Here is a 50,356-nt window from a genome sequence, read left to right as displayed (position 1 = left end):
GCTCGGCGAGCGGGGCCGGGAGCTTGATGCTGACCTCGCCGTCGGGCGTGATGCGGATCGTCTCGTTGCCGAAGCGTTTCCCGGACTCCCCGTCAGCGGCGAGGAACCAGCGCCCGGCTTCCCAGCGTGTCCGCCATTGGGTCTTGGTGAGCTGCGCGGTGTCGAGGTGGTGGCGGGTGCCCAGCAGCCGTCTGCCGCCCCGCGCCACGTGCACGACACCGCTGTCCCGGTCGGCGCGGACCGTGGCGAGCCGATCCTCAAGCACGTGCAGGCGGCGCGATTTGGTGAACCATTCACGGGCGGAGCGGTAGCCGCCGGGAGCGTGTTTGGTGCCCTTCGCGCCGACCGGGAGCGACAGGCGGTGCCGGATCGCCTGGACACCGGCTTCGAGAGACCGAAGGTGCGCCGTCTGCCCGCGCCGGGCCAGTGCCCACTGATCGTGCGTGGCCTTGGTGATACTTCCCGCCCACCGCGAGGACGACAGGGCCGTCAGCTCCCGCTTGCGTGCCGCCCAGGTCTCGGCGGAGTGTCCAAGCCCGTCCACGCAGCGGGCTTTGAGGTCCTTCGACGCGAGCGATCCCAGATGAGCGCCCACCAGCCTGAGCACCTCCTCGTCCCCGCAAGTCAGGTGCTTCAGACGGTCACGCACCGCCACTCCGGAGGGGCCGAGAGCGACGAACGGCGCAGCCACGTCCCGCAGTCCACCCACCGCCATCACCTTCCCCTCCAAGGCTCGAAGACACTCGCCGTCACACCCAACGACCACCACCGGGAAAGGTCACCCATTCGAACTACGAACTTCCGTTCCCGCCGCCAGGCCCGCCCCCCGACAACCAGCCGAACCCTCACTCATGCGCACCAGAACTCACTCAAGCGCTGCCACCCGGCAACAGCTCACAACCCCGCACGGACCGCGCAGCAACAGGTGAATGTCACAGGTCACCGGTACCGTCGAACGGGACGGCCGCCGCCTGTCCGAGATCAGGTCCGACACTCCGGAGAGCAGCTCATGAGGATCCACATCACCAGCGTCTTCGTCGACGACCAGGAAAAAGCCCGGAGCTTCTACACGGACGTGCTGGGCTTCGTGAAGAAGCACGACGTCCCGGTGGGGACGGACCGCTGGCTGACCGTGGTGTCACCGGAGGACCTCGAAGGCACCGAGCTGCTCCTCGAGCCCTCGGGCCATCCGGCGGTACAGCCGTACAAGACGGCGCTGGTCGACGACGGCATCCCGGCGGCCTCGTTCGCCGTGGACGATGTGCACGCGGAGTACGAGCGGCTGCGCGGGCTCGGGGTGCGGTTCACACAGGAGCCGACGGAGATGGGCCCGCTCACCACGGCGGTGCTGGACGACACCTGCGGCAATCTCATCCAGATCGTGCACACCAAGGCCTAAGCCCCAGGGCGCAGGACCGATGGCCGATGTCATGCGGCGGCCGGATTCCTAGGCTGCGAGACGGGTGCGCGGCCACCGCGGACCAGGACGCCACGAGAAGAGGTCACCATGCCCGTGCACGGTCGCAGCCACATCCGTATCGCCCGGCCCTCCCGGGACCTGGCGGTGGCCGAGCGGTTCTGGTGCGAGGGGCTCGGCCTCGACGTGGTGTGGCGGGCCGAGGGCGGGGACCAACCCGGGGAGCACGACCTGCTGATGCTCGGCTGGCCCGACGCCGACTGGCATCTGGAGCTCGTGCATGAGGCCGCCCGGCCGGTCGAGCCCCGCCCCACCGAGGAGGACCTGCTGGTGATCTACGCCGACGGCCCGATCCCGGACGACCTCATCGCCCGCCTGGAGCAGCACGGCGGCAAGCGGGTGGAGTCGCCCAACCCTTACTGGAACGAGTGGGGCGTCACGATCGAGGACCCCGACGGCTACCGCTTGGTCCTGTGCTGCCGAGCCTGGTCCAACAGCTGAACAGACGACCTAAAGGGGCGCGGGGCCGCTTGCATGTGCGGCTCCGCCGCGTGGGCGCGACCAGCCCCCACGCGCCGCACCCGGCATCAAACGGTGGTCAGGCCGTCACCTTCTCCGGGCGCTCAGCCTCTCGGGCGGCACGCTCACCGAGGACCTCTGTGGGCACCCGGTTCGTCTCGCGAGCGGACAGCGCCGCGATCACCGGCGGCACGCACAGCGCCGCCGCGAACAGGGCCACCGCCGACCAGTCGTCGCCGTCCGGCCCGGCGATCTGCGCGGCGAACGTCACCGCGAACCCGGCCGCCGCGAAGCCGATCTGCGTGCCGATGGCCACGCCCGACAGCCGGACCCGGGTCGTGAACATCTCGCCGTAGAAGGCGGGCCACACACCGTTCGCGGCGCTGTAGACCACGCCGAAGCAGAGGATGCCCGTCAGGAGCGTCAGCGGGTAGGAGCCCGTGGAGACGGCCCACAGGTACAGGAACATCGTCACCGCGCTGCCGGCCGCGCCGATCAGGAACACCGGGCGGCGGCCGATCCGGTCGGACAGCGTGGCCCACAGCGGGATCGCGGCGAGCGCGACGACATTGGCCAGGGCGCCCACCCACAGCATGGCGGTACGCGACATGCCGACCGCGTCGCTGGTGGCGTACGCCAGTGCCCACACCGTGAAGATGGTGCTGACCGAGGCGATGAGCGCGCCCGCGATCACCCGCAGCACATCCGCCCAGTGCTCGCGCATCAGCACCACCAGCGGCAGCTTGACGACGCCCTCCTCGGCGGCCTGCTGCTCGAAGGCCGGGGTCTCGTCCAGCTTGCGCCGGATGACCCAGCCGACGACGGCGACCCCGACGCTCAGCCAGAACGGCACCCGCCAGCCCCACGACAGCAACTGCTCCTCGGGCAGCGCGGCGACCGGGATGAAGACCAGCGTGGCCAGCAGCTGGCCGCCCTGGGTGCCGCTGAGGGTGAAACTGGTGAAGAAGCCGCGCCGGCCCGGCGGCGCGTGTTCCAGCGTCATGGAGTTGGCGCTGGCCTGTTCGCCCGCCGCCGAGATGCCCTGGAGCACCCGGCACAGCACCAGCAGGGCCGGGGCGAGCGTGCCGACCTGGTCCCGGGTCGGCAGACAGCCGATCAGGAACGTCGACAGGCCCATCAGCATCAGCGTGAAGACCATGATCTTCTTGCGGCCGAGCTTGTCCCCGTAGTGGCCGAGGACCAGCGCGCCGACCGGGCGGGCGGCGTACGCGACGCCGAACGTGGCCAGCGACAGCAGCGTGGCGGTGGCCGGGTCGGACTTGTCGAAGAACACGGCGGGGAAGATCAGCGCGGCGGCGCTGCCGTAGATGAAGAAGTCGTAGTACTCCAGTGCGCTGCCGATCCAGGCGGCGGTCGCGGCTTTCCTGGGCTGACCGGGTGGGGCGGCGGCCCCTCGGGGCGTTGCGGGGACGGACACGGCGGCTCCTTAGCGGGCTCCACCATAGGCGGAGTGAGACGAACGGCGAGCAGAGAGGGCGGGCCGGATCGCGGCTAATTAACCCACTGGGTAGTTAGTAGGGGATGGCCAGTGATGCTGCGCCCGCGTGCCGCCGGTGTCAAGAGGTTGTGCGTCGGACGTTCAGTCCGCCGTGCGCTCCGCCGTCAGATACGCGATCACCATGTCGCCCAGCATGGTGCGGTAGTGCGCGCGCTGCGCCGGATCCAGCAGGTCGCGGCCGAACAGCGCACCGAAGGTGTGCCGGTTGGAGACCCGGAAGAAGCAGTAGGAGGAGATCATCGCGTGCAGGTCGACGGCGTCGACGCCGGCCGTGAACAGGCCCGACTCCTGGCCCGAGGCCAGGATCCGGCGGATCACGTCCAGGGCGGGGGAGCCGATCTTCCCGAGCTTCTCGGAGCCCGCGATGTGCTGGGCTCCGTGGATGTTCTCGATGCTGACCAGGCGGATGAAGTCCGGGTGCTGCTCGTGGTGGTCGAAGGTCACCTCGGCCAGGCGCCGGATCGCCGCCACCGGGTCCAGGTGCTCGACGTCGAGCTGCTGCTCGGCCTCCCGGATCACGCCGTACGCCCGCTCCAGCACGGTCGTGAACAACTGTTCCTTGCCGCCGAAGTAGTAGTAGATCATCCGCTTCGTGGTGCGGGTGCGGGCGGCGATCTCGTCCACCCGGGCCCCGTCGTAGCCGGCCCGTGCGAACTCCTGCGTGGCGACGTCGAGGATCTCGGCCTGGGTGCGGGCGGCGTCACGGATGCGCTCGCCAGGACGTGCCGGTTCTTCGACGCTGGTCATCAGGTTCCTTTGGGCGGAGGGGCCGGTGCCGGTGATTCTAGAAGGAGGGGCCCGCGCCCGGCGGGGGCTTCCCGTGGCCGTGCTCGGCTGATATAGCTAACGTACTAGTTCGTACATTAGTGAGCTGCTCGGGAGGCCCGTGTGCCCAAGGACTCGTATCTCGTCGGACTGATCGGTTCCGGCATCGGCCCGTCGCTCAGTCCGGCGTTGCACGAGAGGGAGGCCGACCGCCAGGGCCTGCGCCTGCTGTACCGGCTCATCGACATCGACCCGCTCGGGGTGCCGCCGGAGGCGGTGGGCGATCTGGTGCGGGCCGCCCGCGACCTGGGCTTCGACGGGCTCAACATCACGCACCCCTGCAAGCAGCTCGTCATCGAGCACCTGGACGCGCTCGCCCCGCAGGCCGAGGCGCTGGGCGCGGTCAACACCGTCGTCTTCGAGGACGGCCGGGCCGTCGGCCACAACACGGACGTCACCGGCTTCGCCGCGTCCTTCGCGCGCGGGCTGCCCGACGCACCGCTGGAGCGGGTCGTGCAGCTCGGCGCCGGCGGTGCGGGCGCGGCCGTCGCCCACGCCACGCTCACCCTCGGCGCCGAGCGGGTCACCGTCGTCGACGCGCTGCCCGAACGGGCCGCGGCCCTGGCCGGCTCCCTGAACCGCGCCTTCGGCCAGGGCCGTGCCGCCGCCGCACCCCCGGAACGGCAGGCCGAGCTGCTCGCGCACGCCGACGGCATCGTCCACGCCACGCCCACCGGCATGGCGGCCCACCCCGGCCTGCCCCTGCAGGCCGAGCTGCTCCACCCCGGCCTGTGGGTCGCCGAGGTGGTCTACCGTCCGCTGGAGACCGAACTGCTGCGCACCGCCCGCGCGCTGGGCTGCGCCACCCTCGACGGCGGCGGCATGGCCGCTTTCCAGGCCGCCGACGCGTTCCGCCTGTTCACCGGCCGGGAACCCGACGCCGCGCGGATGCTGAAGGACCTGACCGAACTGGCCGGGGCGGTAGGGGCATCGAACTAGGGGGTTCCGAGTCCGAACGACACGCCCAGAGAGAGGTACCGACGTGCGTACGTCCATCGCCACCGTCTCCCTCAGCGGATCCCTCACCGGGAAGCTCGACGCCGCGGCCCGGGCCGGCTTCGACGGGGTGGAGATCTTCGAGAACGATCTGCTGGCCAGCCCCCTCACCCCCGAGGACATCCGCGCCCGCTGCGCCGACCTCGGACTGACCATCGACCTCTTCCAGCCGATGCGGGACATCGAGGCCGTGCCCGAGGCCGAGTTCGCCCGGAACCTGCGGCGGGCCCGCCACAAGTTCGAGCTGATGCGCAGGCTCGGCGCCGGCACCGTCCTCGTCTGCTCCAGCGTCTCCCCGCAGGCCGTGGACGACGACGCCCTCGCCGCCGAGCAGCTCAGCCGGCTCGCCGACCTCGCGCGGGAGTCCGGCGTCAAGGTGGCCTACGAGGCGCTCGCCTGGGGGCGGCACGTCAGTACGTACGACCACGCCTGGCGCATCGTCGAGACGGCGGACCACCCGGCGCTCGGCACCTGCCTGGACAGCTTCCACATCCTCTCGCGCGGCTCGGACCCCAAGGGCATCGAGGACATCCCCGGCGAGAAGATCTTCTTCCTCCAGCTCGCCGACGCCCCGCTGCTCGCCATGGACGTCCTCCAGTGGAGCCGCCACTACCGCTGCTTCCCCGGCCAGGGCGGCTTCGACGTGGCCGGCCTCGTGCGGCACGTCCTGCGCACCGGCTACGACGGCCCGCTCTCCCTGGAGGTCTTCAACGACGTCTTCCGGCAGGCCGACGCCGGCCCGACCGCCGTGGACGCCCGGCGCTCCCTGCTGGTCCTCCAGGAGACGGTCGGCCGGGCACCCCTGCCCGACCCCGTCGTCCCCACCGGCGTCGCCTTCGCCGAGCTGGTCACGCCCGACGCCGAGCCCCTCACCGCTCTGCTCGGCTCCCTCGGCTTCACCCGCACCGCCCGGCACCGCGGCAAGCCCGTCGCCCTCTGGGAGCAGGGCGAGGCCCGGATCCTCGTCAACACCGGGCCGGCCGTCCGCCGTGACGGCACCCGGCTCGCCGCGATCGGGCTGGAGTCACCCGACCCGGCCGCGGCGGCCCGGCGTGCCGAGGCACTGCTCGCCCCCGTCCTGCCCCGCCGCCGCGCACCCGAGGACGCCCCGCTGGACGCGGTCGCCGCCCCCGACGGCACGGAGCTCTTCTTCTGCGCCACCGGCCGCCCGGAACTGCCCGACTGGCGGGCCGACTTCGAGGACACCGGCCAGGCCCCCGCCCCCACGGGCATCAGCCGCATCGACCACCTCGCCCTGACCCAGCCCTGGCACCACTTCGACGAGGCGGCCCTCTTCCACCGCGGGGTGCTCGGCCTGCACGCCCAGGAGAGCGTGGACGTCGCCGACCCCTACGGCCTGCTGCGCAGCCGTGCCGTCACCAACCCCGACGGCAGCGTCCGGATCGCCCTCACCGTCGGTGCCGCGCCCACGGACGACACCGTGCACGCCCAGCACATCGCCCTGGCCACCGACGACGTGGTCGCCGCGGCCCGCCGCTTCCGTGCGGCAGGCGGCCGGATGCTGCCCGTCCCCGCGAACTACTACGACGACCTCGCCGCCCGCTTCGAGTTCACCGACGGGGAGCTGGAGACCTACCGCGACCTCGGCATCCTCTACGACCGCGACGCCCACGGCGCCTTCCGCCACTGCTACACCCGGACCATCGGCCGCGTCTTCTTCGAACTGGTCCAGCGCGACGACGGCTACCGCGGCTACGGCGCCGCCAACGCCCCGGTACGGCTGGCGGCCCAGCACACGGTGCGGGCCCTCACTGGCGGCTGACGGTCCGGGTGATGCCGGTGACGACCGTCGTGGCGAGGATCCAGCCGGTGAGGACGAGGGCGTAGGAGAGCCACTGGTAGCCGTCGGCCGGGGCGAACGCCCCTTCCTGCCCGAAGGAGATCACGGGCAGGAGCAGGTCGAGCGTGTAGAACACGGGGTTGAACTGCGGGGCCTCGTCCGCCTTCAGCGGCTGAGGGTGGTGCAGCGCGTAGGCGACGGAGCCGATCACGAGCAGCGACACCAGCCAGCCCGCGGCCCGCAGCGGGCGGAAGCCGTAGCCGACGGTGGCGTCCTGGACATAGCCCCACAGCCTGCCGTACCAGGAGAGGGTGCCGCGGTGGCGGCGCTGCTTGGCGAGCTGGACCTGGCGGGCGGCGTGGTCGTCGCCGATCCTTCGGTAGGCGGCGGTCAACTGCTCGTAGGCGTGCGGGACATAGCCCTCGCCGTCCCGCTCCAGCATGGCCAGACGGCGCTCGGCGGGCGCGTGCGGAGTGAGGGAGGTGTAGACGAGGCTGTCGAGCAGGACCTCCTCCGGGACCACGTCCGGCTCCAGCCACAGGACGTCCACCTGGGCGCGGCGCAGGTTGAGCGTGCCCTCCATGGGCGGCATCTTGCGCAGCCAGACCTCCCCGATGGTGCAGCTGCTGGCCCGCAGCGCGGCGTCACCGGGGTTCGACAAACGGGCGTGCGACAGGTCGAGGCGACCCCCGATCCGGGAGCCGCGCAGGCCGATCCAGCCGTACACCTCAACGCGGCGCAGCAGGACGTCCCCTTCCACCGCGGCCAGTTCCGCGTCGAGGACGACGTCACCCGTGGGGCCCCGCAGCCGGGCCTCGCCCAGATCGACGGACCCGGCGACCGACGCGCCCGTCAGCCGCACCTCGCCCCGCGTCCGCAGGCCCGGTGCCGACAGGCCGTCGCCGACGGTCACATGGTTGAGCTGGAGGGCCGGCTGACCGGCGGGCGGTTCGCCGATGTCGGCCCGGTCCAGGAACAGCGCCCCGGCGATCTGCGCGCCGCCGAGCCGCACGGGCCCGTCGAAGAGGCAGTCCGACATGCGCAGGACGCCGTCCACCCGCAGGGTGGCGGCGTCCAGGCCGGGCAGGACGGAGCCGCGCAGGTTCAGCTGGCGCAGGCGCGCCGCGTACAGCCCGGGTGTCTTCTCGAAGAAACAGTGGCTCAATCGCACGGCGTGGTCGATGTCGCCGTACTGCAGGCTGAGCACCCCGGTGATCCGCGCGCCCGCCACTCTGAGGGCGGCGGTCTCCCCGTCCTCCTGCGGCGCCCTCAGCAACAGGGCCCGCAACACGGCCGCGCGCACGGTCCGTTCGGGGCCCCAGTCCGCGCCTCGCTCCGGATCCTCGTCCCCCGGCTCCCGGAAGTCCACGTCCTGCCCGCGTGAAAAGGCACGCCACACCCGCTCCTCGGCGGGTGTCATATTGTCGATCTCCATCAGCGGGGACTCTTGCGCGCCGGCCGGAGGCTGTCAACCAGGGGGCTTCTGGTGGATCTCCGCGGCGTCCCGACGTCCGGCACGCACTCTCGCCGCACCGGACGAAAGGCCTAGTAGCTCCGCTACGAGACCTTCCGTCCGGCACACCGAGAGCACGCACCGAACGCCGCTCCTTCTTCCACGGAGATCCACCAGAAGCCCCCGCCCCCGGCCGAAGCGCGTTAGGCCCTCGCCCTATGCCCTCGCGTTCCACTCCGCGATCACCGGTCGGCCGTGTTCGGTCGACAGCCGGCTGACCGTGCCCGTCTCCAGGCGGAACAGGCGGCCCTCGGCGGCGGACAGGCCCAGGCGGCGGGCCGTCAGGGCGCGGAGGAAGTGGCCGTGGGCCACCAGCATCACATCGCCCTCGGGCAGCGCCCCCGCCACCCGGGACAGCACCCGGTCGGCGCGCTCGCCGACCTCTTCCGGGGACTCGCCCGGCTTGCCGTCGGCACCGGGCGGGCCCCCGTCGGTCCACAGGTCCCAGTCCGGCCGGGTGCGGTGTATCTCGTCGCTCGTGACGCCCTCGTAGGCGCCGTAGTACCACTCGTGCAGGTCCGCGTCCCGCACGGCCCCCGTCAGGCCCGCGAGTTCGGCGGTGCGCACCGCGCGGGTGAGGGGGCTCGTGAGGACCAGCGCGAAGGGGCGGTCCGCCAGGAGCGGAACCAGCGACTTGGCCTGTTCCTCACCGCGCGGGGTGAGGGGCAGGTCGGTGAAGCTGGTGTGCTGTCCGCTCCGGCTCCACTCCGTCTCGCCGTGACGGACCAGCAGCAGATCGCCCACGGTGCTACGCCTTCTTCGCGGACTCGACGGCGTGGCCGCCGAACTGGTTGCGCAGCGCCGCGATCATCTTCATCTGCGGCGAGTCGTCCTGGCGGGAGGCGAACCGGGAGAAGAGGGACGCGGTGATCGCGGGCAGCGGGACGGAGTTGTCGATCGCCGCCTCCACGGTCCAGCGTCCCTCGCCGGAGTCCTGGGCGAATCCCCGGAGGTTCTCCAGGTGCTCGTCCTCGTCGAGCGCGTTGACCGCGAGGTCGAGCAGCCAGGAGCGGATGACGGTGCCGTCCTGCCAGGAGCGGAACACCTCGCGGACGTTGTCCACCGAGTCGACGGCCTCCAGCAGCTCCCAGCCCTCGGCGTAGGCCTGCATCATGGCGTACTCGATGCCGTTGTGGACCATCTTCGCGAAGTGCCCGGCGCCCACCTTGCCCGCGTGGACGTAGCCGTAGGGGCCCTCCGGCTTGAGCGCCTCGAAGATCGGCTGCAACCGGTCGACGTACTCCTTCTCGCCGCCGACCATCAGGGCGTAGCCGTTCTTCAGGCCCCACACACCGCCCGATACGCCCGCGTCGACGAAGCCGATGCCGCGCTTGCTCAGCTCCTCGGCGTGCTTCTCGTCGTCCGTCCAGCGGGAGTTGCCGCCGTCGACCACCGTGTCGTAGGGCTTGAGGAGGTCCGCCAGACGGTCGATGACGTGCTGGGTGGGGTCGCCGGCCGGGACCATGACCCAGACCGTGCGCGGCGCCTCCAGCTGGTTGACGAGATCGGCCAGACTGGCCACGTCGGACTTCTCGGGGTTGGTGTCGTAGCCGATGACGGTGTGGCCGGCGTTGCGCAGGCGTTCGCGCATGTTGCCGCCCATCTTGCCGAGACCCACAAGACCGATCTGCATGTCAGTTCACTTCCCGAAGATTGCGGTAGGCGGCCACCAGCGCGGCCGTGGACGGGTCGAGACCGGGGACATCCGCGCCCTCGGTCAGGGCGGGCGCGACGCGCTTGGCGAGGACCTTGCCGAGCTCGACGCCCCACTGGTCGAAGGAGTCGATGTTCCACACCGCGCCCTGCACGAACACCTTGTGCTCGTAGAGGGCGACCAGCTGGCCGAGGACCGACGGCGTCAGCTCCGTGGCCAGGATCGTCGTGGTCGGGTGGTTGCCCCGGAAGGTGCGGTGCGGCACCTGCTCCTCGGGCACGCCCTCGGCCCGGACCTCCTGCGGCGTCTTGCCGAAGGCGAGCGCCTGCGTCTGGGCGAAGAAGTTGGCCATCAGCAGATCGTGCTGTGCCTTGAGTTCCTCGCTCAGCTCGGCGACCGGCCGTGCGAAGCCGATGAAGTCCGCCGGGATCAGCTTCGTGCCCTGGTGGATGAGCTGGTAGTAGGCGTGCTGCCCGTTGGTGCCGGGCGTGCCCCACACCACCGGTCCCGTCTGCCACTGGACGGGACGGCCCTCGCGGTCCACCGACTTGCCGTTGGACTCCATGTCGAGCTGCTGGAGGTAGGCGGTGAACTTGGACAGATAGTGGCTGTAGGGCAGGACGGCGTGCGACTGGGCGTCGAGGAAGTTGCCGTACCAGATGCCGAGCAGGCCCAGCAGCAGCGGGGCGTTGGCCTCGGCGGGGGCGTTGCGGAAGTGCTCGTCGACGATGCGGAAACCGTCGAGCATCTCGCGGAAGCCGTCCGGGCCGATGGCGATCATCAGGGACAGGCCGATCGCGGAGTCGTACGAGTAGCGTCCGCCGACCCAGTCCCAGAACTCGAACATGTTGTCGACATCGATGCCGAAATCGGCGACCTTCTCGGCGTTGGTCGACAGCGCCACGAAGTGCTTGGCGACCGCCTTCTCATCGCCCCCGAGGCCGTTCAGCAGCCAGGAGCGAGCCGAGGTCGCGTTCGTGATCGTCTCGATCGTGGTGAAGGTCTTGGACGCGACGATGAACAGCGTCTCCGCCGGGTCCAGGTCGCGTACGGCCTCGTGCAGGTCGGCGCCGTCCACGTTCGACACGAAGCGGAACGTCAGATCCCGCGCGCTGTACGGCCGCAGCGCCTCGTACGCCATCGCGGGGCCCAGGTCGGAGCCGCCGATGCCGATGTTGACGACGTTGCGGATGCGCTTGCCGGTGTGCCCGGTCCACTCCCCGGAACGGACCCGGTCGGCGAAGCCGGCCATCTTGTCGAGCACGGCGTGCACACCGGGGACGACGTTCTTACCGTCGACCTCGATGACCGCGTCCCGCGGGGCCCGCAGCGCGGTGTGCAGCACGGCCCGGTTCTCGGTGACGTTGATCCGCTCGCCGCGGAACATCGCGTCGCGCAGCCCGAACACGTCGGTGGCCGTGGCCAGCTCCTGGAGCAGGGCCAGCGTCTCGTCGGTGACCAGGTGCTTCGAGTAGTCGATGCGCAGGTCGCCGACGCGCACGACGTAGCGCTCGGCGCGCCCCGGGTCCGTCGCGAACAGCTCACGCAGGTCCGGCTGCGGCATGGCGTCCGTGCGGTGGTCCTCCAGGGCGGTCCACTCGGGCCGCCGGGTGAGCTCGGGGGAGCCGGAGGGGGAGTCAGACATGAGCGGGGGTCTCCTCGGTTGCCTTGCCGTTCAGGGCGATGGCGTACATCTCGTCCGCGTCGAGGCGCCTGAGCTCCTCGGCGATGAGTTCGGAGGTGGCACGGACCTTCAGCGCGAGGGTGCGCGGCGGCTGGCCCGGCAGGGTCAGCGTGGCCAGCGGGCCCTCGGGGCGGTCGATGACGATCTCGCCGCTCTCCGTGCCCAGGCGTACGGCCGTGACGACCGGCCCGGCGGTGACCACCCGGTCGACCGAGACGTGCAGCCGCGCCTCCAGCCAGCGGGCCAGCAGCTCGGCGGCCGGGTTCTCGGCCTCGGCCTCCACGGCCGCCGAGACGATCCGCGCCCGGGCCTGGTCCAGGGCCGCCGCCAGCATCGAACGCCAGGGCGTGAGCCGGGTCCAGGCGAGGTCGGTGTCGCCGGGCGCGTAGGAGCGGACCCGGGTCTGGAGCGTCTCCAAGGGGTTCTCGACGGCGTACAGGTCGGTGATCCGCCGCTGGGCCAGCGCCCCGAGCGGGTCCTTGGAGGGCACGTCCGGGGCGTCCACCGGCCACCACACCACCACCGGCGCGTCCGGCAGCAGCAGCGGCAGCACCACCGAGTCGGCGTGGTCGGACACCTCGCCGTAGGTCCGCAGCACCACCGTCTCGCCGGTGCCCGCGTCGGCGCCCACCCGGACCTCGGCGTCCAGCCGGGACTGGGTGCGGTCGCGCGGGGTACGGGCGTGCCGCTTGATGACGACCAGGGTGCGCGAGGGGTGCTCGTGCGAGGCCTCCTCGGCGGCCTTGATCGCGTCGTAGGCGTTCTCCTCGTCCGTGACGATCACCATCGTCAGGACCATGCCCACGGCGGGAGTGCCGATGGCCCGGCGCCCCTGCACCAGCGCCTTGTTGATCTTGCTTGCCGTGGTGTCGGTCAGGTCGATCTTCATGGCCTGCGCCAGCTCCGTCCGTCTCGTGCGAGCATCTCGTCGGCTTCCGCGGGTCCCCAGCTGCCCGAGTCGTACTGCGCGGGCCTGCCGTGCGTGGCCCAGTACCGCTCGATCGGGTCGAGGATCTTCCAGGACTCTTCCACTTCCTGGTGACGGGGGAACAGGTTGGCGTCGCCCAGGAGGACGTCAAGGATCAGCCGTTCGTACGCCTCCGGGCTCGATTCGGTGAACGACTCGCCGTAGGCGAAGTCCATCGTCACGTCCCGGATCTCCATCGACGTACCCGGCACCTTGGAGCCGAACCGGACCGTCATGCCCTCGTCCGGCTGGACGCGGATGACGATCGCGTTGGAGCCCAGCTCCTCGGTCGCGGTGGAGTCGAAGGGGGAGTGCGGGGCCCGCTGAAAGACGACCGCGATCTCCGTCACCCGGCGGCCGAGCCGCTTGCCGGTGCGCAGGTAGAACGGGACGCCCGCCCAGCGGCGGTTGTCCACCTGGAGCCTGATCGCGGCGTACGTGTCGGTCTTCGACGAGGCGTCGATGCCGTCCTCGTCCAGATAGCCGCCGACCTTCGCGCCGCCCTGCCAGGCCGCCGCGTACTGCCCGCGCACGGTGTTCAGCCCCAGGTCCTCGGGCAATTGCACGGCCCGGAGCACCTTCAGCTTCTCGGTGAGCAGCGACGCCGCGTCGAAGGCGGCGGGCTCCTCCATCGCGGTGAGCGCCATCAGCTGGAGCAGATGGTTCTGGATGACGTCACGGGCGGCGCCGATGCCGTCGTAGTACCCCGCGCGGCCGCCGATGCCGATGTCCTCGGCCATGGTGATCTGCACATGGTCGACGTACGACCGGTTCCAGATCGGTTCGAACATCTGGTTGGCGAAGCGCAGCGCCAGGAGGTTCTGGACGGTCTCCTTGCCGAGGTAGTGGTCGATCCGGAAGACCTGCTCCGGGTCGAACACGTCGTGCACGATCGCGTTGAGCTCCTCGGCCGACTCCAGGTCGTGCCCGAACGGCTTTTCGATGACCGCGCGGCGCCAGGAGCCCTCGGGAGGGTCGGCCAGCTTGTGCTTCTTCAGCTGCTGGACGACCTTCGGGAAGAACCTCGGCGGCACCGAGAGGTAGAAGGCGTAGTTGCCGCTGGTGCCCCGGGAGGCGTCCAGCTCCTCCACGGCGGAGCGCAGCTGCTTGAACGCCGTGTCGTCGTCGAAGTCGCCCGGGATGAACCGCATGCCCTCGGCGAGCTGCTGCCAGACCTCCTCACGGAACGGGGTCCGGGCGTGCTCACGGACCGCGTCGTGCACCACCTGCGCGAAGTCCTGGTCCTCCCAGTCCCGGCGGGCGAAGCCGACCAGCGAGAAGCCGGGCGGCAGCAGACCGCGGTTGGCCAGGTCGTACACGGCCGGCATCAGCTTCTTGCGGGACAGGTCGCCGGTCACACCGAAGATGACGAGCCCGGACGGGCCCGCGATCCTGGGCAGCCGGCGGTCGCGCGCGTCGCGCAGAGGGTTGACGAAGTCGGCCTCGGTGTACTCCGTGGGCGGGACGGCGGCCGCGGCCGTGCCGTCCACGCCGGTCTGCTCGACCCCGGCCGCCTCCTGGGCCGTCACGGCCTCCTTCTCCTCCTTGGTCCCCTTGGTCTCCTGTTCGGCCGTCTGGGGGATGCCCTCGCTCATTCCGCGTCAACTCCCTTGTCGTTCAAGGACTTGGTGACCGCGTCCAGCAGGTCCTGCCAGGCCACCTCGAACTTGGCCACGCCCTCGTTCTCCAGTTGCCGCACCACCTCGTCGTACGGGATGCCGAGCCGCTCGACGGCCGCCAGGTCGGCGCGGGCCTGGGCGTAGCCGCCGGAGACCGTGTCGCCCTGGACGTCGCCGTGGTCGGCGACGGCGTTCAGCGTGGCCTCCGGCATGGTGTTGACCGTGCCGGGGGCGACCAGTTCGTCCACGTACAGGGTGTCCTTGTATGCGGGGTCCTTCACACCGGTGGAGGCCCAAAGGGGGCGCTGCCGGTTCGCACGGGCCCCGCCCAGCGCCTGCCAGCGCGCCCCGGCGAAGACCTGCTCGTACGCCTCGTAGGCGAGCCGCGCGTTGGCCAGGGCCGCCCTGCCCTTCAGCGCCAGGGCCTCGTCCGTGCCCAGCAGCGTCAGCCGCTTGTCGATCTCGGAGTCGACGCGCGAGACGAAGAAGGACGCCACCGAGTGGATGGCCGACAGGTCGCGACCGGCCGCCTGGGCCTTCTCCAGGCCGGCGACATAGGCGTCCATGACCTCGCGGTAGCGCTCCAGAGAGAAGATCAGCGTCACGTTCACGCTGATGCCCGCGCCGATCACCTCGGTGATCGCCGGCAGGCCCGCCTTCGTCGCCGGAATCTTGATCATCACATTGGGGCGGTCCACCAGCCAGGCCAGCTGCCGGGCCTCGGCGACGGTCGCCGTCGTGTCGTGGGCGAGGCGCGGGTCGACCTCGATGGAGACCCGGCCGTCCCGGCCGCCGGTGGCGTCGTACACCGGCCGCAGGACGTCGGCGGCGGCGCGGACGTCGGCGGTGGTCATCATCCGCACGGCCTCGTCGACCGTGACGCCCCGCACCGCCAGGTCGGCGAGCTGCGCCTCGTAGCCCTCGCCGGAGCCGATGGCGGCCTGGAAGATGGACGGGTTGGTGGTGACGCCGACGACGTTCCTCGTGGCGACGAGCTCGGCCAGGTTGCCGGACTCGATCCGCCGGCGCGACAGGTCGTCGAGCCAGATCGACACGCCCTCGTCGGAGAGGCGCTTGAGTGCTCCCGCGCTCGCGGTCGCTTCGGTCACAGTGATCATCTTCTTTCGGGCGGTCGGATCAGCCACGGGCCGCGGTAAGGGACTCACGAGCGGCGGCGGCGACGTTCTCGGGGGTGAAGCCGAACTCGGCGAACAGGGTCTTGGCGTCGGCGGAGGCGCCGAAGTGCTCCAGGGAGACGATGCGTCCCGCGCCCCCCACGAACCGGTGCCACGTCAGACCGATACCGGCCTCGACCGCGACCCGGGCCCTCACGGACGGCGGCAGCACCCGCTCGCGGTACTCGCGAGGCTGCTCCTCGAACCACTCCACCGACGGCATCGACACCACCCGGGTGCCGACCCCCTCGGCCTCCAGGGCCTCGCGGGCGGCGACGGCGAGCTGCACCTCGGAGCCCGTGGCGATGATCACCACGTCCGGTACCTCGGTCGAGGAGTCGGTCAGGACGTAGCCGCCGCGCGCCGCGTCCGGGTTCGGCTCGTACGTCGGCACGCCCTGGCGGGTGAGCGCCAGGCCGTGCGGGGCCGGGTCGGTGGTGTGCCGCCGGAGGATCTCGGCCCAGACGGTCGCGGTCTCGTTGGCGTCGGCCGGGCGTACGACGTTCAGGCCCGGGATGGCCCGCAGTGCGGCCAGATGCTCGACCGGCTGGTGGGTCGGGCCGTCCTCGCCCAGGCCGATGGAGTCGTGCGTCCACACGTACGTCACCGGCAGCTGCATCAGGGCCGACATCCGGACGGCGTTGCGCATGTAGTCGGAGAAGACCAGGAAGGTGCCGCCGTAGATCCGGGTGTTGCCGTGCAGCGCGATGCCGTTCATCTCCGCTGCCATGGAGAACTCACGGATGCCGAAGTGGATCGTCCGGCCGTACGGGTCGGCCTGGGGCAGCGGGTTGCCCTTCGGGAGGAACGACGACGTCTTGTCGATGGTGGTGTTGTTCGAGCCGGCCAGGTCGGCCGAGCCGCCCCACAGCTCCGGGACGACCGAGCCGAGCGACTGGAGGACCTTGCCGGACGCGGCCCGGGTGGCGACCGCCTTGCCCGGCTCGAACACCGGCAGGGCGTTCTCCCAGCCCTCGGGCAGCTCGCCCTTGCTGACGCGGTCGAAGGTGACGGCGCGCTCGGGGTTGTCACCGCGCCAGGCGGCGATCCGCTTGTCCCAGGCGGTGTGCGCCTCGGCGCCCCGGTCGAGGGCCCCGCGGGTGTGGGCCAGCACCTCGTCGGTGACCTCGAAGGTCTGCTCCGGGTCGAAGCCGAGGAGGCGCTTGGTGGCGGCGACCTCGTCCTCGCCGAGCGCCGAGCCGTGCGAGGCCTCCGTGTTCCGGGCGTTCGGGGCGGGCCAGGCGATGATCGTGCGCATCGCGATGATCGAGGGCCGCCCGGTCTCGGCCTGAGCCGCCCTCAGCGCCGCGTACAGCGCGTGCACGTCGACGTCGCCGTCCTCCCGCGGCTCGATCCGCCGCACATCCCAGCCGTACGCCTCGTACCGCTTGAGCACGTCCTCGGAGAAGGCGGTCGCGGTGTCGCCCTCGATGGAGATGTGGTTGTCGTCGTAGAGGAAGACCAGGTTGCCGAGCTTCTGGTGCCCGGCCAGGGAAGAGGCCTCGGCGGAGACGCCCTCCTGGAGGTCGCCGTCGGAGACGATCGCCCAGATCGTGTGGTCGAAGGGGGACTCGCCCTCGGGTGCGTCCGGGTCGAACAGGCCGCGCTCGTAACGGGCGGCCATCGCCATGCCGACCGCGTTCGCGACGCCCTGGCCGAGCGGGCCCGTGGTGGTCTCCACGCCCGCGGTGTGCCCGTACTCGGGATGGCCGGGCGTCTTCGAACCGTGCGTGCGGAAGGCCTTCAGGTCGTCCAGGTCCAGCTCGTAGCCCGCGAGGTACAGCTGCGTGTACAGGGTCAGCGAGGTGTGGCCGGGGGACAGGACGAAGCGGTCACGGCCGGCCCACTCGGGGTCGGCGGGGTCGTGCCGCATCACCTTCTGAAAGATCGTGTAGGCGGCCGGTGCCAGGCTCATCGCGGTGCCGGGATGGCCGTTGCCGACCCGCTGCACGGCGTCCGCCGCCAGCAGACGGGCGGTGTCGACGGCACGCCGGTCGAGTTGGGTCCATTCGAACCTGTCCGCGCTGTCCGCTGTCTGCGTGCTCATCTTCAAGAAGTCCTCGATCGGAGCGAAGTGGCTGGTCTGACGTGTTCAAAATTAAAAGTCTGACTTTTTCGACGGAAGGTCGCCGTGTGCCAGGGTGTGGTGAAAGTGGGACACCCGGAGGCGGCGCGGGGCGCGAACGGGTCGGCGCGAGGCGGACATGGCGGATATGGCAGACATGGCGGATGGAACCATCCGAGGCGGCGACGGGATCAGAACGTTCCCCTTTCCGGTCGAGCTGAGCGTCGGCGGTGTCGGCATGCAGGTCGGCCCGATGGGCACCGGCCGAACCTGGCACGCCGACGCGCCGCTGGAGCGCGTGCACCGCATCGACTTCCATGTCGTGATGCTGTTCGCCGAGGGCCCGGTCCGGCACATGGTCGACTTCACCGAGCACGAGGCCGGGGCCGGGGACCTGCTGTGGATCCGCCCGGGGCAGGTCCACCGCTTCTCGCGGACGAGCGAGTACCGCGGAACGGTGCTGACCATGCAGCCGGGCTTCCTGCCCCGCGCGACCGTGGAGGCCACCGGCCTGTACCGCTACGACCTGCCGCCGCTGCTGCGTCCCGACCCGGCCGAGCTCGCCGGTCTGCGCGCCGCGCTCGAACACCTGCGGCGCGAGTACGAGGACACGGCCACGCTGCCGCTCAGCCTGCACACCGCCGTCCTGCGCCACTCGCTGACGGCGTTTCTGCTGCGGCTCGCCCATCTCGCCGCGAGTTCGGCGGAGTCGGTACGCCGGCAGTCGGACTCCACCTTCACCCTCTTCCGGGACGCCGTGGAGCGGGACTTCGCCACCAACCACAGTGTCAGCGCCTACGCCGACGCCCTCGGCTACTCCCGCCGCACCCTGGTCCGCGCGGTCCGCGCCGCCACCGGTGACACCCCCAAGGCCTTCATCGACAAGCGCGTGGTCCTGGAGGCCAAACGGCTCCTCGCCCACACCGACCTGCCGATCGGCCGGGTCGGCGCGGCGGTCGGCTTCCCCGACGCCGCGAACTTCTCCAAGTTCTTCCACCAGCACACGGACCAGACCCCGGCGGCGTTCCGGGCGGACCTGCGCTGAGGGCAGCGCAAAGGGGCCCCACGCGCGCGTGGAGCCCCCTGCCGAGATTCGTCAGCGCCCGAAGGTGAACCAGTTGACGTTCACGAAGTCCTGTGGCTGACCGCTGGTGAAGGTGAGATACACATCGTGCGTGCCCGTCACGGAGCTGATGTTCGCCGGAATCGTCCGCCAGGACTGCCAGCCTCCGGTGCCGCCCACCGAGAAACTCCCGACGGGCGCGTTGCCACGGCTGTCCAGCCGCACCTCGACCAGTCCGCTGACGCCGCCGGCCGCGCCGCTGGCGACCCGGGCGCTGAACTGCCGGGCAGCGGTGGAGCCGAAGTTCACGCCCTTGAAGTGCAGCCAGTCGCCGTTGGCCAGCGAGCCGACGTTCTGGCCGCCGCCGGAGTCGGTCGTCGTCTCGGTGCTCACCCCGGACTGGCCGTCGTAGGACTCGGCCTGGATGGCGGAGTAGGCGTCGCGGTTGCCGGTCGGCGGGGGAGTGGTGCCCCCGCCCGACGACAGCACCTGGACGTAGTCGACGACCATGGCGTGGCCCGGCTGTGTCCCGGAGTCCGGGCCGCCGCCGAACGCGTCCGGGAAGCCGCCGCCCATCGCGACGTTCAGGATGACGAAGAAACCGTGGTCGGTGGCGTTCCGCCAGGTCGTCGCATCGACCTGGTTGGCGCGCACGGTGTGGAAGTTGGTGCCGTCGAGGTAGAAGCGGATCTCCTCGACGCTGGTCGAGCGGTCCCACTCCATCCGGTAGGTGTGGAAGCCCGCCTGGCAGCTGGTGCCCTGGCAGGTGGTCGAACTGCCGATACCGCTGGTCTCGTTGCAGGGGCCGCCCGGCGAGGTGCCGCAGTGCATGGTCGCGAACACCGTGTTCATGCCCTGGGTGTTCTCCATGATGTCCAGCTCGCCGACGGCCGGCCAGTTCCAGTAGTTGCCGCGGTACGGGGCGCCCAGCATCCAGAAGGCGGGCCAGTAGCCCTTCGCCGCGGCCCCGGTGACGTTCGGCACCTGGATACGCGACTCGACACGGAGTGTGCCGCCGGCCGGGGGCTGGAAGTCGGTGCGGTTGGTCTCGATGCGGCCGGAGGTCCAGTTCCCCGCGGCGTCCCGCCGGGGGGTGATGCGGAGGTTGCCGCTGCCGTCGAGCGAGACGTTGTCCGCACTGCTCGTCATCGTCTCGATCTCGCCCGTGCCCCAGTTGGCCGGACCGCCCGGGTAGCCCTTGCCGGTGGCGTACTGCCAGTTGGACGTGTTGACGCCGCTGCCGGCGGCGCCGTTGAAGTCGTCCACGAACAGCTGCGTCCAGCCCGACGGGGGCGGCGGAGCGGAGGCGTTCGCGGCGGGCGTGGCGGCCGTCGTGGCGGCTGCCGCCAGACCGAGTGTGCTGACGACGGCGACGAACGCCCGCCGCAGCGGGCGGCGTCTGTGCGAGGCGCGGGAGGTATCGCTCATGGGGGGATGCCTCTCGAGTGGAGGGGTGAGAGCGCTCTCAAAGTGCCGCCAATGTGCTCCACGTCCCCCGGGTCGTCAAGAGGTAAAGCCGGGAAAAGTACGGGCCGGTCGATGAGTGCACAGCTTGAACGGGGGCGTCAGGCGAAAGCCGGATCGTAGAGGCCGTACCACCGGCGCTCGAAGCAGAAGTGGTTCTTGTGGAAGGTCAGATGCCTGGCGAACGCAAGCTTGATCGGAGTCGGCCAGTAGACATGCTGCGCCGCCCGGGTCCCCACCCAGCGGAACACCTACCTCGGCGACCGCTTCACGGGCAAGCCGCTGCTGGGAAACCGCCGAGTCCACCCCGGGCCCGCTCCGGCTGCCACCCCAGGGCCCGTGAGATCCCCCGCGCCGCCACCCGCACCGCGGGGGCCAGCACGGGCACCTGGGCGTCGGCATGGGGCACCACGATGGACACGGCGGCGGTCACCGTGCCGTCCGCCGCCCGGATCGGCGCCGCCACCGACAGGGCGTCCTCCGTGACCTGACGGTCACTCACCGCGACGCCGGTGCGGCGCACTTCGGCCAGTTCCCGCCGCAGCCGCGCCGGTTCGGTGATCGTGTACGGCGTGAAGGACGCGAGTTCGCCCGCGCAGTACTCCTTCTGCAGCTCCGGGGCGCCGTGGGCCAGCAGGGCGAGCCCGACGCCGGTGGCGTGCAGCGGCCAGCGGGCGCCGACGCGTATGTGCACGCCGACGGCCGAGCGGCCCGAGAGCCACTCGATGTAGACGACGTCGGACCCGTCCCGCACGGCCAGTTGCACGTTCTCGTGCGTGGCCTCGTACAGATCCTCCAGGTACGGCAGCGCGATTTGCCGCAGGGCGAGGCCGCGCGGCGCCAGCGCGGCGAGCTCCCACAGCCGGAGCCCGACGTGGTAAACGCCGGACTCGTCCCGCTCCAGGGCGCCCCACTCGGTGAGCGCGCCCACCAGCCGGTGGGTGGTGGTCAGGGTCAGCCCGGCCCGCCGGCTGATGTCCGTCAGGGACAGCGCCGGGTGCTCGTGGTCGAAGGCCGCGAGCACGGACAGCAGCCGGTCGGGCGCGGTGGGGCCGGTCATGGCCGGTTGTCTCCCGGGTGGGCGAGGTCGTGGGGGCGGGGGTAGGCGGTCGGGTGGTAGGGAACATAGCGGGCCGCGGTCGTCGGGTCCTCCTGCCCCGCACGGGAGTTGAGCGCGCCGGGCGACACGTCCCAGCGGCCCGTGTCCAGGCGGTCCTCCAGGGCGTCCAGGGCGGCCAGCGTCTCGCCGGGGGTGAAGGTGCAGTGGCCGGGGCCGTCGACGTACGCCTGGCGCAGCAGCCCCGCGGATCCGCCGGCCGTGGCCGCCCGCCGATAGGCGCTCTCGGCCTGCACCGGGATCAGCGCGTCACCCGTCGTGTGGATGTTGAGCTGGGGGTCGGTGAGCCGGCCGGAGAGCACGCTGGTGTTTCGCATCCACCCCACGGCGGAGGGGTCGGCGGAGATCCGGGGTGCCCGGCCGAGGGCCGAGAGGTCGGTGCGCAAGGACAGTCCCGCCTCCTTGTAGAGCTCGGTCACCTCTTTGTACAGCGGGGACCGGGCGAGCATGGCGGTGTAGTCGACGCCGGTGTTCCCGGACGGGTTGCCGCCCGCCCGGCTCTCGGCCTCCTGCCGCCAGCTGAAGGCGGGCATCTGGAGGAGTCCCCGGACGGCGGTGAACTGGTTGGACTGCTGGGTGCCCCAGTCGGTGGGGCCCGGCTTCTGCTGCGAGGCGTCGTTGTAGCCGGGGATGTTGTGCAGAGCCGCCGCGAGGGCGATCCGGGCCCGGCCCTCGGGGGTCTGCTGGGCGGCGTCGACCTTCGTGGTGAGCGACTTCCCGGCGGCGACCGCCTCCGCCTGGTCGGCGAATCCCGCCAGCCGGATGCCGGAGCCCGGGGCGAGCAGGGTGCGCAGTGCGAACACCGGGTCCAGGGTGCTGTTCCAGTTGGCGACGCCGCCCTGCACCAGCCCGCACATCGACAGCGAACCGTCGAAGCGGTCGGCGTGCCGCTCGGCAAGCGTGGTGGTGACGAAGCCGCCGTAAGAGGTGCCCCAGGCCAGAGTCCGCCGGGCCGCCCCGAACTTCTCGGTGAACAGGTCCAGCGTGGCGAGCTGGTCGGGGACCGCCTCGGTGATGGCCCAGCCGTTGGTCGCGTACGAGGAGCCGATCAGGGCGTAGCCCTCGGCCAGCAGCTTGTCCCGGGCCGCCGAACCCGGCGTGTTCTGGGCCGGGTTGGGGGCCCCGGCCGGGCTGTAGCCGTGGCTGTACAGCAGCACCGTGCCGTTCCAGGACGCGGGTACGTCCATCACGTACGCGGCGCCGGAGGGGAGCTTGCCCTCCAGATGGCTGTCGCCGGCGTCGGCGGCCTGCGCGGGCAGGGCCGTTGCCAGGGACAGGCAGGTGGTCAGCAAAGCGAGGCGGATCCTCAACGCGGGGTTCCTTCCAGAGTGGGGGTGGCGGCGGGGGAGTCCAGGGCGTCCGCGTGTGTCTCGCGCAGCCGCCACACGGTGACGGCGGTGATGGCGGCGCCGACGCACAGCAGCAGCGAGACGGGCGTGCTGCCGCCCCCGTAGGAGGCGAGGAGGCTGCCGGCGATCAGCGGGGAGAATCCGGCGCCGACCAGGGTGGCCGCCTGGTATCCGAGGGAGGCGCCGGTGTAGCGGACGCGGGTGCCGAACATCTCGGTGAGCAGGGCCCCGAGCGGCCCGTACATCGTGGACTGGGCGACACCGTGGCCGAGCGCGAGCGCGAGGACGAGCAGGCCGGGGGAGCCCGAGTCGACCAGGGCCAGCACGGGGAAGGCGAGCGCGGCCGAGGCGATGGCACCGGCGAGCACCACGGGCCGGCGGCCGACCCGGTCCGACAGCGCGGACGCGGCGGGCAGGACGGCGAGGGCCACACAGGAGGCGACGGTCACCGCGGTCAGCACCTGCGGCCGGGTGTACCCCTCGTCGACGGCGTAGGAGATCATGAAGCTCGTCAGCAGCGACTGGGTGGTGAACGCCCCGATGCCGACGCACGCGGCGAGCAGCACGGGCTTCGGGCGGCGCAGCACCTCCACGATCGGCGGCTTGTCCACCGGCTCCCGCCTGGCCTGCGCGAACAGCGGGCTCTCGGCGACCTTGAGGCGCACGAACAGGCCGACGGCCAGCAGCACGATGCTCAGCAGGAACGGCACCCGCCAGCCCCAGGAGCGGAAGTCGTCGTCGGGCAGCCCGGCGACGAGGGTGACCACACCGGCCGACAGCACCGAACCGAGCGGGGCACCGAGCTGGGTGAAGCTGGACCACAGGCCGCGCCGGGAGCCCTGCGTGCGCTCGGCGTGCTCGACGACCATCAGCATCGCGCCGCCCCACTCGCCGCCGATCGCGATGCCCTGCACGACGCGCAGCGCGACGAGCAGGATCGGGGCCCAGACGCCGATCGCGTCGTAGGTGGGCAGCAGGCCGATGAGGAAGCTGCCCAGGCCCATCAGGACCATGGTCAGCAGCATCATCGACTTGCGTCCGATCCGGTCGCCGAAGTGGCCGAAGACGATGCCGCCGAGCGGGCGGGCGAGATAGCCCGCGGCGAAGGTCCCGAACGCCGCGATGGTGCCGACGGCCGGGTCCGCCTGAGGGAAGAACAGGTCGCCGAAGACCAGCGCGGCGACCGTGCCGTAGACGAGGAAGTCGTAGAACTCGACGGTCGTGCCGAGCAGGCCGGAGATGGCCACGCGGCGCAACTGCCTTGAATCCGGGGCGGGTTGGGCGGCTGAGGGGGATGGCTGCACGGGGAGCTCCCTGGGGACGGGTCTCGGATAGCCCGTGAAGTTATGCATCCATCGTGCAGCAGTCAATCATTTGCACAACATCAGTTCAGGCCGTCCTCCGCGATCCGCAGCAGCAGCGCGTGCAGCGTCTCCCGCTCGGCCTCCTCCAGCGGGCCCAGCAGTTCGTTCGTCACTCTCAGCCCGGCCTCGTCGGTGTCGCGCAGGAACGCGCGGCCGCTCTCGGTCAGCACGACGATCCGGCTGCGGCGGTCGTCGGGGGAGGGGCGGCGCTCGGCGAAGCCCTGCTTCTCCAGGTCGTCGACCAGGCCGACGATCGCGCTCGGGTCGTAACCGAGCCGGGTGCTCAGCTCGCGCTGGAGGGCGCCCTCGGTGGTGGCGAGGAAGCGCAGCACCGCGTAGTGGCGCAGCCGCACGCCCGACTCCTGGAGGCAGGCGTTGAAGAGCTGCCCCGAGCGCAGGCCCAGGCGGTACAGCAGATAGCCCGTGTCGGCGTGCAGCCCGCGCATCCACGGCTCGTGCGCGTCGATGGGCTTCGGGGTGACGTTCTGGCGTGCGATGACGGGCTCCCTGTGCTCGGTACTTCCTGGGATTCCAGCATCTCGCACCCGTGGGTCATCAACAACTATTGACGTCAACAATTATTGCTCTTAGCTTCGATCTCGAAGCCGCACCACCCGCATCAGCTCGTGAAGGGACCCACCCGTGCCCAGCATCGATCTCTCCGGCAAGGTCGCCGTCGTCACCGGAAGCGGCCGGGGCCTCGGCCTCGCCTACGCCCATGCCCTGGCCGCCCACGGCGCGTCCGTGGTGGTCAACGACGTGGACGAGGCCGTGGCCGAGGCCGCCGTGAAGTCCATCGCGGAAGCGGGCGGCCGGGCCGTCGCCGAGGTCGTCCCGGTCGGCACCTCCGAGGCCGCGGAGCGGCTGGTGAACCGCGCGGTCGAGGAGTTCGGCCGGCTGGATGTCCTCGTCACCAACGCGGGCATCCTGCGCGACAAGGTGCTGTGGAAGATGACCGATGAGGACTTCGACGCGGTGGTCACCACCCACCTCAAGGGCACCTTCACCTGCGCCCGCGCCGCCGCCGTCCGGATGCGCGAGCAGGGCGAGGGCGGCTCGCTGATCCTGGTCGGCTCCCCGGCCGGGCAGCGCGGCAACTTCGGCCAGACGAACTACGCCGCCGCCAAGGCCGGCATCGCCGCCATGGCCCGCACCTGGTCCATGGAGCTTGGCCGCGCGAACATCACCGTCAACGCGATCGTGCCGGTCGCCGCGACCGCCATGACCGAGACGATCCCGGCCTTCGCCCCGTACATCGAGGCCATGCGCGGCGGCGAGCCGCTGCCGGACTTCCTGCGCAAGGGCGAGGGCTTCGGCACCCCGGAGGACTGCGCGGCCCTGGTCCCCTTCCTCGCCTCCGAGGCCGCCCGGGGCGTCACCGGCCAGGCCATCGGCATCGGCGGCGACAAGGTGGCACTCTGGTCGCATCCGCAGGAGATCAGGGCGGCGTACGCCGACGGCGGCTGGACCCCCGGCGCCCTGGCCGACGCCTGGCCCACCTCGGTCGGTGCCGAACTCCAGTCGGTCGGCATCCCGGCGCCGAAGTTCCCGGAGGCGTGATGGACCGCTCCATGAACCCGGACGACCTCGTCGCGATCGACGTCCACACCCATGCCGAGGTGTCCTCCAAGGGCCACTCCTCCCTGGACGACGACCTGCACGACGCCTCCTCCGCCTACTTCAAGGTCGAGGGCAAGCGGAAGCCGACCCTGGAGGAGACCGCCGCGTACTACCGCGAGCGGAAGATGGCCGCCGTGATCTTCACGGTCGACGCCGAGTCCGCCACCGGCACCCCGCCCGTCCCCAACGAGGAGGTCGCCGAGGCGGCCGCCGCCAACGCCGACGTCCTCATCCCCTTCGCCTCCATCGACCCCTTCCGGGGGAAGGCGGGCGTCAAGCAGGCCCGCCGCCTGGTCGAGGAGTGCGGGGTGAAGGGCTTCAAGTTCCACCCCAGCATCCAGGGCTTCTTCCCCAACGACCGGTCGGTGGCGTACGACCTGTACGAGGTGATCGAGGAGACGGGCACCATCGCCCTCTTCCACACCGGCCAGACGGGCATCGGCGCCGGAGTACCCGGCGGAGGCGGCATCCGCCTCAAGTACTCCAACCCCCTCCACGTGGACGACGTGGCCGCCGACTTCCCGCATCTGAAGATCATCCTGGCGCACCCCTCGTTCCCCTGGCAGGACGAGGCCCTGGCCGTCGCCACGCACAAGCCGGGTGTGCACATCGACCTGTCCGGCTGGTCGCCGAAGTACTTCCCGCCGCAGCTCGTGCAGTACGCGAACACCCTGCTGAAGGACAAGGTCCTCTTCGGCTCCGACTTCCCCGTCCTCACCCCGGACCGCTGGCTCGCCGACTTCGGCAAGCTGACGATCAAGGAAGAGGTCCGGCCGAAGATCCTCAAGGAGAACGCCGCCCGCCTGCTCGGGCTGACGAAACCGTAAGGGGCGTGACATGCGCAACGAGGGACTGGGGTCGTGGCCCGCACGCCGGGCCCGCAAGACCCCGCACCGCACCGCCCTGATCCACGGCGACACCACCCGTACCTACGCCGACCTGTACGACCGCACCACCCGCTTCGCCCACGCCCTGCGCGAGAGGGGCATCCGGCGCGGCGACCGGATCGCCTACCTCGGCCCGAACCACCCCTCCTATCTGGAGACCCTGTTCGCCGCCGGCACGCTCGGTGCGGTCTTCGTCCCCCTCAACACCCGTCTGGCCGGCCCCGAGATCGCCTACCAGCTCGCCGACTCCGGCGCCAAGGCCCTCGTCTACGGCCCCTCGCACGCCGGTCTGGTCGCGGGACTGCCCGGCAGCACGGACGTACGCGTCTACCTGGAGGTCGGCGAGGAGTACGAGAGGGCCGTCGCCGAGGCGTCCGGGGATCCGGTCGACGAACCGGTCGGCGCCGAGGACACCTGCATCATCATGTACACCTCGGGCACGACCGGCCGCCCCAAGGGCGCCATGCTCACCCATGGCAATCTCACCTGGAACGCGGTCAACGTCCTCGTCGACACCGACCTGATCGCCGACGAACGCGCCCTCGTCTCCGCCCCGTTGTTCCACACCGCCGGCCTGAACATGCTGACGCTCCCGGTCCTGCTGAAGGGCGGCGCCTGTGTCCTGGTCGAGGCCTTCGACCCGAACGCCACCTTCGATCTGATCGAGCGGCACCGGATCACCTTCATGTTCGGCGTGCCGACGATGTTCGACCAGGTGGCCAGGCACCCGCGCTGGCCCGGGGCCGACCTCTCCTCGCTGCGCATCCTGACCTGCGGCGGCTCCCCCGTCCCCACCCCGCTGATCGCCGCCTACCAGGAGCGCGGCCTCACCTTCCTCCAGGGCTACGGCATGACCGAGGCCGCGCCCGGCACGCTGTTCCTCGACGCCGAGCACGCCGTCGGCAAGGCGGGCTCGGCGGGCGTACCGCACTTCTTCAGCGACGTACGCGTCGTACGGCCGGACCTCGCGCCGGTCGACGTCGGCGAGGTCGGGGAGGTCGTGGTGCGCGGACCGCACGTCATGCCCGGCTACTGGGGGCTGCCCGAGGAGACGGCCGCGTCCTTCGTGGACGGCTGGTTCCGCAGCGGCGACGCGGCCCAGGTCGACGAGGACGGCTACGTCCACATCGTCGACCGCATCAAGGACATGATCATCTCCGGCGGGGAGAACATCTACCCCGCCGAGATCGAGGACCAGCTCCTCGCCCACCCGGACATCGTCGAATGCGCGGTCATCGGCGTCGCGGACGACAAGTGGGGCGAGGTGCCCCGCGCGGTCGTCGTCCCCCGCGAGGGCACCGCGCTCGATCCCGACGAGGTGCTCGCGTCGCTCGCGGGACGCCTCGCCAAGTACAAGATCCCGAAGTCGGTGGTGGTCGCGGACGAACTGCCGCGCACCGCCTCCGGAAAACTCCTCAAGTCCCGCGTGCGCAAGCGCTACGGCACCGACTCCTAGCGAAGGAAGCTGTATGAGCATCACCGTCAACGGTCTCGTCGAACTGAAGAAGCTCGCGGGCAGCGACCTCGGCACCAGCGAGTGGATCGAGGTCACACAGGAGCGGATCGACACCTTCGCCGACGCGACCGGGGACCACCAGTGGATCCACGTGGACCCCGAGAAGGCCAAGGAGGGCCCCTTCGGCGCCCCCATCGCACACGGCTACCTCACGCTCTCCCTCTTCATCCCGCTGTTCACCGAACTGCTGGACGTCCAGGGAGTGACGACGAAGGTCAACTACGGCCTCAACAAGGTGCGTTTCCCCTCCCCCGTGAAGGTGGGCTCCCGCATCCGCCTGACGGCCAGGCTCGCCGAGGTCGAGGACGTACCGGGAGGCGCGCAGATCACCGTCGAGGGAGCCATCGAGATCGAGGGCGCCACCAAGCCGGCGGCGGTGCTGCAGAGCCTGTCGCGGTTCTACGCCTGACCGCCGTCGGCGGCGGCCTCCGGCCCGGTCGACCGCTTCGTGCCGGTCCTGGTCGTGGGACCGGCGCGATGCATGTCAGCACACGTCCTTCTCGGTGGCCGCCTTGCGGATCACCTTGCGACGGGCAACCTCGTGGACCCCGGGAGGACGGCTCTTGAACTGAGCCTTCGTGAGATGCCTGGCCACGCCCGCCATCTCGGCGTCGAACCTCCAGATGACCAGTTCGTACAGGGTACCTGCTTTCGTCTTGACCGCACCGACCTGGAACCGGGGGACACCCCAGTCCTCGTCGTCCGGGATGTGATGGGCGAGGTAGTACTGCGCATCGCTGAGGCCACGGACCAGCAGGGCCATGGCCTCACCCTCAGCCGCTCGACCGGTTCCCCGTACCCCCCTCAGGCACAGGTCGACATCTGTGTTGTCCTCCACCGAGAGGGTGATGTCGAAGGACTTCGCGTCGCCGGGTGTGCTGTCACCGGAGTCCTTCCAGTTGAGCGTGGGAACCACCACAGCCACGGCCAGGGTTGCGGCGGACACACCCAGACCGGTGAATTTGTAGACGGGCTGCTGCCAGCGCCAGGCCGCGACAGCGAGCGCGACGACGAAGCAGACAACGCAGACCACGGCGATGATTGTGTACACGTACGCCCTTTCAGACGACGGCGGCCACTGCGGCTTCGCCGTCCCTGGCTGGAGCGTTACAGACAGTCGCGCCTTGGGGTGCCCCGAGTGTCCGAATCAGGTTCCAGTCGCGATATGTCGGTCATCCTTCTGGCGTAGGTCACGTACGTGCGCGCGCCGGCACCAGGTCGAGCAGGCGTTCCGAGGCGTCACGGGCGAGCGGTGACAGCCGGTCGTGCACCGCCCGGAACGTCTTCTCGGCCCGGTCCGCCGGCCAGTCGTCCGGGAGGTGCTTGACGGGCAGGCGCGGGTCGCGCCGGACGATGCGCAGCCACTCGGTCTGCAGGCGCAGGCGCAGCACGAGGGCGTCGTCGGCGTCCGGCAGGTCGTCCTCCCAGGGCTGCCAGCGCCGTACGAACGCCTCGTAGTGCCCGGCCAGGTCGGACAGCTCCCAGGTCTCCTCGATCATCTGGCCGATGTCCATGCCGGTGTCCGCGTGGGCCCGGAAGACCTTCACATGGGCGGACAGGCCGAGTTCGGCCACCAGCGCCGACACGTCGACCTCGCCCGGGGCGATCCACAGGCCGTTGAACAGCGGTCCGAAGCCGCTCCAGGTGAGCTGGGAGCGCAGGTCGTGGCGCTGGCGCTGCCAGGACTCGGGCAGGGAGAAGCCGAGCAGGGTCCAGGTGCCGTCCCAGTGCCGGTTGACGGCGCCGGTCTGCCAGATGCGCCGCTCGCCGTCGCGCAGCACCGCCTCCGAGCGCTCGGTCAGCCCGAAGTACATCCGGCGGCCCTCACGCTGGCGGCGCAGCAGGTCACGGCCCACCATGCGGGTCAGCGTCGAGCGGGTCGCCTGCTCGCCGATGCCGGCGCGGGCGAACACGTCGATGACGCTGCCCGAGTACACGCACACGTCACGCCCGAGCACCTGGTCGCCCAGGAACGTCAGCATGAGGGACTGGGGCCGCAGCGACTCTTCACCGGTCACGCGGCCCACCGTACCTCCGCCGGATCACTCCGTGACCTGCTGGTACCCGGAGTCAGGCACCCTCGACATCGACGAACACGGGGTTGGAATAGAACCACGTGTCCGCCCACGGGTCCCCGTTCCCGGGCTCGTGCGGGACCGGCCCGTGCGGGTCGACCGAGGCACCGAGGTAGCCGGTGCCGTTCCGGTTGCCGTCGCTGCCGCGCAGCCGGACGTAGAAGGACTCGTCCCCGGCGGTGAGCGGGATGCGCAGCGTGTACGTCCCCTTGCGGCCGCTGACGTCCTTCGTGTGTACGACCTTGGTGTCCGGCGCCTTCCAGGTGTCCCGGTCGGTGACGGGGCCCCGCACCGTGCCCCGGATCACGTCGACGTGCCGGAGCTCGGGCAGGATGCCCTGCGCGTTGGGGCGGGAGGCGGTCGTGACGGTGACGTAGAGGCTGATTCTCTCGCCCTTGCGGACGCGCAGCCGGCCGCCCAGGGTGACGCCGCGACCGGCGTCGCGGTCCCGCTTGACCCGGACGTCGAGCCCGTCGAGCAGATGCCCGTGGTCCAGCCAGACCCGGCCCGCGCGCAGGCCCGCCATGACCGCGCGGTAGCCGTAGCGCGTCACGCCCACGTGGGTGCGGCTGAACTGGCCGGGCCAGAAGTCGCTGCCCGGCTGCGGGGTGTCGGTGTTCACCGGGTCGGGCAGCTTGCCGGTGTTGTCGAAGTTCTGCCCGGCCGGCCAGTCGCCGTTCTTCCAGGTGTCGAAGACGATCCGGTGGGCGTCGGAGTTGGTGGTGATCGAGAACAGCCGCCCCTCGGCGAGCATCGAGTCCCACAGGCCGCCGACGGTCGCGGTCGCCCAGTCGAAGCCGCCGTACGTCAGATAGGCGTCCGCCGGGTAGCCGGGCCAGGACTGCGCGGACGGCTTGTTCTCGTACTCGCCGCGTATCGAGGTGGCACCCCGCCAGCCGGGGATGGCGGCGCCCTGGGCGCCGGGCGCGCCCTCCATGCCGATCATGATCTCGGGCGCAGCGTCCCGCCAGGCGCGCATCTCGTGCGGGGAGTCGATCCCGAGGCGCAGGGGGTGGTTGGCGAGGACCAGGACGTCGTCGACGTAGCCCGAACGGCGCTGCTGGGACAGCCACTTGAGCGCCTTGACGGCGTGGGCCTCGTTGCGGGCGGTGTCCGCGTCGGCGGGGCCGCCCTTGTCGTAGCCGAGCAGCTTGCCGTCGTAGGCGCGCTCGAAGCGGGTGAGCAGGTCGACCTCGTGCCGGCCGGGTGTGGTGAACACCGTGCAGTGCTCGGCGGCCGGGATGTACCACTCCAGGCCCTGGAAGATCAGCTGGCGCGGGTTGTCGGCACGCGCCTTCAGGATCTCCTTGTGCTCCAACGCGGCTCCGTGGTCGGCGTGCCCGAAGTTGGAGTGCTCGGTGAACACCATCCAGTCCAGGCCGTACTTCGCGCCCGCGGCGGCCAGCTGGGAGAACGTGTACTTGGCGTCATGGCTGTAGACGGTGTGGATGTGGTGGTCGCCGACGAGGTAGGCGAGGCGCGGGTCCTCGCCGCCCAGCCGTCGGTCACCGGCGGCCAGGGCGGGGGTCTGGGCTGTCGCCGCCGAGCCCAGGGCGAACGCGGCGCCGAACAGGCCCGCGCGGCGCAGGAGCCCGCGGCGGGAGACGCCCTGCGGATCGAGGGCGGCGGGGGAGACGGACGGATCGGCCCAGGCGGGCAGCTGCTGCTCGGTCATGATCGACAAGCCCTTCGGGATCTCAGTGGTTCATGAAGGAGGTGACGGGCAGCGCCCGGGCGACGATCCGGACGTCGCCGAGCCGGCCGTGGAAGATCTGGTCGATCTTGCCGCCGTACTCGTAGCCGCCCAGCAGCCACGGCAGTCCCACGGAGGTGATGCCGACGGAGGCCGCCTTGGGATTGCGCAGCACCGGGCAGCCCTCGACATACAGCGTGCTGTGCTCGCCGTCGTTGACGACCGCGAGATGCCACCAGGTCTCCAGCGGGGTCTCCTGAGCCCAGTTGGTGGCGATGCCCTGCTGGTTGAGCGGGCGCATCGCCCACTGCGGCTCACGGTCGTTGGACAGCGACAGCGTGGCCAGCGGCTCGTCCGGGTCGTCGGCCGTCTTGCCCGCGGCGCCGCCCGTGCCCGTGCGCGAGACCAGGCCCGACCAGGCGTTGTGGTCCGGGTCCCAGTCGGCGGGCAGACGGTAGAACGCCTCGATGGTGTAACCGTCCTCGAAGGTGGCGGCGTTGAGCGGGGCACCGTCGACCGTGCGCAGATAGGCGCCCTTGAGCGGCGACTTGAAGCCCTGGAACTCCAGGCTGCCGTGGCCCGGCTGGTCGGGGTGGTGGTCCGCCGACCAGCCCAGGGAGCCGCCGCCCACCGTGACCAGGGAGAGGTCGTTGCCGCGCCCGGACTGGTCGCGGACGGTTCCGTCCGACGGCTTGTCGAAGCGCCAGTACGCCATCGTGCCCGGCAGCAGCAGCTTCGAGACGGGCCGGGCCGGCCGGGCGGGCACGGGCGCGAAGCCGGAGAATCGTTTCCGGAAGTCGATCTCGACGGAGAACCGGTCGGCGTCGCCGCTCAGCTCCATCTCCTGCCGCTCCAGCTCGTTGAGACCCTTCTTGGCCCGGCCCAGGATCCACGGGGAGACCGTCTCCACGTCGATCACGTTCCGGTCCAGGTCGAAGCGGTAGAGGCGGATCATCGCCGCGCCGCCGAAGTAGCGGTTCTGGTAGTTCGTCAGATGCAGATGGACGTCGTGCCCGGCCGCGTTCTTCCGCGTCGCGCGGGCGGCCGGCCAGTAGTGCCCGTTGAGGGTGAGGAAGATCTGGTCGTGCTCCTCGACCAACTGGTCCCACAGCTGCTGCCCGTACTCCGACAGGGAGCCGTCCTCGACGACCAGCTCGTGCGTCGTGAGGATCACCGGCGTCTTCGGGTGCTGTGCCATGACCTCCATGGCCCACGCGTAGCCCTGCGGCGACAGCCGCCAGTCCAGCGCCAGCACCAGCCACTCCCGGCCGCCCGCCGTGAACAGGTGGAAGGTGTTGTAGCCGTCCGGGGAGGCGCCGCCGAACGTCGGCTTCCCCTTGAACCGCCGCGGCCCGAAGGCGTCCAGGTACGGCGTCGCACCCCGCTGATCGGTCGTCGACGACTTCACGTCGTGGTTGCCGGCCAGGACGCTGTAGCCGACGCCCCGCCGGTCCAGCAGCCGGAACGCCTCGCCGATCGCCGCGAACTCCTCCTTCGCGCCGTTCTGCGTGAGGTCCCCGAGATGGGACAGGAAGACGAGGTTCTCCTCCTTGCCGTGCTCCAGCAGATAGCGCAGCGACGCCTCGACCGGCGCCTTGTCGATGCTCGGCCCGTCGAAGAGGTACTGGGTGTCCGGCATCACGGCGAGCGTGAAGCGGCGGCTGTGCGGATCGGGACGCCAACTCGACGGCGCCGCCGCGGCGGTGACGGCCGGCAGCGCGGCCGCCGCCGTGGCGGTCGCGCCGAGCAGCGCGGTGGCACGAAGGAAACTGCGTCTTCCGGCACCGGCCTGGGGCGCCTCGCCCAGGCCGTGGTCATGCGAAGTGCACACGGGTGCTCCATGAGGTGACAGAGGAGGAGAGGAAGAAGGAGAGGAACTCAGAGAACGCGCAGCGTCCAGCTCCAGCGATGGACGCCTGCCGCGACGAGATAGGAAGCGAAGGTGTCGGGCCCGCACGACGCCGTGCCCAGCCCGCGGTGCGCCGCGTCGATGTGCACCACGCACCCGGCACGCGGCACCAGTTCGTCGTGATGCGCGGCCGAGGCGAGGTCGGCCGCGCGATGGCGGGTCACGGACACCTGGCACGGCTGGTCCAGCCGCACCGCCAGCCCGGTGGCGTCCGGCGCGGAGAGCGTGAACCGCCGTACGCCGTGCCGCCCGCCGCTCTCCTGCGGCCGCAGATAGGGCGTGAACAGCTCGTCCACCGGCAGACCGTGGTGGCCCACGGGCGCGCCCGCGCCCCGGTCCGGATACGACTCCCACGGGCCCTGCCCGAACCACTCCAGCAGGTTCAGCCCGGCGACCGTCTCGAAGACCGACCCGACCCGGGCCACGTCGTCCAGCGCCTCGGGCAGCTCGGCGCTCTCCTCCACCAGGAGCCCGCCCTCGACGGCCGTGAACACCTGCTCGTGCCGGACGGTGCCGCCCGGGCAGAGAAGGTCGGCGACCACGGCGACCCGTCCCGGGTCACGCCGAACGGCGACGACCTTCCGGGTGGGCGCGTCCAGCCCCCAGTCCCGCCAGCGGCCCGCCATCCCGCCCAGTTCGTCGTTGTCGGTGGGCGCCCGCCACAGGGACAGCGTGGGCGCGGCCGCCAGCAGCGGATGGACCAGCAGCCCGTCCTCGTCGACCTCGACCGGCCGGTTCGAGACCGGGGTGTGCCGCACCGGTTCCGCCGCCCGCAGCCGCACCTGCGGCAGGCACACGACCGTTCCGCGCGGCGCCCAGGCCTCGTCCCGGGCCGTCGTGACGCGCAGGGTCAGCCATGCCTCGCCGCCGTCCTCCGGCAGCTCGAACGGCAGCGGCACGGCGGCCGTCTCGCCCGGCCGCAGATCGGGCAGCTCGGCGGGAGCGGTGAGGGTGCCGCCGTCGGCGAGGGACAGCTCCCACTCACCGGACAGCCAGTCCAGGCCGCGGAAGTGCTGATGGTTGCCGAGGACGATGCCCTCGTGCCGGAAGCACTCGATCCGCACCGGCGCGGCGATCTCCCGGTGCTCGAACATCACGGGCTTGGGGGTGCGGTCGGGGAAGACCACCCCGTCGGCGATGAAGGCGCCGTCGTGGTCGCTCTCCCCGAAGTCGCCGCCGTACGCCCAGCGATGCCCGGGCGCGGCGACACCGTTGTCATAGAGCCCGGCGCCCCCACGCCCGGCCGGTCTGCCGTCGTTCACACGCTGGAGGATGCCGTGGTCCCAGAACTCCCAGATGAACCCGCCCTGAAGACCCGGGGTGGCCTCGATGGCCTCCCAATGGTCGGCCAGCGTGCCGTTGCTGTTGCCCATGGCGTGCGAGTACTCGCACTGGATGAGCGGCTTGGTCTGGGTCCCGGACATGGCGTGCGCCAGGCAGTCCTGGAGGGGCGCGTACATCGGGCAGGCGATGTCGGAGGCCAGGTCCGGATCGGCCCAGCCGAGCTTGGCGGCGCCCTCGTACTGCACGGGCCGCCGGGCCGGGTCGTGCCGGCGTATCCAGCCCGCCGCCGCGTCGTGGTTGGCGCCGTAGTCGGACTCGTTGCCCAGCGACCAGATGATGACCGAGGGGTGGTTCTTGTCCCGCAGCACCATCCGCGCGACCCGGTCGACGAAGGCGCCCAGATAGCGCGGGTCGTCGGCGACCTCGTGCGCGTGGTCGTGGGACTCGATGTCGGCCTCGTCGACGACGTAGAAGCCGAGCTCGTCGGCCAGGTCGTACAGGGACGGGTCGTTCGGGTAGTGCGCGGTGCGGATCGCGTTGAAGCCGAACCGCTTCAGCAGGACGAGATCGGCGCGCATGTCGTCGTACGACACCGTCCGGCCGGTCAGCGGATGGAAGTCGTGCCGGTTGACGCCCCGGATGAACACGCGCTCGCCGTTGACCAGCAGGTCCCGGCCGGAGACCTCGACGTCGCGGAAGCCGATCCGGTGGTGCGAGGTGTCGGCGACCGTGCCGTCGGCGCGATGCAGCCGTACGGTCAGGCCGTACAGCTCGGGAGTCTCGGCGGTCCAGGTGCGCACGTCCGGTACGGCGGCGCGCAGCCGGGCCTCGCCGAGGAAGTCGGAGACGCGCTCGTCCTCGGCGTTGGCGCGGTCGAACTCCGCGTCCTGGGTGAGCAGGTGCCCGTCCAGCTCCCCGCTGACGTACCAGCCCTCGGGCAGCGCCCCGCCGGTGTCCCGCACCCGGCAGTCCACGCGCAGGTCGCCGTCCCGCCGGGCCCGCACGGCCACGTCCGCGAGATGCAGCGGGTCCCGCGCGTACAGCAGCACCGAGCGGGTGATCCCGCCGTGCCACCAGTGGTCCTGGTCCTCGATGTGCGAGGCGTCCGACCACTTCACGACGGTCAGGCGCAGAATGGCCCGCTCCCCGGGACGCAGCACCGGCGTCAGATCGAACTCGGCGGCCAGATGGGAGTCCTTGGAGACCCCGACGGGCCGCCCGTCCACATGCACCAGCAGCACGCTCTCGGCGGCCCCCACCTGGAGCACGATCCGCCGCCCGGTCCACTCGGCCGGCACGTCCACCGTCCGCTCGTACACGCCGGTCGGGTTGGCCGCGGGCACCTCGGGCGGGAACTCGGCGAACGGCATGCGGATGTTCAGGTAGCGGGGCAGGTCGTCCGTGCCCTGCATGGTCCACACGCCGGGCACGTACGACGACGACCAGACCTCCCCGAGCGGGGCGTCCGGCGCGGGCAGCAACTGGAAGCGCCAGTCGCCGTCGAGGGAGACGGCCCCGGCCCGCCGGTCGACGGCGTTCATCGGCAGACGCCGCCAAGAGGTGACCTCGGGCGCCTCCCAGGGGCGCAGGGCGAGCAGGGGATCGAGAGATGCGTCGGTCATGACCATTCCGGAGTCGGTGCGGTGGGGCGGGGCAGGACACTGCCCCGCAGACCCCAGGCGGGGTCGACGGGGATGCCGAGACGGTCCAGGACCGTGGGGGCGATGTCGATGAGACGGGGTGTGTCGAGCCGGGTGCCGCCGGGCATGCCGGGCTCGGCGAGGATCACGAACACCTCCCGTTCGGCGCGGGTGTCACCGCCGTGGCCGCCGGTGTCGAGATGACCGTGGTCCGTGGTCACCAGCACGGTCCAGCGGTCCCCGGCGCGCCCGGGATCCGAGCGCCGGGCGTCGATCGTCTCCAGCAGCCGTCCCAGGTGCGCGTCCTGGGCGAGGAGGGCGTGATCGTAGGCGGGGGAGAGGGGGCCCGTGGCGTGGCCGGCCTCGTCGGTGGCGCCGAAGTACACGAACAGGACGTCCGGGTCGAACGTGGTGAGCCAGCGTATGGCGGTGCGGGCGACGCGGCGGTCCGCGGTTTCGTACCCCCTGGATTCGCCGTTGTGACGCGCCCGTCGGCCAATGGCCCGGCCGAGGGTGCCGCGGCGGACCAGTGCCGGCCAGGACACCACGGCCGCCGTGCGCAGACCGGGCCGGGCGGTGGCGGCGCGGGTCAGGAAGTCGGGGTAGCGGGCGTAGTCGGCGCCTTTGAAGTCGTTGCCGGTGACCCCGTGACGGTCGGGCCACACACCGGTGAGGATGCTCGACCAGCCGGGCCCGGAGTCGGTGTAGGCCATGCTGGTCGTCGGCCCGCCCTCGGCCTGGCCGTCGGCCTCGCCGTAGGGCAGCAGGCTGGTGCCGACGGCGCCTGCGGCCATCAGGGCGTGCAGCACGGGGGCGTTGGCCGGTGAGTTGATCAGACGGTCGTAGCGCAGTCCGTCCATGCCGACGACGAGCACCTTGGCGCGTGGGGCCTTGGAGTTGACGTCCGTCACTGGGTGCCCTTCTTGTGTCCTGAGAGCTCGGGACCGGCTGCCGGTTCTCGGCTGGGCGTCCCCTGTGGCTGGTCGCGCCCACGCGGCGGAGCCGTATATAGACACAGCCCCGCGCCCCTGTCGGGGCGCGGCTACCCGGTCAGCTCCCCTGCACTGCCCCCTCCGTGGCGCCCGAGATGAACCCGCGGGCGAAGATGGTGAACACCACGACCAGCGGGATCGACGCCATGAGCACACCGGCCATGACCATGCTGTAGTCGGTCGTGTGGCCGACGTGGAGCTGGGCGAGCGTCACCTGGAGGGTGAGGTGGCTGGGGTCGGTGAGCACGACGAGGGGCCAGATGTAGTCGTTCCAGGCACCGACGAAGGCGTAGATCGCGAGGAAGGACAGCGCGGGCTTGATCATCGGCAGCACGATGTTCCAGTACTGGCGGAAGAAGCCGGCGCCGTCGATGCGCGCGGCGTCGAGGAGTTCGTCCGGCACGCCGTTCTCGATGTACTGGCGCAGCCAGAAGATGCCGAAGGCGTTGGCGAGGGCGGGCAGCACCAGTGCCTTGAGCGTGCCGACCCAGCCGATGTCGGACATCAGGATGAACTGCGGGAGTACGGCCAGCTGGAGCGGCAGCATCATGAACCCCACCAGCATGGCGAACAGCACCTTGCGTCCGGGGAAGTCGAACTTGGCGAAGGCGAAGGCCGCCAGGGAGTCGATGAACAGCACCAGGACGGTGGTGACGGTCGCGACGACGATCGTGTTCAGCATCGACCCGAAGAAGTCGATGGTGTCGAGCACGTGCCGGATGTTCTCCAGCAGATGGGAGCCGAAGGTCAGCTTCGGCGGGCTCTTGTAGATGTCCTCGGTGGTGTTCGTCGCCATGACGATCGTCCATATGAACGGGAAGATCGAGATCAGCACGGCCAGGACGAGGAAGATGTGCGCGGTCAGCCCCTTGGGGCGCCGTGACCGCCTCTTGACCACTGCGGTCATGACTTCCTCCCGCGCTGGACGACGCGCCAGTTGATGACGACCAGCACCATGATCAGTACGAAGAAGGCCCACACGATGGCCGCGCCGTAGCCGTAGTCGTTGTTGACGAAGGCCGACTGGTAGAAGTACAGCAGCGTGGTCAGGCCCGCCTGGCCCGGGCCGCCGAGGTTCGGGTTGGCGGCGTTGCTGCCGAACAGGACCTGGGGCTCGCTGAAGCTCTGCAGGCCGTTGATGGTCGAGATGACGACCGTGAACAGGATGATGGGCCGCATGATCGGCATGGTGATCTGGAAGAACGTGCGGATGGGCCCGGCGCCGTCCAGCCTGGCCGCCTCGTAGATCTGCGTGGGGATCGCCTGGAGGCCGGCCAGATAGATGATCATGTTGTAGCCGGTCCACATCCAGGTCATCAGCAGCGCGATGACCAGCTTGATCAGCCACGGATTGCTCAGCCACGGCACGGGTGAGATGCCGACGGTGCCCAAAATGGCGTTGACCAGACCGAAGTTGTTGCTGAACACCGCCCCGAAGAAGATCGACACAGCGACGATCGACGTCACGTTCGGTATGTAGAGGGCGATGCGGTAGAAGCTCTTGAAACGCCGCACCGAATGCAGCAGCGTCGCCAGCACCAGGGCGCCGAACAGCGTGGGCACGGTGGACAGGACCCAGATCACCAGCGTGTTGCGGATCGACATCCAGAAGACCGGGTCGTCCCACAGGAACCGGAACTGGTCCAGACCCACGAACTGCATGGTGCCCATGCCGTCCCAGCGCTGGAAGGCGAGGTACAGCGAGTAGAAGACCGGGAAGAACGAGAAGGCGCCGAAGATCAGGAAGAAGGGCGAGATCGCCAGGTACTGCCGCCAGTGGGACAGCACCCCGCGACGACTGGGCCGCAGGGTGCCCGCGGGCGGTGTGCGCCGCGGGCGGAAGCGGGCCGGGCCCGGCCCGCCGTGGCGCCGGGGCGCCGCGGCGGGACCGGCGACCGGAGGTGACGTCACCTCACTTCACCCCCTGTCGCCGGGCGATCTGCTTGGCCTGGCTGACCGCGTCCCGCCAGGCGTCCTCGGGCTTCGTGCCCTTGGCCTCGATGCTGGTCAGCGCCGTCTTGTAAGGCGCCATGACGGCGGCGTCGGCGGGTGCTTCGTAACTGGCCGGGATGGCCTTGGCGGCCGGGCCGAACACCTCGATGACCTTCTGCCCGCCGAAGAAGGGGTCGCCGCCCGTCATGGCCGGCATGGAGTACGCCGCCGGCGCGGCGGGGAAGATGGCGGCGTCGGCGAAGCCGCGGGCGTCGTTCTCCGGGCTGAGGATCCAGCTGATGATCTTGAACGCCTCTTCGGGGTTGCGGCACTGCTTGGGCAGGGCCAGGTAGGAGCCGCCCTGGTTGGCCGGTCCGCCCGGCATGGCGCAGACCCGCCACTTGCCCTTGGTGTCCGGAGCCGCCTGCTCGATGTCCAGCGCGTGCCAGGCCGCGCCGAGTTCGGTGGTCAGGTTCTTGCCGATGGCGGCGTTCCAGGTGTTGTCATTGATCTTGGCGTCGAGACCGAGGGTGTAGGGGCGGACCGCCGTGGTCCACGCCTTGCGGATGTGGTCCTGGTCGCCGATGAAGCGGTTGTCCCTGTCGACGAACCGCTCGGTGCCCTGCCCGACCGCCATGTCGAACACCGAGCTGATGTTGTTGATCAGGTAGGTGCCGGGCAGCTTCTTGCGCAGCTCGACGCCGAGGGCGAAGTAGTCCTCCCAGGTCCCGGCCTCGGCTGCGACCTTGTCGGGGTCGGTGGGCAGCCCGGCCTTGTCGAACTGGTCCGCGCGGTAGAAGAGCGCGGTGGGACCGATGTCGATCGGGAAACCGATCTGCTTGCCGTCCTCGGTCCGGGCGAGCTTGGTCTTCCAGTCCAGGTACTGGGACGAGACGTCCTTGAAGCCCAGGTCGTTCAGGTCCAGGAAGCGGTTCGCGTTGGGCAGGAAGGACGCCATGTCCTCGCCCTTGATGCCGGTGATGTCGGGCACCGAGGTGCCCGCCGAGAGGGTCGTGACGAGCTTCGACTTGAAGTCGCCGCCGATCGAGGCGACGGTCAGCTTCACCTCCTTGCCGAAGTGCGTCTTCGCCTCGGCGACCACCTTGTCGCTGAGCGCGCCTCCCCAGTACCACAGGGTGAGGTTCTTGCCGTTCTTGCTGCCGGCCGATTCTGAGCCGTTGCCGCAGGCCACGGTCAGACCGGAGGCGGCAGCGGTGAACGCGGCGGCCTGGAGGAAGCGTCTACGGGAAAGGTCCACGGGTCTCTCCTGCTGTTGCTGTTCGACGTGCTGAGGGGATGAGGGAGGAATCAGTGCCGCCGTTCGGAGGCGCGTGGGCCGACGGACGTGTGAGGGGCCGGCGGAGTGAGGGGGGCGTACGCGACCGCCGGCCCGGGGTTCGCCGGGAGCCGGTCGGCCAGGAAGCCGTACGACCGCTTCAGTTCGGGATCGGTCAGGGAGTGCCACCAGCGGTGCACGCCGTACCAGCCGGGGGCGGCCAGCGCCCCGCCGTGGTGCCCGACGGACAGCCCGGCCGCGAGGACCGCGAACCGCAGCCGCTCCGCCAGCGGCCAGCCGCCGAGCGAGGCGGTGACGAAGGCAGCGCCGAAGACGTCCCCGGCACCGGTCGCGTCGAGCACGTCGACGTCGAGGGCGGGCACGTCCGCGTACTCGCCGGTGATCTGGTCGACGGCGAGGGCGCCGTCCCCGCCCCGGGTGACCACCGCGACCGGCACCAGCTCGGACAGCGTGCCGAGCGCGGCGACCGCGCTGTCGGTGCGGGTGTAGGCCATGGCCTCCGTCTCGTTCGGGAGGAAGGCGTGGCACAGCGCGAGCTGGTCCAGGAGGGCCGTCGACCACTCCTGCGTGGGGTCCCAGCCGACGTCGGCGTAGATCTGCGTGCCGCCCGCGGCGGCCTTGGCGAGCCACTCGCGGGGCTGTGCCTCGATGTGCACCAGGGCGGTCCGCGCGTCGGGCGGGTCGCCCATCAGCGCGTCCTGCGAGTACGGCGGCTCCTGGCCATGGGTGAGCAGGGCGCGGTCGTGGCCGAAGGCGACGGAGACGGTGACCGGGGTCGGCCAGCCGTCCGCTGTCCTGGAGAGCGAGAGGTCGACGCCCTCCTGGTCGCACAGGACGTCACGGCAGTGCTCGCCGTAGAAGTCGTCGCCGAACACGGTGGCCAGGGAGGTCTTCAGGCCGAAGCGGGAGGCCGCCACCGCGAGGTTCGCGATGCCGCCCGGGCCGCAGCCCATGCCCTCGGTCCAGATCTCCTCGCCGGGTGTCGGCGGCTTGCCGAGCCCCGTGAGGACGAGGTCGTAGAAGAGCAGCCCGGTCAGCAGCACATCGGGCCGGTCGTCGTCCACGGATGTGTCCTCTCGCTCGAGTTCGACGGAGATCGTCAAAACTCTTCATTTCCGTGACCGGAATCGTGCGCCGCTCGAAGAGATTGGTCAATACCCGAGCAGAACTGAGCATAGAAATGATTGAAGATGACGAGTAGTGTTCCGGCCGTGCTGGCAGAACGACGACACCAACTCATCCTGCGGGCCCTTCGCTCCGGAGGCCCCGCGGCTGTGACCGACCTCTCCGAGCGGCTGGGTGTGAGCCCGGCCACTATCAGGCGTGACCTGGTCAAACTGGAAGAAGACGGTCTTCTCACACGCGTCCACGGAGGCGCCGTGGTCGAGGAGGGCGACCAGCCCTTCGCCGAGGTCGCCGAGGTGCGCGTCTCCGAGAAGGACGCCATAGCGGAGCGCGCGGCGGCGATGATCGAGGACGGCCAGTCGGTCCTGCTGGACATCGGGACGACCGCCTACCGCCTGGCCCGGCAGCTGCACGGCCGCCGGCTCACCGTGATCACCAGCAACTTGGTGGTCTACGAGGAACTCGCCGACGACGAGGGCATCGAGCTGGTCCTGCTCGGCGGCATGGTCCGCCGCGAGTACCGCTCCCTGGTCGGCTTCCTCACCGAGGACAACCTGCGCCAGCTGCACGCCGACTGGCTCTTCCTCGGCACCAGCGGCGTGCGGCCCGGCGGGCAGGTCATGGACACCACGGTCGTGGAGGTGCCGGTCAAGCGCGCCATGATCAAGGCCAGTGAGAAGGTCGCCCTGCTCGCCGACACGGCGAAGTTCCCCGGACACGGGATGGCGAAGGTCTGCGGTCCCGAGGACCTGGACGTGGTGGTGACGAACGCGCCGGTCGACACGGCGACGCGGGCCTCCTTGCAGGAGGCGGGCGTCGAGGTCGTCGTGGCGGGAAAGGTGCAGACGTGAAACTGACGATTCTGGGCGGCGGAGGATTCCGCGTGCCACTGGTGTACGGGGCGCTCCTCCAGGACCATGCCGAGGGCCGGGTGACACACGTCATCCTGCACGACCTGGACGCCGGGCGGCTGTCGGCGGTGACCCGGGTCCTGGCCGAGCAGGCGGCCGGCGTCCCCGACGCGCCCGAGGTGAGCGCCACCACCGACCTCGACGAGGCCCTGCGCGGCGCCGACTTCGTGTTCTCCGCGATCCGCGTCGGCGGTCTGGAGGGCCGCGCGAACGACGAACGGGTGGCCCTGGCCGAGGGCGTCCTCGGCCAGGAGACGGTCGGCGCGGGCGGTATCGCCTACGGCCTGCGCACGGTGCCGGTCGCCGTCGACATCGCGCGGCGGGTGGCCCGGCTCGCGCCCGAGGCCTGGGTCATCAACTTCACCAACCCGGCCGGCCTGGTCACCGAGGCGATGTCCCGCCACCTCGGCGACCGTGTCATCGGCATCTGCGACTCACCCGTGGGCCTCGGCCGCCGCATCGCCCGCGTGCTCGGCGCGAACCCCAAGGAGGCCTGGATCGACTACGTCGGTCTCAACCACCTCGGCTGGGTGCGCGGCCTGCACGTCGCCGGCCGCGACGAACTGCCGCGGCTGCTCGGCGACCCCGACCTGCTGGGCTCCTTCGAGGAGGGCAAGCTCTTCGGCGTCGACTGGCTCCGCTCCCTCGGCGCGATCCCCAACGAATATCTGCACTACTACTACTTCAACCGTGAAGCCGTACGCGCCTACCAGCAGGCCGAGAAGACCCGCGGCGCCTTCCTGCACGAGCAGCAGGCCCGCTTCTACGCCGAGATGAGGAACCCGGACGCCCCCGCGTGGAAGGTCTGGGACGACACCCGCGCCGAACGCGAGGCCACCTACATGGCCGAGAACCGTGAGACGGCGGGCGCCGGCGAACGCGACGAGGACGATCTCTCCGGCGGCTACGAGAAGGTGGCCCTCGCCCTGATGCGGGCCATCGCCCGGGACGAGCGCACGACCCTGATCCTCAACGTCCGCAACCGGCGCAGCCTCTCGGTCCTGGACACCGACGCCGTCATCGAGATCCCCTGCCTCGTCGACGCCAACGGCGCCCACCCCGTCACCGTCGAGCCGCTGCCCGACCACGCCACCGGGCTGGTCTGCGCCGTCAAGGCCGTCGAGCGCGAGGTGCTGTCCGCCGCCGACTCCGGCTCGCGGGCGACGGCCGTGAAGGCCTTCGCGCTGCACCCGCTCGTCGACTCCGTCAATGTGGCCCGCCGGCTGGTCGAGGGCTACACCGAGGTCCACCCCGGGCTCGCGTACCTTAGGTGAGCGCCGATCGGTAAGCGCTTTCCCTCCCGATCCTCCCGCTTCCTGGAGACATCTCATGCACGACGAACGCAGCCGCATCGAAGAGCGCGTGCAGCGCCTTCACGACCAGCGCATCAAGACCGCGATCTACGCGGCCACCGTGCCCTTCGAGGTGGAGGCCTGGCAGGCGCCGGGGGAGCCGGTCCCGTTCGAGGAGGCCGCCGCCGCCCCGTACGAGCCGTTCGCCATGGGCACCCCGTGGGGCCCGCCCTGGGGCACCACCTGGTTCCGCATGCGCGGCCAGGTGCCCGCCGAGTGGGCCGGCAAGCGCGTCGAGGCCGTCATCGACCTCGGCTTCGTGGGCGACTGGCCCGGCAACCAGGCCGAGGCCCTCGTGCACCTCACGGACGGCACCCCGCTGAAGGCCGTCAACCCGCTCAACCAGTACGTGGCGATCGCCAACCCGGCGACGGGCGGGGAGACGGTCGACTACCTGGTCGAGGCCGCCTCCAACCCGGACATCCTCGCGGACAACTTCTCGAAGATCACCCCGCTCGGCGACAAGCTCACCGCGGGCGACAAGCCGCTCTACACCTTCCGCAGCGCCGACATCGCGATCCTCGACGAGGAGGTCTGGCACCTCGACCTCGACGTCCAGGTGCTGCGCGAGCTGATGCTGGAGCTGGGCGAGCACGACCCGCGCCGGCACGAGATCGCGCACGCGCTCGACCGGGCGATGGACCTGCTCGACCTGGACGACGTCTCCGGCTCCGCACCCGCCGTCCGCGAGGCGCTCCAGCCGGCCCTCGCCCGCCCCGCGCACGCCAGCGCGCACACCGTCTCCGGCGTCGGGCACGCCCACATCGACTCCGCCTGGCTCTGGCCGATCCGCGAGACCAAGCGCAAGACGTCCCGCACGTTCTCGAACGTCACGTCCCTGGCCGACGAGTACGACGACTTCATCTTCGCCTGCTCCCAGGCCCAGCAGTACGAGTGGGTCCGCGACAACTACCCCAAGGTCTGGGCCCGCATCCAGGAGTCCGTCAAGAACGGCCAGTGGGCGCCGGTCGGCGGCATGTGGGTCGAGTCCGACGGCAACCTGCCCGGCGGCGAGGCCGTCGCCCGCCAGTTCATCCACGGCAAGCGGTTCTTCATGGACCACTTCGGCATCGAGACCAAGGGCGTGTGGCTGCCGGACTCCTTCGGCTACAACGCGGCCTACCCGCAGATCGCCAAGCTCGCCGGGAACGAGTGGTTCCTCACCCAGAAGATCTCCTGGAACCAGACCAACAAATTCCCCCACCACACCTTCTGGTGGGAGGGCATCGACGGCACCCGCATCTTCACCCACTTCCCGCCGGTCGACACCTACAACGCCCGCTTCAGCGGCGAGGAGATGTCCCGCGCGGTCCGCAACTACTCGGAGAAGGGCGGCGCCAGCCGCTCCCTGGCCCCCTTCGGCTGGGGCGACGGCGGTGGCGGCCCCACCCGCGAGATCATGGAACGCGCCCGCAGGCTGGCGGACCTGGAGGGCTCCGCGAAGGTCGTCGTCGAACACCCCGACGAGTTCTTCGCCAAGGCCCGCGAGGAGTACCCGGACGCGCCCGTGTGGGTCGGCGAGCTCTACCTGGAGCTGCACCGCGCCACCTACACCTCCCAGGCCCGCACCAAGCAGGGCAACCGCCGCTCCGAGCACCTCCTGCGCGAGGCCGAGCTGTGGGCGACGACGGCCGCGCTGCACGCACCCGGGTACGCCTACCCGCACGAGAAGCTGGACCGGCTCTGGAAGACGGTGCTGCTGCACCAGTTCCACGACATCCTGCCCGGCTCCTCCATCGCCTGGGTGCACCGCGAGGCCGAGGCCGAGTACGCACGGGTCGCCGGGGAACTGCACACGCTGACAGCCGAGGCGGTGGCCGCGCTCGGCGCCGGCGAGACCCGCGCCTTCAACACCAGCCCCTACGCCCGCGCCGAGGTGATCCGCAGCGCCGACGGCGCACCGGTGTACGTCGAGGTGCCCGCCAACGGCTCCGCGCCCCTCGCCGACGCCCGGCCCACGCAGCCCGTGACGGTCAGCGGCCGGGTGCTCGACAACGGGCTGGTCCGCGTGGAGATCGCCGAGGACGGCACCCTGTCCTCCGTCCGTGACCTGCGCGCGAACCGCGAGGTCCTGGCCGACCCGGGTAACCTGCTGCGCCTGCACACCGACCTGCCCAACTACTGGGACGCCTGGGACATCGACAAGCACTACCAGAACCGCTACACGGACCTGCTGGACGCCTCGTCCGTCACGGTCGTCGAGCAGGACCCGCTGATCGGCGCGGTCCGCGTCGAGCGGTCCTTCGGCAAGGGCTCCACGATCACCCAGACGATCACCGTCCGTGCCGGCAGCCCCCGGATCGACATCGAGACGGACATCGACTGGCACGAGACCGAGAAGATCCTCAAGGCGGCCTTCCCGGTCGACATCCGCGCCCCGCACTCCTCCGCCGAGATCCAGTTCGGCCACATCCAGCGGCCCACCCACACCAACACCAGCTGGGAGGCGGCCCGCTTCGAGGTCTCCGGCCACCGCTGGGTGCACCTCGGCGAACCCGGCTACGGTGTCGCGGTCATCAACGACTCGACCTACGGCCACGACGTCTCCCGCACGGTCCGCGAGGACGGCGGCACCACGACCACCGTCCGCCTCAGCCTGGTCCGCGCCCCGCGCATCCCGGACCCCGAGGCCGACCAGGGCCGCCACCGCTTCACCTACGCGCTGCTGCCCGGCGCGAGCATCGAGGACGCCGTCGCCGAGGGCTACGCCCTCAACCTGCCGCTCCGGGTGGCCGAAGCGGCGGGCGCCCCCGCACCGGTGGTCTCCGTCGAGGGCGAGGGCGTGACCGTGGAGGCGGTCAAGCTCGCCGACGACACCTCGGGCGACGTCGTCGTACGGCTCTACGAGTCCCGCGGCGGCCGCGCCCAGGGCGTTCTGCGCACCGGTTTCCCGCTCGCCGGCGCACAGATCACCGACCTGCTGGAACGGCCGACCGAGGACGCGGACCTCACCGACGGCGGTGTCTCCGTCACCCTGCGGCCCTTCCAGATCCTCACGCTGCGTCTGCGCAGGGGCTGACCCATGGCCATACAACCCTGGTTCAGCGACGCCAAGCTGGGGATCTTCATCCACTGGGGCATCTACGCCGTCGACGGCGTGCAGGAGTCCTGGTCGTTCTACGACGACATCGTCCCCTACGACCGGTACATGTCCCAGTTCGACCGCTTCACGGCCTCCCGCTACGACCCGCGCGACTGGGCGAAGCTCTTCGCACGGGCCGGCGCCCGCTACGCCGTGCTGACCAGCCGCCACCACGACGGCGTCGCCCTGTGGGACACGGCCCACGGCGACCTGAACGTGGGTCGCGATCTGATCGCCGGCTACGCCGACGCCCTGCGCGAGCAGGGCCTCAAGGTGGGCCTCTACTACTCGCACTCGGACTGGAGCCACCCCGACTACGCCTCCACCCGCAAGCCCGGCCGCCCGCCGGAGCTGGAGGACAACCGCTACTCCGAGGTCGCGGCGGAGGACGAGGACCTGGAGGCCTGGGAACGCTTCCTGGCCTACCGGGACGGCCAGATGCGGGAGCTGGTGTCCCGCTACAAGCCCGACCTGCTGTGGTTCGACGGCGAGTGGGACCGCAGCGAGGAGCAGTGGCGCATCCCCGAACTCGCCGCCCTCATCCGCTCCGAGGTCCCGGACGTCGTCTTCAACGCCCGCATGCTGAGCGAGGGCGACTACGCCACACCGGAACAGGGCGCACCCGTCATCCCGCCGGAGGGCCCCTGGGAGCTCTGCCTCACGATCAACGACTCCTGGGGCCACCAGCACCACGACCACAACCACAAGTCGGTCGACCAGCTGATCCGCTACTTCACCGAGACCATCGGCGGCGGAGGCAATCTGCTCCTCAGCGTCGGCCCCCGCGAGGACGGCACCATCCCGGCCGAGCAGGCGGAGCGGTTGGAAGGACTCGGCGCCTGGATCGCCAAGCACGCGGAAGCGGTGTACGGCACCGTCCGGGGACTGCCTCCGGGCCACCACTACGGCCCGAGCACCCTCTCCAAGGACCGCCGCACCCTCTACCTGACCCTGTTCGACGCCCCACGCGCCGAGATCAATGTCCGTGGCCTGCTCGGCAAGGTGCGCCGGGTGTCGGTCCTCGGCAGCGGCACGGAACTGCCCCACCGCGTCACCGGCGGCCTGCACGAGACACCCGGCATCCTCTGGATCGAGCCCCCCGCGGCGGCGGACCTCGACCCGTACGCCACGGTGCTTGCCGTGGAACTGGAAGGGGAACTGGAGCTGTACCGAGGCGCGGGCCGGTTCTGACGAAAGTTTAAGAAAGCGGAAAAAGGCCTGCTCACGGACGGTATGTGGACGCCAGTGAGCAGGCCGGTTCGTCTGTACGACACCTTTGGTTCGCCCGGCCCCCCTGGGATCGAAACGCACAGCGAAAGAAAGGTGTCACCGTGCGAGACCCGCGTATGTCCGCCATCGGCAAGGGACTGAAGCGTCGCGGAAGGCTGGTGATAGAGGCGGTCAGTCCCCCGCGCCGGAACCTCGAGGCGATCCCCGCCCCCCGCCCGGCCGCCGACACCTACACCGCCCCGACCGCTCCCCGGCTGGTGGACTCGCCCGTCTTCGTGCTGTCGTCGGTGCGCTCCGGTTCGACCCTGCTGCGCGTCCTGCTCAACAGCCACAGCCGCGTCCGCGCCCCGCACGAGATGCACCTGCGTACCGTGCACGTCAGCCTGTCCCGCGACTTCACCGCGGACGCCATGCGGGCGCTCCACCTCGACAAGGACGAGCTGGAACACGTGCTGTGGGACCGGGTGCTGCACCTCGAACTCGCCCGCAGCGGCAAGGACGTCATCGTCGACAAGACCCCGCCCAACACACTCATCTGGCCCCGCCTGCGCCGATGTTGGCCGAACGCCCGCTACATCCTGCTGCTCCGCCACCCCGGCGCGGTCGTCGCCTCCCTCACCAGCCGCCGCACCGACCCCGATCACGAGGCCGTCCGCGCCGAGGTCCTCGAGTACAGCGAGAAGCTGGAGGAGGCCCGCCGCAACCTCGACCCGCATGTGATCACGTACGAGGAGCTCACCGCCGAACCGGAGCAGGTCACCCGCGGCATCTGCGACCACCTCGGCGTGCCCTGGGAGCCCGGCATGCTCGACTACGGCAGCAAGGACCACGGCACCTTCCGCCCTCAGCTCGGCGACTGGTCCAGCACCATCAAGTCCGGCCGCATCCAGACGGCCCGCACCGCCGCCCCGGACGTCGAACTCCCCCCACGCCTGAAGGAACTGGCCCAGGCATGGGGGTACGGGGCCTAGCCGGAGCTAGAGGGGCAGGGCCCCCACCGCGGCCTGCGGGGACGTCCCGACGGAGTCGACCGGCACCGGCGGCAGCGGATCGGCCGCTTCCGCCCGCTGCTGCGGCAGCGACACCGGACGCAGCGGGCGCGGCCCCGACACCACCGAGTAGTCCTGGCCCAGGAACGGCGGAACCACCTCGCCCGGGTCCTCGCCGAGCGCCAGCCGCACAGCCGCCCACGGGGCGTTGACGCCGCACAGGGACAGCTGGTGCAGGCCGCCGGCCGGGCGGGTGTTGACGTCCATGAGGACCGGCCGGTCGCCGAACATCCGGAACTGGATGTTGGACAGGTAGTGCAGCCCGAAGCCCTCCGCGATCCGCCGGGCCGGGTCCAGCCACTGCTCGTGCAGCGTGAAGCCCCGGCGGCGGCCGTTCTTGGTGCGGCCGACGGCCATCCGGACCCTGTTGTCCGGACCGGTCAGGCAGTCCACCGACACCTCGGGCTGCTCCAGGCGCGGCATCACCAGCCAGTCCACCGGCTCCTCGGCCTGCCCCAGCGCCTCCAGCACCAGATCGAGCGGTACATATGGGCTGGGGAACCCGTTCAGCTGTGACAGCGAGAAGGGCGAGCGCGTGATCACGCGGAAGCCCACCCCCCCCCCCCCCCCCCCCGCGCGGTTTCACACCCAGTTTGACCCCCCCCCCCACACCACCCACGCCGCGCCCCCATCAGACCCCCCCCAGTCCCC

General features: G+C 70.9%; 39 protein-coding genes and 2 pseudogenes. 14 read left to right on the top strand and 27 right to left on the bottom strand.

All coding sequences use genetic code 11. The annotated features are described in order from the left end of the window. Positions 1-709: pseudogene (locus ACWIF2_RS16860) on the bottom strand (IS200/IS605 family accessory protein TnpB-related protein); the annotation flags it as partial. A 300-nt stretch (positions 710-1,009) separates the two neighbouring features. On the opposite strand from ACWIF2_RS16860, the gene ACWIF2_RS16855 reads away from it, so the two are divergent. Together ACWIF2_RS16855 and ACWIF2_RS16850 are read left to right on the top strand one after the other, a co-directional pair. Continuing rightward, positions 1,010-1,399: a VOC family protein gene (locus ACWIF2_RS16855; protein WP_454361156.1), complete on the top strand. Its 390-nt coding sequence runs from the start codon at positions 1,010-1,012 to the stop codon at positions 1,397-1,399. 108 nt (positions 1,400-1,507) lie between these two features. Further along, a complete protein-coding gene (locus ACWIF2_RS16850) occupies positions 1,508-1,918 on the top strand; it encodes a VOC family protein (RefSeq protein ID WP_454361155.1) in 411 nt (136 codons plus the stop codon). Between the two features lie 97 nt (positions 1,919-2,015). Here ACWIF2_RS16850 and ACWIF2_RS16845 read toward each other — a convergent pair whose 3' ends face one another. Continuing rightward, the gene (locus ACWIF2_RS16845) at positions 2,016-3,374 is read right to left on the bottom strand and encodes an MFS transporter (RefSeq protein WP_454361154.1); all 1,359 of its coding nucleotides are present in this window, start codon (positions 3,372-3,374) and stop codon (positions 2,016-2,018) included. Positions 3,375-3,536: 162 nt separating this feature from the next. Beyond that, positions 3,537-4,202 carry a TetR/AcrR family transcriptional regulator gene (locus tag ACWIF2_RS16840; protein ID WP_382486557.1) on the bottom strand — a complete coding sequence of 222 codons (666 nt, stop codon included), beginning with the start codon at positions 4,200-4,202 and terminating at the stop codon, positions 3,537-3,539. A gap of 141 nt (positions 4,203-4,343) precedes the next feature. On the opposite strand from ACWIF2_RS16840, the gene ACWIF2_RS16835 reads away from it, so the two are divergent. Together ACWIF2_RS16835 and ACWIF2_RS16830 are read left to right on the top strand one after the other, a co-directional pair. Next, positions 4,344-5,219: a shikimate dehydrogenase gene (locus tag ACWIF2_RS16835; protein ID WP_454361153.1), complete on the top strand. Its 876-nt coding sequence runs from the start codon at positions 4,344-4,346 to the stop codon at positions 5,217-5,219. A 43-nt stretch (positions 5,220-5,262) separates the two neighbouring features. Then, positions 5,263-7,059 (top strand): bifunctional sugar phosphate isomerase/epimerase/4-hydroxyphenylpyruvate dioxygenase family protein, encoded by a 1,797-nt coding sequence (locus tag ACWIF2_RS16830; RefSeq protein WP_454361152.1) that lies wholly within the window; start codon positions 5,263-5,265, stop codon positions 7,057-7,059. Here ACWIF2_RS16830 and ACWIF2_RS16825 read toward each other — a convergent pair. The 8 genes from ACWIF2_RS16825 to tkt form a co-directional block, all read right to left on the bottom strand. Beyond that, complete coding sequence (locus ACWIF2_RS16825; protein WP_454361151.1) at positions 7,046-8,512, bottom strand: membrane-associated oxidoreductase; 1,467 nt, start codon at positions 8,510-8,512, stop codon at positions 7,046-7,048. The two genes, ACWIF2_RS16830 and ACWIF2_RS16825, sit on opposite strands and share 14 nt — an antisense overlap. A 234-nt stretch (positions 8,513-8,746) precedes the next feature. Then, positions 8,747-9,334, bottom strand: coding sequence for a histidine phosphatase family protein (locus ACWIF2_RS16820; RefSeq protein ID WP_454361150.1), 588 nt, complete (start codon positions 9,332-9,334; stop codon positions 8,747-8,749). 4 nt (positions 9,335-9,338) lie between these two features. Beyond that, complete coding sequence (gnd, locus tag ACWIF2_RS16815) at positions 9,339-10,223, bottom strand: phosphogluconate dehydrogenase (NAD(+)-dependent, decarboxylating) (RefSeq protein ID WP_454361149.1); 885 nt, start codon at positions 10,221-10,223, stop codon at positions 9,339-9,341. Position 10,224: 1 nt separating this feature from the next. Next, positions 10,225-11,889: a glucose-6-phosphate isomerase gene (pgi, locus tag ACWIF2_RS16810; RefSeq protein ID WP_454361148.1), complete on the bottom strand. Its 1,665-nt coding sequence runs from the start codon at positions 11,887-11,889 to the stop codon at positions 10,225-10,227. Then, positions 11,882-12,817 carry a glucose-6-phosphate dehydrogenase assembly protein OpcA gene (opcA, locus tag ACWIF2_RS16805; protein ID WP_454361147.1) on the bottom strand — a complete coding sequence of 312 codons (936 nt, stop codon included), beginning with the start codon at positions 12,815-12,817 and terminating at the stop codon, positions 11,882-11,884. The genes pgi and opcA overlap by 8 nt, the downstream gene beginning before the upstream one ends. Further along, positions 12,814-14,490 (bottom strand): glucose-6-phosphate dehydrogenase, encoded by a 1,677-nt coding sequence (zwf, locus tag ACWIF2_RS16800; protein ID WP_454361146.1) that lies wholly within the window; start codon positions 14,488-14,490, stop codon positions 12,814-12,816. Before zwf ends, opcA begins: the two co-directional genes overlap by 4 nt. Then, positions 14,487-15,632, bottom strand: a complete 1,146-nt coding sequence (gene tal, locus ACWIF2_RS16795) for a transaldolase (RefSeq protein WP_454361145.1) — start codon at positions 15,630-15,632, stop codon at positions 14,487-14,489. Before tal ends, zwf begins: the two co-directional genes overlap by 4 nt. Before the next feature lie 19 nt (positions 15,633-15,651). Continuing rightward, positions 15,652-17,736, bottom strand: a complete 2,085-nt coding sequence (gene tkt, locus ACWIF2_RS16790) for a transketolase (RefSeq protein ID WP_454361144.1) — start codon at positions 17,734-17,736, stop codon at positions 15,652-15,654. A 175-nt stretch (positions 17,737-17,911) separates the two neighbouring features. On the opposite strand from tkt, the gene ACWIF2_RS16785 reads away from it, so the two are divergent. Continuing rightward, a complete protein-coding gene (locus ACWIF2_RS16785; protein ID WP_454361143.1) occupies positions 17,912-18,799 on the top strand; it encodes a helix-turn-helix domain-containing protein in 888 nt (295 codons plus the stop codon). Positions 18,800-18,850: 51 nt separating this feature from the next. Here ACWIF2_RS16785 and ACWIF2_RS16780 read toward each other — a convergent pair whose 3' ends face one another. The 5 genes from ACWIF2_RS16780 to ACWIF2_RS16760 form a co-directional block, all read right to left on the bottom strand. After that, a complete protein-coding gene (locus ACWIF2_RS16780; RefSeq protein WP_454361142.1) occupies positions 18,851-20,245 on the bottom strand; it encodes a glycoside hydrolase family 16 protein in 1,395 nt (464 codons plus the stop codon). Between the two features lie 304 nt (positions 20,246-20,549). Then, entirely contained in the window at positions 20,550-21,341 is a 792-nt protein-coding gene (locus ACWIF2_RS16775) for an IclR family transcriptional regulator (RefSeq protein WP_454361141.1), read from the bottom strand. After that, complete coding sequence (locus ACWIF2_RS16770) at positions 21,338-22,708, bottom strand: alpha/beta hydrolase family protein (protein ID WP_454361140.1); 1,371 nt, start codon at positions 22,706-22,708, stop codon at positions 21,338-21,340. The genes ACWIF2_RS16775 and ACWIF2_RS16770 overlap by 4 nt, the downstream gene beginning before the upstream one ends. Next, positions 22,705-23,994 carry an MFS transporter gene (locus ACWIF2_RS16765; RefSeq protein ID WP_454361139.1) on the bottom strand — a complete coding sequence of 430 codons (1,290 nt, stop codon included), beginning with the start codon at positions 23,992-23,994 and terminating at the stop codon, positions 22,705-22,707. The genes ACWIF2_RS16770 and ACWIF2_RS16765 overlap by 4 nt, the downstream gene beginning before the upstream one ends. Before the next feature lie 137 nt (positions 23,995-24,131). Continuing rightward, complete coding sequence (locus tag ACWIF2_RS16760; protein WP_454361138.1) at positions 24,132-24,557, bottom strand: MarR family winged helix-turn-helix transcriptional regulator; 426 nt, start codon at positions 24,555-24,557, stop codon at positions 24,132-24,134. Positions 24,558-24,753: 196 nt separating this feature from the next. Between ACWIF2_RS16760 and ACWIF2_RS16755 the strand changes: the two genes are divergently transcribed. From ACWIF2_RS16755 to ACWIF2_RS16740, 4 genes are read left to right on the top strand one after another with little or no spacing between them, the layout of a single operon-like run. Then, a complete protein-coding gene (locus ACWIF2_RS16755) occupies positions 24,754-25,671 on the top strand; it encodes an SDR family NAD(P)-dependent oxidoreductase (protein WP_454361137.1) in 918 nt (305 codons plus the stop codon). Between the two features lie 11 nt (positions 25,672-25,682). Then, positions 25,683-26,558, top strand: a complete 876-nt coding sequence (locus tag ACWIF2_RS16750; protein ID WP_454361160.1) for an amidohydrolase family protein — start codon at positions 25,683-25,685, stop codon at positions 26,556-26,558. Positions 26,559-26,568: 10 nt separating this feature from the next. Continuing rightward, positions 26,569-28,074 carry an acyl-CoA synthetase gene (locus ACWIF2_RS16745; RefSeq protein ID WP_454361136.1) on the top strand — a complete coding sequence of 502 codons (1,506 nt, stop codon included), beginning with the start codon at positions 26,569-26,571 and terminating at the stop codon, positions 28,072-28,074. A gap of 13 nt (positions 28,075-28,087) precedes the next feature. Continuing rightward, positions 28,088-28,543, top strand: a complete 456-nt coding sequence (locus tag ACWIF2_RS16740) for a MaoC family dehydratase (RefSeq protein ID WP_454361135.1) — start codon at positions 28,088-28,090, stop codon at positions 28,541-28,543. A 75-nt stretch (positions 28,544-28,618) separates the two neighbouring features. Here ACWIF2_RS16740 and ACWIF2_RS16735 read toward each other — a convergent pair whose 3' ends face one another. The 10 genes from ACWIF2_RS16735 to ACWIF2_RS16690 all read right to left on the bottom strand — a co-directional run bounded on the left by ACWIF2_RS16735 (position 28,619) and on the right by ACWIF2_RS16690 (position 42,020). Then, complete coding sequence (locus ACWIF2_RS16735) at positions 28,619-29,185, bottom strand: hypothetical protein (RefSeq protein WP_454361133.1); 567 nt, start codon at positions 29,183-29,185, stop codon at positions 28,619-28,621. Between the two features lie 139 nt (positions 29,186-29,324). Further along, positions 29,325-30,152, bottom strand: a complete 828-nt coding sequence (locus ACWIF2_RS16730; protein ID WP_454361131.1) for a PaaX family transcriptional regulator — start codon at positions 30,150-30,152, stop codon at positions 29,325-29,327. 52 nt (positions 30,153-30,204) lie between these two features. Beyond that, positions 30,205-31,884, bottom strand: a complete 1,680-nt coding sequence (locus ACWIF2_RS16725; protein WP_454361129.1) for a PHP domain-containing protein — start codon at positions 31,882-31,884, stop codon at positions 30,205-30,207. Positions 31,885-31,906: 22 nt separating this feature from the next. Beyond that, entirely contained in the window at positions 31,907-33,733 is a 1,827-nt protein-coding gene (locus tag ACWIF2_RS16720) for a LamG-like jellyroll fold domain-containing protein (protein ID WP_454361127.1), read from the bottom strand. Positions 33,734-33,780: 47 nt separating this feature from the next. Then, positions 33,781-36,717 (bottom strand): glycoside hydrolase family 2 TIM barrel-domain containing protein, encoded by a 2,937-nt coding sequence (locus tag ACWIF2_RS16715; RefSeq protein WP_454361126.1) that lies wholly within the window; start codon positions 36,715-36,717, stop codon positions 33,781-33,783. After that, entirely contained in the window at positions 36,714-37,595 is an 882-nt protein-coding gene (locus ACWIF2_RS16710; RefSeq protein ID WP_454361159.1) for an alkaline phosphatase family protein, read from the bottom strand. Before ACWIF2_RS16710 ends, ACWIF2_RS16715 begins: the two co-directional genes overlap by 4 nt. A gap of 190 nt (positions 37,596-37,785) precedes the next feature. Next, positions 37,786-38,634, bottom strand: coding sequence for a carbohydrate ABC transporter permease (locus tag ACWIF2_RS16705; protein WP_454361124.1), 849 nt, complete (start codon positions 38,632-38,634; stop codon positions 37,786-37,788). Next, positions 38,631-39,515: a carbohydrate ABC transporter permease gene (locus tag ACWIF2_RS16700; protein WP_454361158.1), complete on the bottom strand. Its 885-nt coding sequence runs from the start codon at positions 39,513-39,515 to the stop codon at positions 38,631-38,633. Before ACWIF2_RS16700 ends, ACWIF2_RS16705 begins: the two co-directional genes overlap by 4 nt. A 124-nt stretch (positions 39,516-39,639) precedes the next feature. Next, a complete protein-coding gene (locus ACWIF2_RS16695; protein ID WP_454361122.1) occupies positions 39,640-40,917 on the bottom strand; it encodes an ABC transporter substrate-binding protein in 1,278 nt (425 codons plus the stop codon). Positions 40,918-40,967: 50 nt separating this feature from the next. Next, entirely contained in the window at positions 40,968-42,020 is a 1,053-nt protein-coding gene (locus ACWIF2_RS16690) for a carbohydrate kinase family protein (RefSeq protein ID WP_454361120.1), read from the bottom strand. A 147-nt stretch (positions 42,021-42,167) separates the two neighbouring features. On the opposite strand from ACWIF2_RS16690, the gene ACWIF2_RS16685 reads away from it, so the two are divergent. The 5 genes from ACWIF2_RS16685 to ACWIF2_RS16665 all read left to right on the top strand — a co-directional run bounded on the left by ACWIF2_RS16685 (position 42,168) and on the right by ACWIF2_RS16665 (position 49,627). Beyond that, complete coding sequence (locus tag ACWIF2_RS16685) at positions 42,168-42,932, top strand: DeoR/GlpR family DNA-binding transcription regulator (protein WP_382486504.1); 765 nt, start codon at positions 42,168-42,170, stop codon at positions 42,930-42,932. Beyond that, positions 42,929-44,266 (top strand): 6-phospho-beta-glucosidase, encoded by a 1,338-nt coding sequence (locus ACWIF2_RS16680; protein WP_454361118.1) that lies wholly within the window; start codon positions 42,929-42,931, stop codon positions 44,264-44,266. The genes ACWIF2_RS16685 and ACWIF2_RS16680 overlap by 4 nt, the downstream gene beginning before the upstream one ends. Positions 44,267-44,321: 55 nt before the next feature. Continuing rightward, entirely contained in the window at positions 44,322-47,363 is a 3,042-nt protein-coding gene (locus ACWIF2_RS16675; RefSeq protein WP_454361116.1) for an alpha-mannosidase, read from the top strand. 3 nt (positions 47,364-47,366) lie between these two features. Further along, positions 47,367-48,617 carry an alpha-L-fucosidase gene (locus ACWIF2_RS16670; protein WP_454361114.1) on the top strand — a complete coding sequence of 417 codons (1,251 nt, stop codon included), beginning with the start codon at positions 47,367-47,369 and terminating at the stop codon, positions 48,615-48,617. A 140-nt stretch (positions 48,618-48,757) separates the two neighbouring features. Next, positions 48,758-49,627: a sulfotransferase family protein gene (locus ACWIF2_RS16665; protein WP_454361112.1), complete on the top strand. Its 870-nt coding sequence runs from the start codon at positions 48,758-48,760 to the stop codon at positions 49,625-49,627. Between the two features lie 6 nt (positions 49,628-49,633). Here the strand turns inward: ACWIF2_RS16665 and ACWIF2_RS16660 are convergent. Beyond that, positions 49,634-50,272: pseudogene (locus ACWIF2_RS16660) on the bottom strand (ATP-grasp domain-containing protein); the annotation flags it as partial. Between the last annotated feature and the right edge of the window lie 84 nt (positions 50,273-50,356).

The organism is Streptomyces sp. NPDC055506, assembly GCF_053643595.1.
This window is presented reverse-complemented; position numbering and strand designations above follow the sequence as displayed.

Coding starts and splice junctions, on each gene's coding strand:
- ACWIF2_RS16855 (WP_454361156.1), top strand. CDS start 1,010: ATGAGGATCCACATCACCAGCGTCTTCGTCGACGACCAGGAAAAAGCC.
- ACWIF2_RS16850 (WP_454361155.1), top strand. CDS start 1,508: ATGCCCGTGCACGGTCGCAGCCACATCCGTATCGCCCGGCCCTCCCGG.
- ACWIF2_RS16840 (WP_382486557.1), bottom strand. CDS start 4,202: ATGACCAGCGTCGAAGAACCGGCACGTCCTGGCGAGCGCATCCGTGAC.
- ACWIF2_RS16825 (WP_454361151.1), bottom strand. CDS start 8,512: ATGGAGATCGACAATATGACACCCGCCGAGGAGCGGGTGTGGCGTGCC.
- gnd (WP_454361149.1), bottom strand. CDS start 10,223: ATGCAGATCGGTCTTGTGGGTCTCGGCAAGATGGGCGGCAACATGCGC.
- pgi (WP_454361148.1), bottom strand. CDS start 11,889: ATGTCTGACTCCCCCTCCGGCTCCCCCGAGCTCACCCGGCGGCCCGAG.
- opcA (WP_454361147.1), bottom strand. CDS start 12,817: ATGAAGATCGACCTGACCGACACCACGGCAAGCAAGATCAACAAGGCG.
- zwf (WP_454361146.1), bottom strand. CDS start 14,490: ATGAGCGAGGGCATCCCCCAGACGGCCGAACAGGAGACCAAGGGGACC.
- tal (WP_454361145.1), bottom strand. CDS start 15,632: ATGATCACTGTGACCGAAGCGACCGCGAGCGCGGGAGCACTCAAGCGC.
- tkt (WP_454361144.1), bottom strand. CDS start 17,736: ATGAGCACGCAGACAGCGGACAGCGCGGACAGGTTCGAATGGACCCAA.
- ACWIF2_RS16785 (WP_454361143.1), top strand. CDS start 17,912: ATGGCGGATGGAACCATCCGAGGCGGCGACGGGATCAGAACGTTCCCC.
- ACWIF2_RS16780 (WP_454361142.1), bottom strand. CDS start 20,245: ATGAGCGATACCTCCCGCGCCTCGCACAGACGCCGCCCGCTGCGGCGG.
- ACWIF2_RS16775 (WP_454361141.1), bottom strand. CDS start 21,341: ATGACCGGCCCCACCGCGCCCGACCGGCTGCTGTCCGTGCTCGCGGCC.
- ACWIF2_RS16760 (WP_454361138.1), bottom strand. CDS start 24,557: ATGCGCGGGCTGCACGCCGACACGGGCTATCTGCTGTACCGCCTGGGC.
- ACWIF2_RS16750 (WP_454361160.1), top strand. CDS start 25,683: ATGAACCCGGACGACCTCGTCGCGATCGACGTCCACACCCATGCCGAG.
- ACWIF2_RS16745 (WP_454361136.1), top strand. CDS start 26,569: ATGCGCAACGAGGGACTGGGGTCGTGGCCCGCACGCCGGGCCCGCAAG.
- ACWIF2_RS16740 (WP_454361135.1), top strand. CDS start 28,088: ATGAGCATCACCGTCAACGGTCTCGTCGAACTGAAGAAGCTCGCGGGC.
- ACWIF2_RS16725 (WP_454361129.1), bottom strand. CDS start 31,884: ATGACCGAGCAGCAGCTGCCCGCCTGGGCCGATCCGTCCGTCTCCCCC.
- ACWIF2_RS16715 (WP_454361126.1), bottom strand. CDS start 36,717: ATGACCGACGCATCTCTCGATCCCCTGCTCGCCCTGCGCCCCTGGGAG.
- ACWIF2_RS16710 (WP_454361159.1), bottom strand. CDS start 37,595: ATGGACGGACTGCGCTACGACCGTCTGATCAACTCACCGGCCAACGCC.
- ACWIF2_RS16705 (WP_454361124.1), bottom strand. CDS start 38,634: ATGACCGCAGTGGTCAAGAGGCGGTCACGGCGCCCCAAGGGGCTGACC.
- ACWIF2_RS16675 (WP_454361116.1), top strand. CDS start 44,322: ATGCACGACGAACGCAGCCGCATCGAAGAGCGCGTGCAGCGCCTTCAC.
- ACWIF2_RS16670 (WP_454361114.1), top strand. CDS start 47,367: ATGGCCATACAACCCTGGTTCAGCGACGCCAAGCTGGGGATCTTCATC.